The organism is Mycobacterium simulans, assembly GCF_900232995.1.
Taxonomy (GTDB): Bacteria; Actinomycetota; Actinomycetes; order Mycobacteriales; family Mycobacteriaceae; genus Mycobacterium; species Mycobacterium simulans.
Genome location: NZ_OCVX01000003.1, coordinates 3,041,334 through 3,099,004, shown reverse-complemented (window position 1 = coordinate 3,099,004; position 57,671 = coordinate 3,041,334). Strand labels below are relative to the sequence as shown.

At 63.6% G+C, this 57,671-nt stretch carries 44 protein-coding genes and 1 pseudogene (1 of these 45 only partly in view); 36 read left to right on the top strand and 9 right to left on the bottom strand.

The genetic code is table 11. From position 1 onward, the window contains the following. Positions 1-78: 78 nt before the first annotated feature. Together MSIMFI_RS14835 and MSIMFI_RS14830 are read left to right on the top strand one after the other, a co-directional pair. Positions 79-1,536, top strand: coding sequence for a type I restriction-modification system subunit M (locus MSIMFI_RS14835; RefSeq protein WP_191498201.1), 1,458 nt, complete (start codon positions 79-81; stop codon positions 1,534-1,536). Continuing rightward, positions 1,488-2,642, top strand: a complete 1,155-nt coding sequence (locus tag MSIMFI_RS14830; RefSeq protein WP_318187393.1) for a restriction endonuclease subunit S — start codon at positions 1,488-1,490, stop codon at positions 2,640-2,642. The genes MSIMFI_RS14835 and MSIMFI_RS14830 overlap by 49 nt, the downstream gene beginning before the upstream one ends. A gap of 96 nt (positions 2,643-2,738) precedes the next feature. Here MSIMFI_RS14830 and MSIMFI_RS14825 read toward each other — a convergent pair whose 3' ends face one another. Together MSIMFI_RS14825 and MSIMFI_RS14820 are read right to left on the bottom strand one after the other, a co-directional pair. After that, a complete protein-coding gene (locus MSIMFI_RS14825; RefSeq protein WP_191497767.1) occupies positions 2,739-3,032 on the bottom strand; it encodes a ribbon-helix-helix domain-containing protein in 294 nt (97 codons plus the stop codon). Next, positions 3,029-3,277, bottom strand: a complete 249-nt coding sequence (locus MSIMFI_RS14820; protein WP_191497766.1) for a hypothetical protein — start codon at positions 3,275-3,277, stop codon at positions 3,029-3,031. Before MSIMFI_RS14820 ends, MSIMFI_RS14825 begins: the two co-directional genes overlap by 4 nt. Positions 3,278-3,527: 250 nt before the next feature. On the opposite strand from MSIMFI_RS14820, the gene MSIMFI_RS14815 reads away from it, so the two are divergent. Both MSIMFI_RS14815 and MSIMFI_RS14810 read left to right on the top strand, forming a co-directional pair. Further along, a complete protein-coding gene (locus MSIMFI_RS14815; RefSeq protein WP_191497765.1) occupies positions 3,528-4,820 on the top strand; it encodes a Fic family protein in 1,293 nt (430 codons plus the stop codon). A gap of 102 nt (positions 4,821-4,922) precedes the next feature. Then, entirely contained in the window at positions 4,923-8,339 is a 3,417-nt protein-coding gene (locus MSIMFI_RS14810; RefSeq protein ID WP_191497764.1) for a DEAD/DEAH box helicase family protein, read from the top strand. Positions 8,340-8,439: 100 nt separating this feature from the next. Here the strand turns inward: MSIMFI_RS14810 and MSIMFI_RS14805 are convergent, their stop codons facing one another. After that, a complete protein-coding gene (locus tag MSIMFI_RS14805) occupies positions 8,440-10,809 on the bottom strand; it encodes a CaiB/BaiF CoA-transferase family protein (RefSeq protein ID WP_224770193.1) in 2,370 nt (789 codons plus the stop codon). A gap of 58 nt (positions 10,810-10,867) precedes the next feature. Here MSIMFI_RS14805 and MSIMFI_RS14800 point away from each other — a divergent pair, with 58 nt between their 5' ends. Both MSIMFI_RS14800 and MSIMFI_RS14795 read left to right on the top strand, forming a co-directional pair. Beyond that, complete coding sequence (locus MSIMFI_RS14800) at positions 10,868-11,689, top strand: FadR/GntR family transcriptional regulator (protein ID WP_191497762.1); 822 nt, start codon at positions 10,868-10,870, stop codon at positions 11,687-11,689. Positions 11,690-11,707: 18 nt separating this feature from the next. Continuing rightward, positions 11,708-12,439, top strand: a complete 732-nt coding sequence (locus tag MSIMFI_RS14795; RefSeq protein ID WP_191497761.1) for an SDR family oxidoreductase — start codon at positions 11,708-11,710, stop codon at positions 12,437-12,439. Here the strand turns inward: MSIMFI_RS14795 and MSIMFI_RS14790 are convergent. Further along, complete coding sequence (locus tag MSIMFI_RS14790; RefSeq protein ID WP_191497760.1) at positions 12,411-13,262, bottom strand: LLM class flavin-dependent oxidoreductase; 852 nt, start codon at positions 13,260-13,262, stop codon at positions 12,411-12,413. The genes MSIMFI_RS14795 and MSIMFI_RS14790 overlap by 29 nt on opposite strands. 58 nt (positions 13,263-13,320) lie before the next feature. Between MSIMFI_RS14790 and MSIMFI_RS14785 the strand changes: the two genes are divergently transcribed. From MSIMFI_RS14785 to MSIMFI_RS14765, 6 genes and pseudogenes are all read left to right on the top strand, one after another. Next, entirely contained in the window at positions 13,321-14,373 is a 1,053-nt protein-coding gene (locus tag MSIMFI_RS14785) for an acyl-CoA dehydrogenase family protein (protein ID WP_191497759.1), read from the top strand. Continuing rightward, positions 14,370-15,005 (top strand): annotated as a pseudogene (locus tag MSIMFI_RS30015) (acyl-CoA dehydrogenase family protein); the annotation flags it as partial. The gene MSIMFI_RS14785 and the pseudogene MSIMFI_RS30015, both read left to right, overlap by 4 nt. 15 nt (positions 15,006-15,020) lie before the next feature. Beyond that, the gene (locus MSIMFI_RS30010) at positions 15,021-15,476 is read left to right on the top strand and encodes an acyl-CoA dehydrogenase family protein (protein WP_449870771.1); all 456 of its coding nucleotides are present in this window, start codon (positions 15,021-15,023) and stop codon (positions 15,474-15,476) included. A gap of 2 nt (positions 15,477-15,478) precedes the next feature. Next, positions 15,479-16,639: an acyl-CoA dehydrogenase family protein gene (locus MSIMFI_RS14775; protein WP_191497757.1), complete on the top strand. Its 1,161-nt coding sequence runs from the start codon at positions 15,479-15,481 to the stop codon at positions 16,637-16,639. Next, entirely contained in the window at positions 16,636-17,556 is a 921-nt protein-coding gene (locus MSIMFI_RS14770) for an acyl-CoA dehydrogenase family protein (protein ID WP_191497756.1), read from the top strand. The genes MSIMFI_RS14775 and MSIMFI_RS14770 overlap by 4 nt, the downstream gene beginning before the upstream one ends. Next, positions 17,553-19,046, top strand: coding sequence for a class I adenylate-forming enzyme family protein (locus tag MSIMFI_RS14765; protein WP_191497755.1), 1,494 nt, complete (start codon positions 17,553-17,555; stop codon positions 19,044-19,046). Before MSIMFI_RS14770 ends, MSIMFI_RS14765 begins: the two co-directional genes overlap by 4 nt. Here the strand turns inward: MSIMFI_RS14765 and MSIMFI_RS14760 are convergent. After that, positions 19,043-19,519, bottom strand: coding sequence for a hypothetical protein (locus tag MSIMFI_RS14760; RefSeq protein ID WP_191497754.1), 477 nt, complete (start codon positions 19,517-19,519; stop codon positions 19,043-19,045). The two genes, MSIMFI_RS14765 and MSIMFI_RS14760, sit on opposite strands and share 4 nt — an antisense overlap. Before the next feature lie 23 nt (positions 19,520-19,542). After that, positions 19,543-24,021, bottom strand: a complete 4,479-nt coding sequence (locus tag MSIMFI_RS14755; protein WP_191497753.1) for a cation-translocating P-type ATPase — start codon at positions 24,019-24,021, stop codon at positions 19,543-19,545. Between the two features lie 191 nt (positions 24,022-24,212). On the opposite strand from MSIMFI_RS14755, the gene MSIMFI_RS14750 reads away from it, so the two are divergent. The 20 genes from MSIMFI_RS14750 (at position 24,213) to MSIMFI_RS14655 (ending at position 48,927) form a co-directional block, all read left to right on the top strand. Further along, positions 24,213-24,509, top strand: a complete 297-nt coding sequence (locus tag MSIMFI_RS14750) for a hypothetical protein (protein WP_191497752.1) — start codon at positions 24,213-24,215, stop codon at positions 24,507-24,509. 638 nt (positions 24,510-25,147) lie between these two features. Then, the gene (locus MSIMFI_RS14745; protein WP_191497751.1) at positions 25,148-28,096 is read left to right on the top strand and encodes a BTAD domain-containing putative transcriptional regulator; all 2,949 of its coding nucleotides are present in this window, start codon (positions 25,148-25,150) and stop codon (positions 28,094-28,096) included. Between the two features lie 555 nt (positions 28,097-28,651). Then, positions 28,652-29,620 carry a 3-oxoacyl-[acyl-carrier-protein] synthase III C-terminal domain-containing protein gene (locus tag MSIMFI_RS14740; protein ID WP_191497750.1) on the top strand — a complete coding sequence of 323 codons (969 nt, stop codon included), beginning with the start codon at positions 28,652-28,654 and terminating at the stop codon, positions 29,618-29,620. Further along, positions 29,617-30,534 carry a diiron oxygenase gene (locus MSIMFI_RS14735; protein ID WP_191497749.1) on the top strand — a complete coding sequence of 306 codons (918 nt, stop codon included), beginning with the start codon at positions 29,617-29,619 and terminating at the stop codon, positions 30,532-30,534. Before MSIMFI_RS14740 ends, MSIMFI_RS14735 begins: the two co-directional genes overlap by 4 nt. After that, positions 30,524-30,820 carry a hypothetical protein gene (locus tag MSIMFI_RS14730; protein WP_191497748.1) on the top strand — a complete coding sequence of 99 codons (297 nt, stop codon included), beginning with the start codon at positions 30,524-30,526 and terminating at the stop codon, positions 30,818-30,820. Before MSIMFI_RS14735 ends, MSIMFI_RS14730 begins: the two co-directional genes overlap by 11 nt. Then, a complete protein-coding gene (locus tag MSIMFI_RS14725; protein WP_191497747.1) occupies positions 30,817-31,779 on the top strand; it encodes a class-II aminoacyl-tRNA synthetase family protein in 963 nt (320 codons plus the stop codon). Before MSIMFI_RS14730 ends, MSIMFI_RS14725 begins: the two co-directional genes overlap by 4 nt. After that, positions 31,776-32,873 carry an SDR family oxidoreductase gene (locus MSIMFI_RS14720; protein ID WP_191497746.1) on the top strand — a complete coding sequence of 366 codons (1,098 nt, stop codon included), beginning with the start codon at positions 31,776-31,778 and terminating at the stop codon, positions 32,871-32,873. Before MSIMFI_RS14725 ends, MSIMFI_RS14720 begins: the two co-directional genes overlap by 4 nt. A 9-nt stretch (positions 32,874-32,882) precedes the next feature. Beyond that, positions 32,883-33,464: a ferritin-like domain-containing protein gene (locus MSIMFI_RS14715; RefSeq protein ID WP_191497745.1), complete on the top strand. Its 582-nt coding sequence runs from the start codon at positions 32,883-32,885 to the stop codon at positions 33,462-33,464. Next, positions 33,464-34,393, top strand: a complete 930-nt coding sequence (locus MSIMFI_RS14710) for a 4'-phosphopantetheinyl transferase superfamily protein (RefSeq protein WP_191497744.1) — start codon at positions 33,464-33,466, stop codon at positions 34,391-34,393. The genes MSIMFI_RS14715 and MSIMFI_RS14710 overlap by 1 nt, the downstream gene beginning before the upstream one ends. A 23-nt stretch (positions 34,394-34,416) precedes the next feature. Continuing rightward, positions 34,417-35,010, top strand: coding sequence for a methyltransferase family protein (locus tag MSIMFI_RS14705; RefSeq protein ID WP_191497743.1), 594 nt, complete (start codon positions 34,417-34,419; stop codon positions 35,008-35,010). After that, complete coding sequence (locus tag MSIMFI_RS14700; protein ID WP_191497742.1) at positions 35,007-36,749, top strand: AMP-binding protein; 1,743 nt, start codon at positions 35,007-35,009, stop codon at positions 36,747-36,749. The genes MSIMFI_RS14705 and MSIMFI_RS14700 overlap by 4 nt, the downstream gene beginning before the upstream one ends. Beyond that, the gene (locus MSIMFI_RS14695) at positions 36,746-37,594 is read left to right on the top strand and encodes an SDR family NAD(P)-dependent oxidoreductase (protein WP_191497741.1); all 849 of its coding nucleotides are present in this window, start codon (positions 36,746-36,748) and stop codon (positions 37,592-37,594) included. The genes MSIMFI_RS14700 and MSIMFI_RS14695 overlap by 4 nt, the downstream gene beginning before the upstream one ends. Positions 37,595-37,613: 19 nt before the next feature. Further along, positions 37,614-38,975: a condensation domain-containing protein gene (locus tag MSIMFI_RS14690; RefSeq protein ID WP_191497740.1), complete on the top strand. Its 1,362-nt coding sequence runs from the start codon at positions 37,614-37,616 to the stop codon at positions 38,973-38,975. Positions 38,976-38,995: 20 nt separating this feature from the next. Continuing rightward, on the top strand, positions 38,996-41,263 hold the full coding sequence (locus MSIMFI_RS14685; protein WP_191497739.1) for an MMPL family transporter: 2,268 nt from the start codon (positions 38,996-38,998) through the stop codon (positions 41,261-41,263). 53 nt (positions 41,264-41,316) lie between these two features. After that, positions 41,317-42,639 (top strand): cytochrome P450, encoded by a 1,323-nt coding sequence (locus MSIMFI_RS14680; RefSeq protein WP_191497738.1) that lies wholly within the window; start codon positions 41,317-41,319, stop codon positions 42,637-42,639. Continuing rightward, positions 42,636-43,784, top strand: coding sequence for an LLM class flavin-dependent oxidoreductase (locus MSIMFI_RS14675; protein WP_191498200.1), 1,149 nt, complete (start codon positions 42,636-42,638; stop codon positions 43,782-43,784). The genes MSIMFI_RS14680 and MSIMFI_RS14675 overlap by 4 nt, the downstream gene beginning before the upstream one ends. A gap of 171 nt (positions 43,785-43,955) precedes the next feature. Then, positions 43,956-44,987 (top strand): hotdog fold thioesterase, encoded by a 1,032-nt coding sequence (locus tag MSIMFI_RS14670; protein ID WP_191497737.1) that lies wholly within the window; start codon positions 43,956-43,958, stop codon positions 44,985-44,987. Between the two features lie 52 nt (positions 44,988-45,039). Next, a complete protein-coding gene (locus MSIMFI_RS14665; RefSeq protein WP_191497736.1) occupies positions 45,040-46,257 on the top strand; it encodes an amidohydrolase family protein in 1,218 nt (405 codons plus the stop codon). Positions 46,258-46,386: 129 nt separating this feature from the next. Next, entirely contained in the window at positions 46,387-46,812 is a 426-nt protein-coding gene (locus MSIMFI_RS14660) for an anti-sigma factor antagonist (protein ID WP_186244004.1), read from the top strand. 153 nt (positions 46,813-46,965) lie between these two features. Further along, complete coding sequence (locus MSIMFI_RS14655) at positions 46,966-48,927, top strand: SpoIIE family protein phosphatase (protein WP_191497735.1); 1,962 nt, start codon at positions 46,966-46,968, stop codon at positions 48,925-48,927. Between the two features lie 7 nt (positions 48,928-48,934). Here MSIMFI_RS14655 and MSIMFI_RS14650 read toward each other — a convergent pair whose 3' ends face one another. Both MSIMFI_RS14650 and MSIMFI_RS14645 read right to left on the bottom strand, forming a co-directional pair. Further along, on the bottom strand, positions 48,935-50,170 hold the full coding sequence (locus MSIMFI_RS14650) for an acyl-CoA dehydrogenase family protein (protein ID WP_191497734.1): 1,236 nt from the start codon (positions 50,168-50,170) through the stop codon (positions 48,935-48,937). Further along, positions 50,167-51,318, bottom strand: coding sequence for an acyl-CoA dehydrogenase family protein (locus MSIMFI_RS14645; RefSeq protein ID WP_191497733.1), 1,152 nt, complete (start codon positions 51,316-51,318; stop codon positions 50,167-50,169). Before MSIMFI_RS14645 ends, MSIMFI_RS14650 begins: the two co-directional genes overlap by 4 nt. 157 nt (positions 51,319-51,475) lie before the next feature. Here MSIMFI_RS14645 and MSIMFI_RS14640 point away from each other — a divergent pair, with 157 nt between their 5' ends. The 3 genes from MSIMFI_RS14640 to MSIMFI_RS14630 all read left to right on the top strand — a co-directional run bounded on the left by MSIMFI_RS14640 (position 51,476) and on the right by MSIMFI_RS14630 (position 54,353). Then, on the top strand, positions 51,476-52,261 hold the full coding sequence (locus MSIMFI_RS14640; protein ID WP_191497732.1) for a hypothetical protein: 786 nt from the start codon (positions 51,476-51,478) through the stop codon (positions 52,259-52,261). Further along, complete coding sequence (locus MSIMFI_RS14635; RefSeq protein ID WP_186244009.1) at positions 52,258-52,953, top strand: hypothetical protein; 696 nt, start codon at positions 52,258-52,260, stop codon at positions 52,951-52,953. The genes MSIMFI_RS14640 and MSIMFI_RS14635 overlap by 4 nt, the downstream gene beginning before the upstream one ends. A 173-nt stretch (positions 52,954-53,126) precedes the next feature. Further along, entirely contained in the window at positions 53,127-54,353 is a 1,227-nt protein-coding gene (locus MSIMFI_RS14630; protein WP_191497731.1) for a cytochrome P450, read from the top strand. 124 nt (positions 54,354-54,477) lie between these two features. Here the strand turns inward: MSIMFI_RS14630 and MSIMFI_RS14625 are convergent, their stop codons facing one another. After that, positions 54,478-55,038 (bottom strand): TetR/AcrR family transcriptional regulator, encoded by a 561-nt coding sequence (locus MSIMFI_RS14625; protein WP_191497730.1) that lies wholly within the window; start codon positions 55,036-55,038, stop codon positions 54,478-54,480. Between the two features lie 320 nt (positions 55,039-55,358). On the opposite strand from MSIMFI_RS14625, the gene MSIMFI_RS14620 reads away from it, so the two are divergent. Beyond that, positions 55,359-57,671 carry the 5' portion of a PPE family protein gene (locus MSIMFI_RS14620; RefSeq protein WP_191497729.1) on the top strand. 849 nt of this gene lie beyond the right edge of the window, so only the first 2,313 of its 3,162 coding nucleotides appear in the window; its start codon is at positions 55,359-55,361; the stop codon falls past the right edge of the window.

Here is a 57,671-nt window from a genome sequence, read left to right as displayed (position 1 = left end):
CAAAGTCACGGATCTGTCGGTATCGCGCTGTATAGAGTGCTGGTCAGCTTCCGACGACCACAGGCGGGTGGGACAGCAGTGATCACCGGTGAACTCAAGAACAAGGTCGACCGCGTCTGGGACGCGTTCTGGTCCGGCGGCATCTCCAATCCGTTGGAGGTGATCGAGCAGATCACCTACCTGCTGTTCATCCGCCGCCTCGACGATCTGAACACGCTGGCGGAGAACAAGGCCCGGAAGGCCGGCACCAAGGAAGGCATCATCTTCCGGCCAGATCAGCAGCACCTGCGGTGGTCCAGGTTCAAACACGAAGAGCCCACGCTGATGCATAAGACCGTCGCCGACGAGGTGTTCCCGTTCTTGCGCACCCTCGGCGGCGACGGCTCGACGTATTCGGTGCACATGAAGGACGCCCGCTTCACTATTCCGACGCCGCAGCTGTTATCGCGCGTAGTGGACATGCTTGACGCCATCCCGATGGCCGACAGGGACACCAATGGCGACCTCTACGAATATTTGCTGTCGAAGATCGCCAGTGCCGGGGTCAACGGGCAGTTCCGCACGCCGCGGCACATCATCAAGCTCATGGTCGAGATGACGGCACCACGGCCGAGCGACGAGATCTGCGACCCGGCCTGCGGCACCGCGGGATTCCTCGTCGCCGCGGCCGAGTATGTCCGCGACCGTCACCCGAGCGTCATGACCGACGCCGAGCAGCGACGCCACTTCCACGCCAGCATGTTTCACGGCTACGACTTTGACTCCACCATGCTGCGCATCGGCAGCATGAACATGCTGCTGCACGGGGTCGAGTCGCCGGACATTCGCTACCGCGACTCGCTCTCGGAAGGCGCTAGTGAGGACGCCGAGAAGTACACGCTGATCCTCGCCAACCCGCCGTTCGCCGGCTCGCTTGACTACGAGTCGACCTCCAAGGATCTGCAGCGCGTCGTCAAGACCAAGAAGACCGAATTGCTGTTCCTGGCACTGTTTCTCAAGCTACTGAAGCCCGGCGGGCGCGCTGCGGTCATCGTGCCCGAGGGGGTGCTTTTCGGTTCGTCCAAGGCGCACAAGGATCTTCGCCGCATCCTTGTCGAGGATCAGAAGCTCGACGGCATCGTCAAGCTGCCGTCGGGTGTCTTCAAGCCGTACGCCGGTGTGTCAACCGCGATTATCTTGTTCACCAAGACGAATTCCGGTGGCACAGACTATGTTTGGTTCTACGACGTCCAGGCCGACGGGTTTTCACTCGACGACAAGCGCAATCCGATCGAGACCAATGACTTGCCGGATGTGCTGTCACGATGGGAGGCGCGGACGACTTCGGAGCGCAAACGAGCGCGCGCTGAACGGTCATTCTGTGTTCCTCAGGACGACATCGTCACCCAGAGCTATGACCTGTCGATCAATCGCTACAAAGACGTCGTCCACAACAAGATTGAACATCGTCCGCCGCTCGAGATCATCGCTGACATCGAGAAGCTGGAATGCGAGATTGCCCAGAGCCTTGCCGAACTGAGGGCGCTGCTGTCATGACTTGGCCGACCGCGGCACTTGAAGAGTTCTGCAGACCCAGGCAATGGCCCACTATCTCACAAAGCGACCTGACTCCGTCTGGTTATCCTGTGTACGGTGCGAATGGCCGAATCGGCTGGTATATATCCTATAACCACGAACGCGAAACCGTGCTTATAACCTGTCGCGGAGCGACATGCGGAACGATTAATGTTTGTCCTCCGCGGAGCTATGTCACCGGCAATGCGATGGCTCTCGACGATTTGGATGAATCCCGAGTAAACCTTCGGTTCTTAGTTCATGCTCTGACGCCAGACAGGCTTCAACGTGCGATCACAGGAACCGCCCAACCGCAGATTACTCGGGAAAGTCTGCGCGGCGTTGTCATTCCGCTGCCACCGCTCGACGAACAATGTCAGATCGCAGCAATCCTCGACGAGGCTGACTCGCTGCGCGTTAAACGACGCCGAATCCTCGATCACCTTAGCGACCTGAGCGATTCGTTCTTCGTGGACATGTTTGGTGACACCGGAGCAGAAGACCGTTTTGGGTCGGAACCTCTTGGTGAGTTGGTCGATTTCTACAGTGGCGGAACACCTTCGAAAAAGCAGTCAGATTGGTGGATGGGGCCCCTCCCTTGGTTTAGCCCAAAAGACCTCAAAACCCAAGACCTTTGGGATTCGATCGATCACTTATCTAGAGAAGTACTGAATTCGACGAGCTTGAAGCAGATTCCTGCAAACACCGTTGTGATTGTTGTTCGGGGAATGATTCTTGCACACACGGTTCCGATTGGGATGGTGCGCGTGCCGTGCACCATCAATCAGGACCTCAAGGCGCTTCTCCCTCGGGTTTCTATAGAGCCAACCTTTCTGCGGGCGGCTTTGAGTGTCCAGCACAATCGGATACTGGCATCGGTCAGCACGGCCGCCCACGGGACGAAGAGGCTTGAGACATCAGCCCTACGGAACGTCCGAATCCCACGCCCCGGGACTACCGCGGAGCAGGAATTTGCGTCTCGCATAACGGCGTTGAGCGTCGTCCAAAACCGAGAACTCCAAGCCATCGCTGAGAACCAAGTACTTTTCGCCTCCCTCCAATCCCGCGCATTCACCGGCCAGCTGTAAGCGAACGACGACGGGCGAGTAAGTCAAACTCTTCCTCGTGGACGGACAGCAGGCGGACTGACCACGGCCGAGATCAGGAACTGGACTGGCAAACCCTTAAGCCGGGTGATGTACGAAGTACTCGACGATGGCCCGTCGAATCAACTCCGACGCAGACGAACCCTCCGCCTCAGCGCGACGCACCAACTCTTCGCGAATCGGATCAGGCAACCGCACGGGTACTAGCGGCGTCTTGCCTTTCGCCGCACTCCTGCCTGGTGGCCGGCCCTTGCGCAGAAACGCAGGATTGACCTCAATGGAAAGCACCTCGTCTGCGGTCGGTGGATGCGCCTTGTAGTCAGCAGCCATCTCGGCGTATTCATCTTCAGTGAGTCGTCGCTTGCGGCTCATGGTTCATCCTTTCGTTGAAGTCGTTGCGGGCCATAATCGGGGTCGACCAGCCCATCCACACCGAGGGACTCAATAAGGCTGCGGCGCAGCATCATTGCGTGGAATGCCTCAGCCAGAACCGGATTGGAGAGGTCCGCAATCACCTCGATCCATGGCTGGTTAATCCCAGGCGGTCCGATGAACAGCACCGGCAGTGTCCCCGTGCGACGCGCCGCCAGACACAGGCGCAACGCCGGAAAGCCCACCAGCGTGCGAATCTCGGGATCGGTGATTTAGTGCTTTCGGGCGCTGCGCTGGATTTCGACCCGCATACCAAACGGTAATACCCTTTTGACATTAAAGGCAATACCTTTATTAAGGCGGCTGTAGCGTGCCGAGGACCCGTCTACGTGACCACCGCGATGGAGCCGCCGTTAAACGTGCATACCGGCCTCCCCTATTTACGTTTATGATCTTAAAGGTAAATAGATGCACGTATCGTGAACAGATAAGGCGATGGCGGAACTTCGCGAGCTGTACTGGGAGCCGACGCTCGGCCGTGGGCTGGTCGCCCGAGACCGGCGCGGCGGACGCTACGCCGCGTATATTCCGGACACGCTGTCCAACCGGCCGATCCAGATTCCCGCCGAGCTGTCGATTTCCGCTGCGTCGGTCGAACGCGAGATCCTTCGCCTGACGGATCAGCCCGGGGCAAAGAGCCTTGAGGGCATCTCGAGGTTCCTGCTCAGATCGGAGGCCATTGCCAGCTCGATGATCGAGGGCATCGCGCCATCACCCAAGCAGATTGCGATTGCTGAGCTCGCCCAGGACGAACGAATCCGCGGGTTCAGCGCACAAGCCGGCTTGGTGGCCAACAACATCACCGTGCTGCGGCGAGCAGCGGTGGAATTGGTGCAGGCTCCCGCAATCACGGTTAGGGACATCGTCTCCCTCCAGTCCAGCCTGCTTCCCGACGAAAAACATCACGGGCTCCGGACGGTGCAGAACTGGATCGGTGGTTCGAACTGGAATCCGCTTCACGCCGACTTTGTACCGCCGCCCGCCACGGCTGTTCCCGACCTCATGGATGACTTCGTCGAGTACCTGAACGGCTCGTCTCATGGTCCGCTGATTCAGGCAGGGCTGATCCATGCCCAATTCGAGACGATCCATCCCTTCACCGACGGCAATGGCCGGGTCGGCCGCGCGGTCATCCACACAGTGTTGGCCAGACGAGGGCTGGCGCCGCGGGCGATTCTGCCGGTGAGCCTGGTACTTGCCACGCTGCGCGACAGCTACGTCGAGGGGCTCACCGCGTTTCGGTATGTCGGCGATCCGCTCAGCGATTCGGCGGTCAATGGTGCAGCGACGTGGCTGGGGACCTTTGTGCGCGCCGCCGAGATCGCCGTGGAGCAGGCCGAGCGGCTGGCAGGTGAGATCGATGCGCTGCGTGAAGAGTGGAGAGGCCGACTGGCTGACTGGCGCATCGGAAACGGGATGCGCCCCGAGCCCCGAGCCGGCTCGGCGACGTCGAGAATTCTCGGAATGCTATCTGAGACACCCATGTTGACGACACGCACGGTTCAGCGCCTGCTCGACGTCTCTTTTCCACGCGCCCGGGACGCGCTCGACGAACTCGCTGACGCTGGCATCCTGTCGCGCAAAAGCGTCGACCGAGGTACCACCGGCTACCTGGCCGACGAGATCCTGGACCTTGTCGGCCTGGCCGAGCGGCGGTTGGCAAGCACGCGGTTCGACACCCGCGTGAGCAAGCCGATCCGGTCGGCACCGGCCTTGCCGGACCGCTGAATGTCGGTGCGCTGTGCGATCCTCATCGGCTCGCCGCAAGCGAGCGGACCCAAACCCACAGGCGGAGTGCGATGATGACCCAGACCGTATGCAGGAGGACTGGTGACGAATTTTGATTTCGTCCGCGCCATCCAATGGCGCGACATCCACGCCGACTGCGCACGCGCGGAAAGCTATGTCACCAGTGACCCGCGCTCGTCCTGTGTATACAGCCGGCGCGCGGTCGAGCACCTCGTCCGTCATCTGTATGACGTGCTGGCCCTGCCGATCCCGTACAAAGATGACCTGGCTGCCCGAATCAACGATGCCGCCTTCCGCGCTAAGACCGGCCAAGGGATTGCCCAGAAACTCAATCTGATTCGCAAACTTGGTAATACAGCGGTCCACGAGCAACGACCGATCCCGCCCAGAGCCGCACTTGACGCACTGAGAGAACTGCATCACGTCATGGTGTGGGCGGCGTTCCACTACTCGACGAATCCGAAGGCGGTTCCGCTCAGGGCACCATTCGACCCGCGACTGGCAGCCAAGGCGGCTCCTCTGACGCGTGAGGAGGTCGCCAAGCTCGCGGCCACGTTCAAGGCGCAGGACGAAGCGCACGCCAAGGCGCTGGCCGAGAAGGACGAACTTGCCGCCGCGAAAGACGCCGAGATCGCCAAGCTGCGTGAAGAAATCAAAAAGGCCCAGGCAGTCAACCGGCAAGTCGACGACCGCGACTACTCCGAAGCCGAAACCCGCGACCGGTTCATCGACGTTCTGCTCGCAGAGGCCGGCTGGCCGCTGGCCGACCCCAAAGACCGCGAATTCGAAGTCACCGGCATGCCTAACAACGACGGCATCGGCCACGTCGACTATGTGCTCTGGGGAGCCGACGAACTTCCGCTCGCGGTGGTCGAAGCCAAGCGGACCACGAAAAGCCCCCAATTAGGCCAGCAGCAGGCCATGCTGTACGCCGACTGCCTGGAGAGGATGACGGGCCAACGGCCAGTGATCTTCTACACCAACGGTTATGAGCATTGGCTGTGGGACGACGCCGCCGGCTACCCGCCACGGCCAGTGCAGGGCTTCTACACACGCGACGAGTTAGAACTGATGATCCGCCGCCGCCACGCCCGGCTTTCACTCACCGATACCCCGATCGACTCGGGCATCGTCGAACGGCACTACCAACATCGAGCGATCCGCGCGATCGACGACGCATTCACCAGAAAGCAGCGAGAAGCCTTGCTGGTCATGGCGACCGGCGCCGGCAAGACCCGCACCGCAATCGCGCTGGTGAAGCAGCTGATGGAGGCGAACTGGGTCAAGCGAGTGCTGTTTCTCGCCGACCGGACCGCACTAGTCACCCAGGCCGTCAACGCATTCAAGCAGCACTATCAATCGGCCACCACCGTCAACCTGGTGACCGAAAAGATCACGGACGGCAGGGTTTACGTGTCGACATACCCGACGATGATGAACCTCGTCAACGAGACCGACGAAGGCTTGCGGAAGTTCGGCCCCGGCTATTTCGACCTGGTCGTGATCGACGAGGCGCACCGGTCGGTGTACCACAAGTACCGCGCGATCTTCGAGTGGTTCGACTCGCTGTTGATCGGTCTCACCGCCACACCCAAAGATGAAGTCGACCACAACACCTACCGGCTCTTCCACCTCGAAGACGGCATCCCGACCGATGCCTACAGCCTCGATGAGGCCGTCCTGGAAGGCTTTCTCGTCCCACCCGTCGGGGTGTCCGTCGGCACTAAGTTTCTGCGACAGGGCATCCGTTACGACGACCTGAGTGAAGAGGAAAAAGACGAATGGGACTCGCTGGACTGGGGTGAGGACGGCGATGTGCCCGACGCCGTGTCGTCAGAGGAACTCAACAAGTTCCTGTTCAATGAGGACACCGTCGATAAGGTCCTGGCCACTCTCATGCAAAAGGGGTACAAGGTTGCCGACGGAGACCGGCTGGGCAAGACCATTATCTTCGCCAAGAACAAAGACCACGCCGAGTTCATCCAACAGCGATTCGACATCCAATATCCCCAGTATGCAGGACGTTTCGCGCGCGTCATCGTCCATGGCATGAGCTACGCACAGAGCCTAATCGACGACTTCTCCATTGCCGACAAGCCGCCCCACATCGCGGTCTCGGTCGACATGCTCGACACGGGCATCGATGTGCCCGAGGTCGTAAATCTGGTGTTCTTCAAGCTAGTTCGCTCCAAGAGCAAGTTCTGGCAGATGATTGGCCGCGGCACCCGCCTGTGTCCCAATCTCTTTGGACCGGGCCAGGACAAGAAGAACTTCTACGTCTTCGACTTCTGCGGCAACCTGGAATACTTCAGCCAGGACCTGCCCGGCTCGGAAGGCTCAATTCAGAAGTCGTTGAATCAGCGACTCTTCGAAACGCGATTGGGCTTGATCACGACGCTGGATTTAGTTGTACCGCAAGGAGAATCGGAGTCGCCGCAAGGACAAGGTAGTGAATCGGAGCGGGGCCTGCGCGTCGACACTGCGTGGACATTGCACGAGACCGTCGTCGGCATGAACCCGGACAATTTCTTGGTTCGGCCACATCGCAAATGGGTTGAGGAATACGCCCACTGGCCCGCCTGGTCGTCACTGACCGCAGAGGCGGCAAGTGACGTCGCCGAACACCTCGCCGGGTTGCCGTCGGCCAATATCGACGACGACGAGGACGCCAAGCGTTTCGACCTGTTGGTCCTGCGCCGCCAGCTCGCCCAGCTCGAAGGCGATGCCCTGGCGGCGGAACGACTCCGCGAGCAAATCCAAGCCATCGCGTCCGGTCTGCTCAACCAGGCCAGCATCCCGTCCGTCGCCGAACGGCAGGCCCTGCTCGACGAGGTAGCCGGCGACGAATGGTGGGTCGATGTGACGTTGCCGATGTTGGAATTAGCGCGCCGACGGCTGCGCGGCCTGCTGAGGTTCCTGGAGAAGACCAAGAAAGCCGCCGTCTACACCGATTTCGAAGACGAGCTGAGCGAAGCGACATTGGTCGATTTGCCGGGCATCACCCCCGGAACCAACTGGGAGCGCTTCCGCGCCAAAGCCGCCGCATACCTCAAGCAGCATGAGGACCACGTCGCGTTGCAGCGGCTGCGCCGAAACAAGCCGCTAACCCCTGATGACCTCCAGGAATTGGAGCAGATGCTTATCGACAGCGGTGCGGGCGGACCCGCCGACATCGCCCAGGCCGAAGAGCAATCCCATGGCCTCGGTTTGTTCATCCGCTCGTTGGTCGGGCTGGACCGGCAGGCCGCCGTCGATTCGTTCGGCGGCTACCTGGACGGCACGAAGTTCACGGTCGATCAGATACGGTTCGTCAACCTGATTGTAGAAGAACTCACCTACAACGGGGTGGTGGATCCGGCACGTCTCTATGAGTCTCCCTATACCGACCATGCGCCCACCGGACCGGACGCCATCTTTCCGGATGCGGACGTGGAGAGCATTGTCGACATCCTGCGCACTATAAAGGCCAACGCAACCACAACGAGCGTCACCGCCTGACCCCTCGCCGAACGTGGGCCTTATGGACGAAAAGTCTTCGGAACGCGTGCAAATCCCCCACATTCGACAAGCCCCTGCGACTCAGAACACTGGGCCGCTTCTATAGCCCCTGAGGACGGGTCCCGATCACCCCGCTGGCGGCGAGGCTCGCAAGTTCCTCCTCGGTCAGCCCGCACCTTTCGCGCAGTACTTCTTCATTGTGCTCCCCCAGCGTCGGCGGCGGGCGTAGCAGCCATTCGCGCTGACCGGCGAGCAGGGCAAACGGCGGTGTCGGATATAGGCCGGGGCCGGTCCGTGGATGGTTCAGCGACTCGAAAAACCCCCGCGCGCGCAGCTGTGGGTTGTCGGTCACCAGCGAAGGTGATACGACGGGCGCGGCCGGAATCCCGACGGTCGCCAGCCGCTCCACCGTCGACGCGAGATCTCGGCTGGCGAACCAATCGCAGAGGATGCCGTCGATCTCGTCGGCCCGCTGTCGTGCTTCGGCCATCGTTGCCGGCAGCCGGGATTCCATGCCGATCACCTCAACCAGCGCCCGCCACTGCTGGTCGTCACACACGCTCACCGCGATCCAGTCGTCCGGACCAGCACATCGATAGATGTTCTGCAGGGCCCCGCCGTGACCGCGGTTGCCGCGCCGGCTCAGGGTTTTCCCGAAGACCTCGGTCTCGATCGGCTGAATTGCGGTGGTGTTCAGCACCGCTTCGACCATCGGCAGCTCGACTTGCTGGCCCGATCCGGTGCGTTCGGCAAAGTTCAGCGCGGCCAGCACCGCAAAGGCGGCGTGCACGCCGGCCAGCGGATCACACGCGCCACGCGGCGTCACCGGCGGTGTCTCCGGCAGCCCGGTCACCCAGGCCAGTCCGCCGACCTGCTCCATGGTGGGTGCGAATGCGACCCGCTCGCGCCACGGCCCTTCCAGCCCGAATGCCGGCATCCGGGCAACGACAAGTTTGGGGTTGGCCTGCAGCAGTACGTCGGCGGTGAGCCCGAAGTGATCCATCACCCGCGGCGAGAAGTTCTCGATGACGACATCGGCGCCGGCGGCCAGACCCAGGAAGAGGCGACGTCCCTCGTCCGAGCCCAAATCCAGTGTTACCGAACGCTTGTTGGTGTTCATCGCGTGGAACACCCAGCCGTATTCCCACCAGTCGTCCACGTCGGTGCGCATGCCGCCGGAGTACCGAATGCCGTCGGGGCGCTGGATCGACTCCACCTTGACGACGTCGGCGCCGAACGCGGCCAGCAGGTGAGTGGCGGCCGGCCCAGCCCAGAATGCGGTCAGATCGACGATTCGAACACCTTGTAGCGGCAATCCCTGCGGCGCAAGCTGAGAGTCAGGTTCCGTTGTACCCCAACATAGCTCGTCGCTATCCGTACCCAAGGCAGCGCGCAACGGTGCAGGCTCGCACCGCGACATCAACCACGGCGGACGCGGCTGATGAAACCCGGCGGGATTGCGGACAAACACCCCGCGTTCGGTCATGTAGTCCATGTCGCGGATCGTGGCGCCATTACCCAACGCCGCAATCGGCAGCCGAAACAGTTGCCCCAGCGCGACGATCTCGTCAACCGTCCGTCCGGCCATCCACGGACCGATCAGCTCGCGGATCAGGTCGCGGTACTCCCACCGGCCGATCTGAAATCGCAGCTGCGGGATCTCCTCCAGCTGCGGGCATTCCACCATCGCGGCGAAGTCAAGCCACTGCTGACCGGTGACCATCGTGATCCCGACGTAGCCGTCCTTGGCCGGTTCGATCGACGGCACTTCGAGCGTGCGACGGACCGGAGGAACCCGCAGCAATTGCGAATGCAGCCATTCGCTGCTCTGCATCAGCGTTATCGCCTCGAACATCGACAGGTCGAGATGCTCACCCGGGCCGCCGTGCTGTACGCGGCGGCGCACGGCCAGCGCCCCGAACGCGGCGAACACGCCACCCATGTACTCCCCTAGATCGCCGCCGATCGAGATCGGCGGCCCGGCGGGGTCACCCCGAAAGCCCGTGCAGCCGGACCACGACTGCAGCGTGAACTCGGTGGCCGCGCGATCGGCGAACGGACCGCTCCAGCCGAAGTCGGAGATGGTGACGATGACCGCCCGTGGATTGTCCGCCAGCAGCCGCTCCGGATCTATGCCCAGCTCCAACGCCCGTGCTCGGCCGGCGGAAACCACAACGACGTCGGCGGCGGCAACTTCGGCACGGTACTGATCGGAATGAGGCGTCAGACTCAGGCCGCTTTTGCCTGCGTTCAGATAGCTGAACAACGGGCCATTGGCACCAGCAGCGACCGGCGAACAGGTAGCCGAGTACCGCCGCAATGGATCTCCTTGCGGCGGTTCGATTTTGCGTACCTGCGCGCCTGCGTCGATCAATAGCTTCCCGCAGTAGCTGCCGGCTATGCGGTCGCTGATCTCGACGACACGCAATTCGTCCAACGGTGTCGGCCGGCGATCTGCCTCGCGACTCACGCGGCTATTTATACCATTACTGCTAAAATAGCTAAGCCAGTCGAGTAGCGAGGAACGGATGACCGCCCTGGGAATTGGACCCGATGCCCGTCGCCGGTTGTCGGCGCCGAGGATCGCCGAAATCGTAGCCGATGAGTTGCGCCGCCAGATCATCGACGGCGAACTTGCCGACGGCGATCTGCTGCCGCGCCAGGAAGTGCTCGTCGAACAGTTCAATGTCAGCCTGGTCTCGCTGCGGGAAGCACTGCGGATATTGGAGACCGAGGGCTTGGTTTCCGTCCGCAGGGGAAACCGCGGCGGCGCCGTTGTGCACGCGCCCGCCAAGACCAGCGCCGCCTACATGCTCGGCCTGCTTTTGCAGAGCAAGTCCGTCGCAGTCGCCGACCTTGGCATGGCATTGCAGGAACTCGAGCCTGCGTGTGCGGCGCTGGCGGCCCAACGGGCCGACCGCGCCGACACCTTGGTGCCGGAGCTCAAGCAGATCAACGACGCCATGTCTGAGCATCTCGACGACGGTCGGCAGTTCACCGAAATCGGCCGCCAATTCCACGATCTCATCGTTCGCGGCTGCGGAAATCACACGATCATCGCAGTTGTCGGCAGCTTGGAAACGCTGTGGACCAGCCATGAACGACAGTGGGCCGACGAGAGCGCGGCGCGCGGTACCTATCCCTCGCTCGCCAAGCGCCGTGCTGTGCTCAACACCCACATCAAGTTGACCGAAACGATCGCCGAGGGTGACGTCGACCGGGCCCGGCGCCTCGCGGCCCGCCACCTCGCCGATACGCAGACCTATGTGTTATCCGGACGACCCGAACAACGGATCTATGCGCTTTCCCCGCAAGCGTTGTCACGCCCGCGGGATATGCGCCGCCCATAAACGGAAGCCGTTAAGGCCGTGAGAACCGCACTGGTCACCGGCGGGAGCGGTGGAATCGGAAAAGCGTGCGCTGCCAAGCTGTGTGAACTGCGCTACGACGTAGTGCTGGTGGCCCGGCGCGAGGCGCCCCTGCAGGCGGCAGCCCGCGAGATGGGAGCGCGCTACATCGTGGCTGACGCGTCCGATCCAATCGGATTCTCCGCCGCGATAAGCCAACTCGAGACAATCGACCTTGTCGTTCACGCGGCCGGCGCACTTGGCGGAACTTACGCTCGCAAGCAGACTTTCGAGCAGTGGCGGACGATAATCTCGGCCAACCTGGATTCCTGCTTCGTCGTAACGTCCGCGGTGCTGCCGCGGATGCGCGCGGGCTCGAGGGTGGTGTTCATTTCATCGTCGGCAGCTCACGAACCGATGATGGCGCGGACGGCCTACTCCGCATCCAAAGCCGGGATGAACGCGTTCGCCCGCGCGTTGGCGCTCGAAGTCGACCGCGACGGTATCAGTGTCCACCTCGTGACACCGGGGCCGGTGGAAACCGAGATGCTACAAGACGTTCCGTTCGAGATGTACGCGATTCAAGTGTCCGACATCGCCAATGCGGTCGCCTGGCTGGACACCGTCGGCCCGTCGGTCGATCTGCCGGAGATCCGGCTGAGCGCTGTGCGGCGCGGTCCTTTCGCTCGCCCGCCCGTTGTCCCGACCGAGGCACGCCGACGCGCTAAGGCGCAGCGTTCGGGAACGCCTTGATCACCGATTCACCGAATTCGGCAAGAGAATCCGGCACGGCGAAATCGGCGAACCACACGTAGAAACGCTCCACCCGCTGAGCCGCCAGGCCGGCGAAGTGTGCGATCAATTGACCGGCATCACCGCATACCAGCCCCGGTCCTAGATGACCGAATCGCCGGGTGCTCACCTCGTGCACGGCGGCCGGATCGCTGCCCGACCGGACGAAGCCCACCATCTGCTGCACCGATATCCGCGCCGAGCCCACTGTCGGGGCCAATCGAGACAGCCTATCAATGTGATTCGACTGCAGATTCCACCAATCTGCGTATTTGCGAACGAGTTCCATCATCCGGGGACCGCTACCGCCCAGGATCAGGGGTATCGGATGGGCCGGTCTGGGACTTTGAGCCTTCTCTCCGTCCGCCCAGTACTGCGCGATCAGCTCCAGGTGGCGTTCGAGCTGCTCAACCCGGGCCACCGGATCCTGCTCGCCCACGTCGAATCTGGCGAATTCCGCGGGCCAGGATCCCGAGCCGAGACCGAGCTCGAACCTGCCGTCCGATGCCGCAGACAGAGTCACGGCCTGTTTCGCAAGCACCGCGGGATGCCGGAATGCATCGCAAAGCACGAGATGGCCAACCTGCAATCGCTGCGTGTTGGCTGCAACCCAAGTGGCAATGCTCATTGCCTCCCAGATGTTTTCGTTGGGCTGTCCAGGTGCCTCAAGGTGATCGATGAACGCGATCCCGTCAAACCCGCTGGCCTCGGCATGCCGCGCCCGGTCCACGATATCGGCTACCGGCAACCGCACCTGCGGCAAAAACAGAAACCACTCGACCATGCGTCCTCCGATTGCAACAGAGTCGCTAGTTTACTATTTTTATTATGTTAGGGGTCTTATGGATGTCGGTCTAACTTCGGAGCAGCTGGCGCTGCGTGACACCGTGCGCGACATCCTGCGTACCGAGTGCCCGCCCGATGTCGCCCGCGAGGCACTGACCGACCCGGAGCGCTGGCGCACCCTGTGGAAGACGGTCGTCGACCTGGGCTGGACGGAACTCGCGGCATCTGACGCCGACGATTACGGCCCGCTCGAGCTGGCGGTGGTTCTCGAGGAATGCGGTGCCGCCCTAGCGCCTATCCCGTTGCTGAGCAGCATCGGTCTGGCCGCAAGCGTGTTGCGGGCATGCGGCCCGAATTTCGACGCGGTTCTCGCCGACATCGCGACCGGTGTGGTCGCCACGCTGGCCGTGCACTGCCCGGGGCAGCGGTTGCCCGGGCCACCGATGACGCTGCAGGATGGGCGCTTACGCGGGCGTGCGGTGGCGGTCCCGAACCTGACTCGTGCCTACTTGGTCGTCACGCTGGCCACCTCCGACGAAGGTCCGATAGCCGCTGTAGCGCGCGTCGGCGACGGCACGACCACGCTCGCGGGCGAGTCCATCGATCCCGCACAACCCATCGCCGATATTGAGATCGACACCGAACCCGTCGCGATCGCAGCCGTGGAAACCGTCGAAGCGGTCTTGGCAGCACCGCTCATCGCCGCCGCCGCCGACCTCGTCGGCGTGGCGAGCGCCGTCCTGCAGCGATCCGTCGAGCATGCAAAGACGCGACATCAATTCGGCAAGCCGATCGGCGCGTTCCAGGCAATCAAGCATGCGCTGGCGGACAACTACGTCAGCGTGGAGCGTGCCCGGAGCCTCACCTACGCGGCGGCCGCCGATCCACGCGGCAACTGGATCGCCGCGGCGCTCGCCAAGGCAGCAGCGGCCGACGCCGCCGTCGGCTGTGCGCGCACCGCAGTCCAGGTACACGGTGCGCTCGCGCAGACCTGGGAACACGATGCCCACCTCTATATCCGACATGCCTGGCAGGGTGCTGCCCTGCTGGGCGACAGTCGGGCGCTGTACCACGCAGTGGGCGCCCGCTTCGCCGGAGGCGCCGCATGACTGCCCACAAAACGGCACAAGTCGAGGAGTACGGCGCCTGGTTGACGGAGTTTCTGCCAAGCGACTACTACGAGCACTATCGCCAGTACCGTTGGGATATCCCGCTGCGGCGGGACTATCAGCGGGCCGCCTTCGAAGCGGGCTGGTTACAGCCCTCCTGGCCCCGCCAGCACGGCGGTCGATCACTGGGCCTGCGGGACGCAATGGAGATCCGTCTCGAGGCAGCGATGCGCTCCGCGCCCAAGCTGCCCAACATCGCCGGTCCCAACGTTGTTGCCCCCGGCATTCGGCGGTTCGGCACCCCTGAGCAGATCGACCGCCTCCTGGTACCCCTGCTGCGCGGCGACGAATGGTGGGCGCTGGGCATGTCCGAGCCGGAGGCCGGATCGGACTTCGCCGGTCTGCGCACCCGCGCCAAGCGCGACGGCAACATTTACCGGGTCAAGGGCAGGAAGATCTGGACCACCCAGGCCCACGAGTCGCGCTGGTGCACGTTATATGCCCGCACCGACCCGAATGCGCCGAAACACCGCGGCATCTCCTGCCTCATCCTCGACCTGCACTCTCCCGGCGTCAGGATCGAACCCATCCGGATGGCATCCATATCCGACGAGACGTTCTGCGAGGTCTTTCTCGACGACGTCGAGGTGCCGGTGGAGAATCTGTTGGGCCCACTAAACGGCGGCTGGAGCGTTGCGCTGTCGTCGTTACACCATGAGCGCCAGATGATCTGGATCATGAACTGGGTGGAGATCAAACGCGCACTCGACTCGATCCGGGGCACCCAAGACGAAGACATCTACACCGAACTCGGCTCGCTGCTCGCCGATGCCGAGGCGCTGCGGGCCACCGGATACCGCGCCCTGGACAATGAACTCGCCGGGCGACCCAGCCCGGAGGCAGATATCATGAAGCTTCTTGGATCGGTTACGTTGCAACGTGTTTGGGAACTTCGCGCGGCGTCAGGGGGGCCAGGGTCGGCCGGGGATCCCGATCTGCTCTTCGAACGACAAGATGCACTGGCGGCGACCATCTACGGCGGAACCTCCGAAGTCCAGCGAAACATCATCGCCGAGCGGCTGCTCGGGCTGCCGAAGGGATGACTATGGATTACGGCCTCGGCGATGACGCCGTCGAACTGCGAATGCACCTACGGCAGTTGATATCCAACAACATTCCCGCCGACTTCTTGGGCGCCTGCACCGACGATCCGCGCGACCTTGCCACCACCGAGACCTTCTGCAAGCTGCTGGCAGCCGAGGGACTGCTCGCACTGGCGTGGCCGAAAGAGTATGGCGGTGGTGGAGGTTCGATCTGGCAGCAGACGGTACTGCGCGAGGAAATGTGGGCCCACCACGAACCGCGTGGTCCGCAATACATGGGAATCAACTGGGTCGGTCCCGCACTGATGCGCTACGGGACAGCCGAACAGAAGGAAATGCATCTTTCGGCAATCGCAAGCGGAGAAGTCATCTGGTGCCAAGGATTTTCCGAGCCCGAAGCCGGTACCGATCTCGCGTCGCTGCGGACCCGCGCCGTACCGGACGGCCCTGACGGCAAGGGTTGGCGCATCACCGGCCAGAAGGTGTGGACGTCGTACGCACAAATGGCGTCCTGGTGTGTATTGGCGGCATGCACCCATCCGGACGCCCCAAAGCCCAAGCGGCTCACCCTGTTTCTGCTTCCGATGGATCGTCCCGGTTTCACCGTCCGGCCGATCCCGTCGATGCTCGGGCCTCATCACCTCAACGAGATGTTCCTCGACGGCGTGCAGGCATTTCCCGGCGACGTGCTGGGCGAGCCCGGCGATGGCTGGCGGGTGATGCGGGAAGCACTGGCGTTCGAGCGCGTCGGCATTGCGCGCTACGCACGCTGCGAATCGCTACTCGACCGGATGCGCAGGCAACTCGGTGACGACTGGGAGCAACTGCCCGAATCGATTCGCGCCCGCTGGGTTCGGGCTCTCGTCGACTTGCGGGTGGCCAGAGTGCTGGCCTACCGAGCCATTTCCCTGCAGGACGACCCATCGGCGGGCGCGGCGGCCAGTGCGGCACGCATCGCCACCACCACCTGCGATCAGCAGGTTGCCGAGCTGCTATTCGACGTCCTGGGCCCATCCGCGCTGGACAGCGGCACGTCGGCGGCCCTGCATGGGGCGATCGAGGACCATTGGCGCTACGCACAGGCGGCCACCGTGGCGTCCGGCACGATCGAAGTGCAGCGAATGCTGGTGGCGCGCGACGTCTTGGGAGAACAACACCGGTGAATACCGAACTGCCACAGGATATTACCGATTTCGCCGGCGTCGCCACCAAGCGACTGACCCGGATCGGCGGGCCGCCAGCCGCGCTGCGAGCCGAGACCGACGACAGAGTTCGCGAGGCGGCACGCGGCGCCTTGCGTGAGCTCGGCGCGTTCGAGCTCGATGTCCGGTCGTCATCCGACGACGTCTTAGCAGCAGCGGTGCTGTGCCAAACCGCTGGCGCGACGGCCCTGCCCTATCCACTCGTCGAGGAGTTACTGGCGATCGACGGCGCCCGATTGGCTTTGGTGAATCCGCACGCACCGCGCATCGACCACGGCGATCTTGCCGGAAGTTGGATCGCCGCCGACCTCGACGGCAATCGCTACCATCCGCGGCCGGCATCGCGAACGAGCGCCAAGCTGGGGCCCTTTCTGATAGCCGCCACATTGAGCGCACCCGACGGAACCGTGCCAACCGACGACGTTAATCTTCACCTCGTGCTGGGGTCATGGCGAGTTCTAGGTGCGATGCTGAAATGCCTGGATATCGTCACCGAGCACGTGCGCGCCCGAGTCCAGTTCGGCAAGCCACTGGCAGATTTCCAGGCCGTCAGGTTCGCGGTCGCGGATGCGTCGGTCGCGGTGCGCGGACTTCACGAGCTCGCCAAGTACACCATCTGGCGACTGGAAACGACAGCGGTGCAAGTACGTTCGTCCGACGCGCTGGCGCTTCGACTCAAGGCCGCCGACACTGCGCAACAGGTGCTGCGCACATCGCACCAGTTGCTCGGCGCCCTTGGCTTCTGCGATGAGTCCGACGTCAGCCTCCTCGACCGGCATACCCAACCGCTGATCCGGTTGCCGCTGGGGGCCGAAGGGCTTGCGCTGCGCCTGATACCCGACGTCCGAGACGGCCACCTGGAGACTTTGTTTTCATGAGCGCCAACCCCGCTGAGTCTGGAGTAGCCGCCAACCCGTTCGAGGACGGAATCCCTTTCGGCACCAAGCTCCAGGAGCTTGCCGAACAACGCCGCGACGATCCGGCCGTGACCATCGTCGCGTTGGACGGCACCGCCCAGTCGCTGACCTTCGGTGAGCTTGACGCCCGTGCCAACAGGTGGGGGCGGGCACTGGCCGCCAAAGGTGCGCAGACGGGTTCCCTGGTCGCACTTGCCATCCCGAATTCGCAACACCTAGTGCTGGCCACGCTGGGATGCTGGAAGATCGGCGCGGTTCCTGTTCCCATGCACTGGGATCTACCCGAGTGGGAGCGCAGCCGGGTGCGCGCGGTGATCGACCCCGCCGTGGTCGTCGACGAAGACAGCCGGTGGGAGCTGGCAGCACGCGCCGCCAGCGAATCCGAAAGTCCGCAGCCCGAAGCTATTTCCCCTACCGCCAACGGAATCTGCAGCAGCGGTTCGACGGGCGTGCCCAAGGTGATTCTCAACTTGGCGCCTTCGTTATGGATACCTCAGCAAGGTGAGCCGTTCCTGTCGAACTGGACTCCGGTAGCCCAGCCGCAGACGATCATGGTGCCCGCGCCGATGTATCACACCAACGGCTTCGCCACGTTCCTCTTCCTGTTGGCCGGCGACCATCTGGTGATCCTCGAAAAGTTCGATGCTGCATTGGTTTTGGACGTGATCGAGCGCTATCGGATCAGCAACTTCACAGCCACGCCGACTATGCTGGCGCGCATCGCGGCCCGACCCGACATCCGTAAGCGAGACCTGTCCAGCATCGTGTTTATCTTGCAAGGCGCCGCGGTGATGCCGCCGTCGCTGCTGCATACCTGGTTTGAGCTGCTCAGCCCGCAACAAATCGTGACGGCCTACGGCATGACCGAAAATCTCGGGCTCACCGCGCTGCGCGGCGACGAATGGCTGTCTCATCCGGGCAGCGTCGGGCGCGGCTTTCGGGACACCGAGATCCGGATTCTGGACGCTAACAAACGACCGCTTGGCCCAGGCGAAGACGGCGACGTCTACCTGCGCGCGCCCATGAGTGCGGGATACCGCTATCTGGGAGGCGCGACGCCGCTGCCGTCAACCGAGGATGGGTTTCGCTCCGCCGGCGACATTGGCCACGTGGACTCCGACGGCTATCTCTACATCGTCGACCGCCGGGCCGACATGATCATCACCGGCGGCGCCAATGTCTTTCCGGCCGAGGTCGAGTCCGCGCTCGCCGGCCACCCCGGCATCGCCGACGTCGTGGTAATCGGCATCTCCGACCCGCGCTGGGGGCGCCGCGTGCACGCCGTGGTACAACCGGCGACGGCTCTGACCGAGCAACAAGTGATCGAGTACGCCAAGAGCCGGCTGGCGCCGTACAAGGTTCCCAAGACCGTGGAGTTCGTCGACGCCATCCCCCGCACGGCGGCAACGAAGGTGAACCGCTCGGCGATGATCGCGGCCCGCGGCGGCTAACGCGTTGGGCGCGTTGCGGCGATGGCACCCCCGACCACGATCGGAGGCGCCAAGCAATCCTCCATGGCCTCCCCGATTGCTGACATGGCCCGGCTCTGGTGCTGCTTTACCAGCACGTGCCCGCCCAGCACGATGAGTGCAATCGGCAGTTCGACGGCGCCAAACGCAAGTAGCCCCACCATTCCCGCGACGTAGGCAGCATCATGGGTGTCGGGAGTAAAGAACTTCCCAACGACCGGCAAGTCGATCGCACGTTGTTCAAACTCACGCAATTTTCGCAGGGCCGCAATGCGTTTGGAGTTCGGATGTGCCGCTGCATACGCAGCCCATCGCTTGCCCAGAGCCACTTCGTCGGCCGTAAGCAGTCCGAAGTCAAACTCTCCCGAGTCGAAATCCGCTTCCCCGGGGCTGATTTCGTCAGTCGCCTCGGGTTCGGCCGAGACATTTGCCTGGTCTTCGTTCACTGTGGTCATGGCGCTCTCTCTGCGGTCGTCGGTTAACTGGCGGGGACGAGGTTGTACTCAACTTGCGACGCCGGCTCCCACTCCTCGACGGTCCCCTTGTCCATGCCGGGTAGCTCCTGTGCCCAGGTGTTGAGCGACCCCATCACGCCGGTCAAGCGGCGGTCGGCCCTGCTCGCATACTGCGTGATGCGCTTACCGATAAGCGACGCCGTCCGGAGCAGTAGGTCGGGCTTGGCGGCGGTAAGCACGGTCAGCGCTACGGCCGGGGCCAGACCTTCGAACCATGCCAACGGACCCAGCGGGACGCACCCGACCAGTTGGCTGAGGCCCGGCGTCGTGATGAGCGCGGCCATCGCGGCGAAGGTTCCGGCGACGGTGCCGATGACGAGCGGATCGCGTGATTCCAACAACGTCTGTCCGAGTTGCGTCGTGACCAAGCCCACCAAACCGACCGTCGCCGCACGCTGCGGGGCCGCGCGGGTAAAGGTGGCCATGCTCCACGCAGCGCTTGCGCCAATGGTCGTTGCGGCACCGCGGATAGCGACGGTCTGCATGAGATCGTCCATGTTGATCCCACGCTCCGAAGGGGGCCGCATGTTGCGGACCGCGCTCACCGCAACCGCCGTCGTGGGAAACACGTCGGTCAGGAGGTTCACCAGCAGGATCTGCCTGGCGGTAAGGGGCGCGACGCCGCGCACCATCGTTCCGTAGACGTTGAAGGCCACCTCACCGGCGTTGCCGCCAAGCAGCATAGCGACCGCGGCCTGCGCTTGCTGCCATAGCCGATGGCCCTCCTCGATCGCATCCAGCAGACTTCCGACGCGGCCCTCGGTCAGCACCACGTCCGCGGCACCGCGGGCCGGATCACTTCCGTGAGCGGACACCCCCACTCCTACAGCCGCGGCACGGATCGCCGCGGCATCGTTAGCGCCGTCTCCCACCATCGCGGTGACGACACCGGAATTGCTGATCTGCTGGACGATCTGCACCTTCTGCTCGGGCGTCATACGCGCATAAATGACGTTGTCCTTGACTACTTCGGCGCGTTCGGCGATCGACAGTCGCTCCCAGCGCGCTCCCGTGATCACGCAGTCATCCGGGACGTCGAGATCTATCTGACGAGCGATGGCGCGGGCGGTTGCCGGGTGGTCACCGGTGATGACGCGGACACCGATGTCCCGTTTCGCCAACCCGAGCAAAAGTTCCCTCGCGTCGGGTCGCGGCGTATCGGTGATACCAAGGAAGCCGAGCAGGCGAAGCCCGTTGCCGCACAAGGGTTCCAGTCCCTTCTCCTCGGCGACCGCCAGGTCGGCCTCCGTCAGCGTGCGCTCGGCGACCGCGATCACGCGCAAGCCGCGCGTAGCCATCGCATGGACGTGCGCCAACAGCGCCTCGCGGACGGCGCCGTCCTGGCCCTCGACGCACGCCGAAAGCACGACCTCCGGTCCGCCTTTGACCGCGAGCCGGTCGCCGTCCAGCCCCGCCGCATAGGCCCGGCCAGCGCGGAACGGCAACTCGCGGTCGCGCTTCGGCTGGCTCCCGGCTCGATTGACGACGGCGGCATCCGTCGCCTGCAGCGGCGCGTGCTCGCTGAGCGCAACCGGCGTTGCCAGCGCCGCGCGCTCAAGAATCACGTCCTCGTCGAAACCTGGCTGTGCCGAGATGTCCGTCACCACGAGACGGTTTTCGCTCAGCGTCCCGGTCTTGTCGAAACAGACCACCTCGACTCGGCCCAGCGTCTCGACCGACCGTGGCGATCGGACCAACACATTCCGCTCGGTCAGGCGCCTGGCCGCTTCGCGCTGGGCCAGCGTCGCCACCAGCGGCAGGCCCTCCGGCACCGCGGCAACCGCACAGTAGACACCGCTCGTGACTGCCTCCCGAATTCCCGATCCACGCAGCAATGCCGTTGCGACCACACCGATGCCACCGGTCAGGGTCCAGGGCAACACCTTCGCCGTAACCGCGGCTAGCTGTGCGTGCAGCCCCACCTCATCGCGCCGACGCGGGGCCAGCGCCATGGCCCGGCCCGCGGCGGTCGCGTCGCCGACCGCGACGACCATCGCACGACACACACCGCTGAGCACGGTCGAGCCCTCGTAGATCATGCAGGCCCGTTCCGCCAAAGGACGACCCGGTGTGGGAGCGGGGTTTTTGGTCACCGGCAACGACTCACCGGTGAGAGACGACTCGTCCACCTCCGCGGCTACCGCGCTCAACACCCGTGCGTCCGCGGGGACGACCTCGCCGGTGCGCACTTCGATGATGGTTCCCGGTGTCAGCCGCTCGGTCTCCACAAGCTCGAACTGGTCCGGACCGGTGCTGATGCGCGCGGGTGGCGTCTGAGCGCTCAGCATCTTGGACAACCGGCGGTCCGAGCTGAGTCGTTGCGCAGCTGACATCCCGGCGCTGCCCAGTAGCACGATCGCTACGAGGGCACCGTCCACGGGAGACCCGATCAGCGCGCTCGCGAGTGCCCCGGTGGCGAGGATCGGTGTGAGTGGATCCTGCATCTCGTGCCATATCGCCTCGACGACGTCTTTGCCGCCGTCCACGAAACGGGCGGCCAATGCCTGCACCCGTGACTTCGGCGCCCGGGCCGCGACGGCATTTGGGGCAACGGGATTGTCGAGATCCGGCCGGAGCAGCCGGATTTGCTGCTGCGCCCGGTCGGCGTCCAGTGCATGCCATTCGGTGTCCGCCGCGGCGGCAGGATCGGGCTGCATTGCCACCCCTCGCGCGATCACATACCCGGGGATCAGCGCGAGGGCAGCGGCCGCGATGCTCGGACGCACGCCTGCGGCCCGGACGCCCGGCAGCAGCGTCAGCGTCCCGAGAACGGTTCCGGCGGCCGCTAACTCGACGCCGCGCCGCGCCGCCGACTTGGCCGCGGGTATGGCGTCGACGATCCGGCAAGCAACTTTCAGATTTGGCATCAGTACGTCCGCCGTCCACGCGGGCGCCCGATCGGCGGGCCAGACGGCAAGCGCAATGTCCGCGGCCGCGAACGCATGCGGTAGCTCACGCCCGACGACGGCGACGACCTTGCCGTCGGACTGCAATCGCCGAATGGCGGTAAAGATCGCGCGATCGACATTGCCATCCAGGCCGTCATCACCCACGCGCACCAGTTCGTCGAACGTCCCCCGCAGGTGCCCGGGATCGGCCTGGTCCACCGACAATAGTTTGAGCTCCGCGGCACGTGCCGCGGCGATGAGTGGCTCGGCGAATGGGTCGGCGCTGCGCGTCACGACCACCTCCAAGTCGCGCAGATCGGGCAGCTCATGCGCGGGTGAAAGCGAGCACCCGGTATGGACTCCCGGACCCAGCAGGCCGGCGTTGACGTCAGTTTGGGCGCACTGCCACACCTTCGTGCGCAGTTCGCCATCGACGCCGCTGATCTCGGTAACACGCAGGCTTTCGCCCACCAGCACTTCGGGGTCGACGATCAGAACGTCGACACCGTCCAGGTGCCGCAGCACATCGGGGCGCAGCACCAGGGTGTGGTGCTTGCGATTCAAGCCGGCGCAGAACGTGGTAGCGAACGACTCGCGGGCGTAGTTGAGCGCCCGTGGCGCGGCGACGATGACCGCCTCGCTCGCCAAGGCCGCACCGCCGCTTACGGCGAGGGCAACGGCGCCGGCAAGGCCGGCCGCTGTCGCTGCTCTGGCGTAGTTTTCCGGCGCCGTGTCCGGGACCGGCCGCGGCCTGGAGTACTCGGGCTGTGGCTCGCATCCGGCGCTGAGCGCCAAATGCGGTTCGTGCTCATTCCAGGCATCCACGGCCGCCAGCGCTTCAATGAGACGCAGGCCCCGAAGCAGAATATCGGCGGCTATTACCGACGGTGTATGACCGAGTGATTGTGTGACGGCTGTTCCCAACGCGAGCAGGGCATCGGCGCGGGCGCGCCCGAGTGATCGCTCGAAGACCCTGCGTACATCGGGCTGCGCCTCGGCGAAGGTGGTCACCGCGGCGAACACCCGCGGCAACCGGGGTGCCCGCGCCACCTGCAATGCGGCCGTAAGCCCTAGCGACGCAACCTTGGCCGCCAGCAGGCTAAGTCGATTGACTACCTCCGCGCCATCCCCCGGAATGTCGATCCCCGGCAAACGGGCCGGCTTCGCGGGTTCGGACTCACCGCATGGCTCACTTCGATCGATTGCCGCGGCAAAGACCCGCTCAATTGCCGTCACCATCTGGACCAATTGCTCGATGGTGGGACCGTCCTCTTCGATGTCCACCACCAGCCGCGAAAGCGGCCAATTCACTTGAGTTCGTGAGACACCCGCGGTGCTGCCGATTGTCTTCTCGAGAAAGGCTGCGAAATCAGCCGTGCGCGACCCATCGGGTACCCGCAACTCGATCCATCCCCGGCCATTGGCAGCCCACCGGCGGCGCGGACGCTCACCACCTAACAGCTCGGCCGCCGCGGCTGCACCGCCGCCGATCACCATACGAAGCCCCGAAACGATCGGTTCTAAGGCCGCTTCAAAGACCGTTTTGCAGACCATTTGCGCTTTACCGCCCTCTCGCGATAGCTGGCCTTGACATACCGGACGCGCACCGCACACTCATTGACACATGCGTGTCGCTACACCGTAGGTATCGAGAGGATATGAGAGGTGAAATATCGAATCTGAAAGGCTAACGGACGACTAATTTTTGGCCAATCACACAAGAAATCTTGAAATTAGGAGAGCCCATGTCACTCGTCGACCGCGCCACCAAGTCCGCCAGTTCGGTTGCTGGCGAGACCGTTTCTACAGTTAGCCAGCTCGCGACGGCTCTTGCCGAGGGCGTCGTCGTGACGACACGAGACATTCGTACCGGTGTCCGCGAAGGCCGCATCCGTCCCCGCACCGTGTTCACCACGGCCACAATCGGCCTTGTGGCCGTGGCCGAATGGCCTGTCTTGGTCGCGGGCGGTGGGGTTGCTCTGGTTGCCAGCAAACTCAAGAGCCGTTCGTCCGAGGCCCCGCAAGAAGAACATAGCGATTGACAGTGCAGAACCCGTCGCCAAGCCTGACAACGCAATCAAGGTCGATCGCTCGGCGAGGGGGCGACCCGGAGTGGGTGAGCGCCGAGCCCGGGGCGCCACGATACCCCGGATACGGTCGGTGCGTGAGTTTGTCATCGAACGTTCCCAAGCCCCGTCCGAGCACCTCGGGTGACAGCTGCCGAGCGACCGGCATGGTCGGCAAGATTAACTCTCCGGTGTAGCAAGGACGCGAAGTCAAGTGGCAGCCTAAGATATTGCATCCCAAGGCAATTCAACGCCTTGCAGCAAAAGGAAGTGGGGAATGTAACTTTCGGAGCAATGCGCCGGTAAACGCTGCGGTTCAGTGTCATTCTGAAGAGCGCAGCCACCCTTCCCAGACGGCTTTGCAGAGCGCGCATTGCGAATTTCGTGTTCGTGGCGCACGCACTCTCGCTTGCCTGTACGAAAGCTGTGGGTGCGGGCCGGTATGTCGCGCCGCGGCGTCGCAGCTCGACGGGACGATTGGGGCACCGGAGGCGTTGCTGGACCCGCTCAAGTCCTGCCCGGGCATGGTTCGACGAAGCCCCAATAGTCGTATGCTATGCGGTACCGACACGCTGAGTTTGCTATGCGCTGTTTGCAGAGAGGGTGTGGCACGGTTGACGGTCGAGTTCCGGCTATTCGGCGGCGTCCAAGTTCTGGTCGACGGGCGGCGCCAGGATATCGGACCCGCCCGCCAACGATGTGTTCTGGCCGCGCTGCTGATCGATGTGAACCGCCCCGTCCGGCTGGATCAGATGGTGGATCGGGTGTGGGCGGATAACCCGCCGTATCGCGCCCGAAGTACCCTCGCGGTCTACGTGTCCCGGCTGCGGAATCTGCTGGCTGGTTCCGGGGACGTGACGATTTCGAGTGACCTGGGCGGATATGTCCTCAGGGCCGACCCGTTATCGGTGGACCTGCACCGCTTCCGGTCGGTGGTCGCCCAGGCACGGGCCAGCGCTGATCCGCATGAGGCCGCAGGCTTGTTCGACCGGGCCTTGGCGATGTGGTCCGGAGAGCCATTCGTGTTGCTGGACGCTCCCTGGCTAAATGACGTCCGTACCGCGCTGCAGGCGGAGCGGTTTTCGGTAGAACTTGACCGCAACGATGTCGCATTGCGGGTGGGAAGACACGACGCGCTGTTGGTCGAGATATCCGCGGCGCAGGCCGCCAACCCATTCAATGAACGCCTGGCCGGGCAGTTGATGCTGGCCCAATACCGGAGCGGCCGGCAGGACGACGCGTTGGATACCTACCGTCGGATACGCGAGCGCCTCGTAGCGAAACTCGGGGTTGATCCTGGCCCCGCGCTTCGCCAAGTGCATCAGCAGATTCTTACCGGAGAGATCGAGGCGCCGGTGGCGAACCCGGCTGCGTCGCTGGATCATCCAGTGCTGACGCACCCCATCGCCGTGGATCGCTCACACTCTGGCCTGTTGCGACGCGCTACCAGCTTCATCGGCCATGAACACGAGCTGGGACAGATCGCCGACGCGCTGGGTAAGGGCCCGTTGGTGACGCTCATCGGGGTCGGTGGTGTCGGTAAAACGCGGCTGGCCGTCGAAGTTGCGCGCCGCGAGCAGGACCGCTTCGGCGAGGGCGTGTGGATCTGCGAATTGGGGCCGTTGGAGCACGGCAACGCCGTTGGCCAGGCCATTGCGGCAGCGGGTCGGGTGTGGCGACAGCAGGGCCTGGATCTTGAGGAATCGGTGATCGAGTACCTCCGGGCGCACGAGGTCCTCTTGCTGGTCGACAACTGCGAACACGTGTTGGAAGCGGCGGCGAGTCTGGTATCCCGGATCGTTCAAAATTGCCCGCAGGTGTCGGTGTTGGCGACGAGCAGGCAGCCGCTCGGCGTTGAAGGTGAGCAAATCGTCGTCGTCTCGCCGCTGCCGGCCGAGGACGCAATCCGGTTGTTCGTCGATCGGGCCAAGGCCAGCCGACCGGACTTCACGCTGGACGACCAACCGATGGGTGTCGTCGCCGAGATCTGTTCCCGCGTCGACTGTCTGCCCCTCGGCGTGGAGCTGGCGGCGGCGCGAACGCGGATGATGAGCACCCGCGACCTGGCGCGGCGTTTGGACGACCTGCGTCTGTTGGACCGCGCGGTGCCCGGCGTCCATCCCCGCCAACAGAGCCTGGCCGCAACGATCGCCTGGTCCTACCGGCTGCTCACCGAAACCGAACAGTCGTTCTTCGCCCGACTTTCGGTGTTCGCCGGCACATTCGACCTCGAAGCCGCCCACCGAGTGTGCGGTACGCCCGGGGCCGCCGAGCACGACACGCTCAGGTTGCTTTCCGGCCTGGTCGACAAGTCGATGGTGGTCGTCCGCAACGTCACCGACCGGACCCGCTACGGCGTGCTCGAAACGTTGCGCGGATTCGGGCGAGAGCGCTTGCAGGAGAGCGGGATTGACGAGCGATGCGCGATGCGGCACGCGCGCTATTTCACCGAGCTGGCCGAACGCGCCGGGGCGGGCTTGCAAAGTGCGCAGGAGCGGGACTGGGTCGAGCGCCTGCTGCCCGATTACGACAACCTGCGCGCGGCATTCGAGCATGCGATGGAACGGAACGACACGCGGCTGGCGCTGCGATTGGGCGCGTCCATGCCCGAGTTCCTCGGCTGGCGCATGGGATACGAAGACGCTGATCAGGCTGCGCAGCTCGTCGCCGTCGCCGACCCTGATCATCCGCTGTTCCCCGTGTTGGTCGGGGTTGCCGCCCGCGCGGCATGGATTCACGCTGACTTTGCACACGCAAAATCGCTGGCGGCCCTGGCGGGGGGACGACGCCCCGCCCGCGGCACCGCACGCGTGGTTTACCCCTCAGATGTGTTGGCGGATATCACGCTTTTTGAGGGTGACTCGCAGGGCGCTCGATCGTACTGGGATGCCGAGGTGGCGCTCGCTCGACGGGAAGCGGACCCGATCAGGCTGGCGTGGACCCTTTATCTGTTCGCGGTCTGTGAGGCTCTGCTGGGAAACGTCGACTCCGCCTTAGCGGCCGCGCAGGAGGCCGTAGCGGTGGCCGACAGCACGGCCAACCCAACGGCACAGGCACTGGCCTACTTTGCCCTGGGCTATTTGCTGAGAAGGTCCGAACCCGAGCGGGCTCTGGGCTTGTTTGACGACGCGGCGCGGCTGGCCGCGGACGTGCAGAACTTCTGGGTGTACGGAACCGCGCTGATGGGAGCCGCGGCGACCCGTGCCATGCACGGCGATCCAACCGCGGCGGCGCAGATGCTGATCGCGGTGCTTGACCACTGGGGCAGGTTCGGCGACGTGACCGAGCAATTGGTCACCCTGCGCTATGTCACGAGGTTGCTGTTCCGGCTCGGCAGCCACGAAGATGCCGCCTTCCTGCATTGCGCTCTCGTCAACGCGGGCAAGCCGCCTCCGTTGACCGCAGACCAACTGGATGTCGTTGCGGACTGCCTGGGCATGGCCGGTCTCGAAGCCCGTGATGCGCCGACCAGCGGTGCGGTGTTCGCGCGGGCACGATCAAGCCTGCAACGGCTTGTCGAACAGACGTCGATGTCTGCTACCGGGCCTGCTGCCGAGTCCTGAAAAGCCCTCTGAGGCCCTTTTTAGGCCCTGTGACCAGGGAATTTTATAACTCCGCAATGATTCCGTGCAGGCCGCCGGCACGATCTTGCACATGACGGAATCGATCGTTCGGAAGCGAACCTGCCTTGTGGCAGCGACGCCGATGGGGATCGAGGTCGAGGCGAAGTCCAAACGATGCCACCCATCTACTAAGGAGCATTAAGCAGCGCTGCGCCCTTAGCTCTACCATCCCGATCTCGTCATCAACTCTGTCGAGGCACCCGACCTGCTATGAAAGCGTGTGATCTATACCCCGCTGGGTATAGGTCAGATTTGAAAAAGACTGTCCCACAACATACGAGCGTCACACAGTACGTAGGCAGATACCCCGTATAGGTGTTTAGACGGGTGCCCGGCGGGATGACGACAACACCGGAGAAGAAAGAGGCCGATGACACAGGCTAGTAAGACGATCGCGCGGTTTGGTGGCGCAACCGCGCCCGGAATGGCGTTTATAACTGCGGCGCCACAGATGGTGGCGGCGGCGCCTTATGAACTGAACTGGGAAAGCCCGGCATGGTAGCGGCGTACGTCGATTCATTTGTCTATTCGCTCGGTGAGCGGAAGTGGGATGTCCGCGATTCGGCAGCGGCGGGCAGGCTGGTGTCGAGCGCAGAGGACCTGGAGTCCGCTGGGTTTCGCTGGCATCACGTGTGCGAACCGTCGACCGGGCCATACGATCTGGCCAAGGCAGTGACCACCGAGCTTGCCGATACGGTCGGTTTGGCGGATATCGACGCGATCATCTATCCGACGTGCCTCCCGGTCAACGGCAACGTGGGCAGCCAAGAGATGTGGGCACGTACCGGCGACGTCAAGCACCTCATGGACTTCCCGGCCAGTCGGCTTCAGGCCGACTTCGGATTAGATGGTGCGGTCGTCATCGGCCTCAACCAGCAGGGCTGCACGGGAATGCTGGGAAGCATCCGGCTCGCTACGACGATGCTTGCCGCGGAGGCCGAATGGCGGCGGGTCCTGTGCGTAACCGCGGACCGCTTCCCGGAAACGGCGAGGTATGAACAGGCGTACAACCTGATATCCGACAGCGCGGCCGCCTGCATCGTCCAACGCGAGCCGCGCGGGTTCCGGTATGTCGGCGCCCATCAAATCACCAACGGCGGGCTCGTCGGGGCGGATGACGACGAGACGGTTGGCACCTTCTTCACCTACACGCATCGGGTCGTCACTGAAACCCTGACGCGTAACGGACTGCGGATCGACGATTTGGACTGGATTGTCACGCAGAACACCAACGACAAGGCGTGGCAGGTTCTCGCCAGATTCCTCGGCGTGGACATAGCCAAGGTCTGCTTCACCTCGCTCGCCGACGTCGGCCACGCGATCTCCGCCGACCAGGTGATCAACCTGGTCGAGCTCATCGGATCCGGCCGGATCCGTCCGGGTCAGCTGTTGGCGCTCGTCGTGGCGGGCTCGGGCCTGACCTACCAGTGCGTAATCCTTGAAGCCACAACGGAGTTCGCATGACGAATAGCGCTGTGAACGCCGGTCCGCGGCGGTTGCGTGATGCCCTCGCCACCATGGGTGAGACCTCGGCCCGACTCAGCCACCTCTCCCGGAAGTCTTATCAAAATCCCTACACCGCTGTGGAATGGCCCGAAGCCGTACATCCGGAACGGGATTGGTTCAGCACACCGGAATACCTGAGCCTGTACGGCACGGCCGTGTGGGACGAGTTGGCCGAGCCAACCCGTCGACTGCTCGCCTTCCACGAGGCGGCGAACTTCTACAGCCTGAACATTCACGGCGAGAAGTCGCTCATGCAGGGACTGGCGGCCCGCCTCTACCGCCGTGACCTGATGGACGTCGCCGACTACCTGCATCACTTCCTCGACGAGGAGAACAAGCACAGCATCTACTTCGGCGGGTTTTGCACCCGCTACGCGCAGGTGTATCGGACCCGGCAACTCGCGCTGGATCACGAGCGGCCGCCGAGCGACGTCGAAGACTTCCTCTTCTTCGCCAAAACGATGATCTTCGAAGAGATCGTCGACCGCTACAACTGGGTCCAGGCCCGCGACACCCGACTGCATCCGATCGCCCGGTTCATCAACCACAACCACCACGTAGAAGAGGCGCGACACCTGGTTTTCGGGCGCCGGCTGGTGACCTTGCTGTGGCAGACATGCGCCCCGTCCTGGGACGAACCCAGGATCGCCGACGTGCGCGACGAGCTGGTGCAGTTCTTCGTCGCGAGCTGGCGGGAGTACTACAACCCAGACGTCTTCGCCAATGTCGGGCTCGACGATCCGTGGCAGCTCGCCGACGACGCGTGGGGAGCCGCCCAGCAGCGGGAGCACCGGCGTGCGGTGTCCACCAAATGCCTCGACTTCTTGTTGTCCAACCAGATTCTCACCGAGGAGCCAACCGATGCGTTCTGAACCAGAAATACGGGAGGCGTTGCGCCGCTGGGTGCTCACCAGGGCGACAGGGCTCGAACCGGTGAAACTGACCGACCAGACGCCGCTGTTCGAGGAGCGCCATGTCCGCTCGGTGCATCTGCCAGAGTTGCTGCTCCTGCTGGAACGGTTGCGGGGCGCTCCGATCGACGTCGAGGACCTCCGTCCGGGCGACTTCCGGGACATCGACACGCTGATATGCCGGTTCGCCGACCCGGACCCGGCCGCGCGGACCACCGATGGCGCGCCGCAGGGGTTGGCAAAATGAGCCCCGGAGCGAGCGGGAGCCGAGGCATCCGCCCGGTAACGAGCCTCACGGCTGGGGAACGCGCCGCTGCTCTGGCCCGGCTGGGGCTGGTCTGGCGGGAAACGGGCCAAGCCGCTTTGCGCGGACCATTGCTTGGCCTGGCCGAACAGTGCGATCGTGCCTTTCAACGGATTGGCGCGGTGTGGCAGGCGCAGGAGGAGCGGCACCCAGCAACCCTGGCCGCGGACGTCTTGCAGCGCACCGACTACCTGGGGTCGTTCCCGCAACAGGCGACTTTCGCGGTCCGGCTGGATCCGCGGGCGACCAACCTCGACGAGTTCGTCGCCGGCCCAGTGGTCGACGAGACCGGCCAGCTTGCCGTGACCCGCCTATCGCCGATTCGTGACGTCCTCACCCCGGCGGCCTGCTACCACGTGTACGCGGCCCACCAGGGTGAGACGCTCGACCGCCCCCTGTATGTGACCACGCGCAATAGGTGTTTTCGGCAGGAGACGGTCTACGAGCCACTGCGGCGCCTGCGCAGCTTCACGATGCGGGAGATCGTGTGCTTGGGCGATAAGGCCGAGACCAGCAGCTTCGCCGAGGCGGCTCGCGAGCTGATCGGTCGGCTTGCAAAGCTCGTCGACGTACCCGTGCGCTGGGAGTCAGCGACGGACTGCTTCTTCCGGCCGGCGCGCAACCCGAAATACCTGTTCCAGCTCCTGGAGCCGGTGAAGCAGGAAGCTACCTACGGCGACGGTCTGGCCGTCGGGTCGGTGAACCTGCACCACGACCATTTCGGTCTGAATTTTCAGTTGAGCTGTTCCGGCGAACCGGCAAGCACCGCGTGCCTGGCTTTCGGTATCGAGCGATGGTTGTTCGCCATCACCGATCGGCACGGCTTCGACCCATCATCCTGGCCGGATCTGGAAGGCGCCGCCGCGGCGGTGTGTGCGGACGCGGCGGGGGTCCGCCGATGATCGGTACCACCGTACTCACCGGCGCCGACGGCTACGTCGGGCACAAGATCGCCGCCGAACTACTCGACCACACCGACGACCAACTGGTCCTGGTGGTACGCGCGAGCGATAGAGACGAGCTGGCCGTCAAACGGGCCAGACTCGAGCTGCTCCTCGGTCCGGCACTGGATCGCCGGACCACGATCGTGCCGGCGGACCTGCGGGAGGCAGACCCACTTGGCGATCTGGACACCAAGGGGGTGACGGCGGTGGTGCACGCCGCCGCGGTCATCCGATTCAACGTTGAACGGGACCTGGCCCAACGGACGAATGTCGACGGCACAGCCCGAGTCTGCGAATTCGCATCACGCTGCCCCGACCTAAGACGTCTTGCCGTCATCTCCACCCTCTACGCGGCCGGAAAGCACCAAGGCAAAATCGCCGAGGCGCCACTTGACGACGCGGGGTTCGTCAACGACTACGAGTGGTCGAAGTGGGCTGCCGAACAGCATGCTCTGGCCACCTGCGCCGATCTGCCCCTGTCGGTGCTGCGACTGCCCACGATCATCGCGGACGATCAGACCGGAAAGGTCAGCCAGTACAACGCGTTTCACAACACGGTAAAGCTTTTCTTCTACGGGCTACTCTCCGTCGTGCCGGGCGCCAAGGACACCCCGGTCAGCGTCGTCACGGGCTCGTTCGTCGCCGCCGCGATCACCGCTCTTCTCGATCCGCGCAAGCCCTGCGGTGTGTTCAACGTGTGCCCCGAACACGAAAACAACGCGACAGTCGGCGAGCTGGTCGATACCGCGTACACCGTGCTGGAGCGCGACGAGGGATTCCGTCGGCGCAGGATCCTGCGGCCGCTGTACTGCGACCCGGAGAGCTTCAGGGACCTCGTTGAGAGCGCGCAGACGCTTCGGAAAGGTCCGATCAAGGAGTCGCTTGATTCGGTGGCTTCCTTCGGCGAGCAGCTCTTCTTGTCAAAGGAATTCGCCACCGACGCGCTGTATGCGGTGTGGCCGGACCCCGTGATCGAGGATCCCCTCGCTCTCGTTGAATCGACCGTTTCCCATCTCGTCGCCACCCGCTGGGGACGAAATTCTCAAATCTAAGGAGATCCGATGAACCTTTCCGAAAACGCCCTGTGGCTGCTCAGCTACTACCGCCACTCAGAGATCAATGCGGCCCAATTTTTCGCCCGGGTGGCACGGTTCGTCCGCGGGCCACTCCTGCTCGACGTGACACACCATTTCGCCGACGAGGCCAACCACGCCAACTTCTGGACGAAGTGCATCGACGAACTCGGCGAGCTGCCATTGAAGACACAGCGTGCATACCAGGACCAGTACATCGACGCGATCGGCTTGCCGGCCAACGTCATGGAGGTCATGGCGATCACCCAGGTCCTCGAAAAGCGGGTGATCGGCCAGTACCGCCAGCACGTGCGGTTACCGGGCATCCATCCGGCAGTCAAGAACACGATCGAAAAGATCATGCTGGACGAACGGTGGCACATCCAGTACGTCCGCGAGGCGCTCAAGTCGATGGAGGACAAGTACGGCGCCGAGGAGATCGAGCAGACACTCAAGCGGCACACGGCGGCCGACCAGGAGGTTTACGCCAAGACTCTCGACGAGTACAGCGAGCGGATCGCCGAGTTGACCGCTACCTACCACGCAGCCGCGGAAGCTCAAGCCCGCTGATGATCACGCTGCTCGCCACGACAACGACTCGGCCGCTGGATCCCGCCGTGCTCACGGCCGACGAGTCTGCACGGCTTGCGTCGCTGCCCGGCGAGCAGCGCCGACGGCAGTGGCTGACTTCACGGCGCGCGTTGCGACTGCTTCTGGGTGTGGCCGGGCTACAGCCGGAAACAACGCGGTACACCTTCCCGCACCCGCGAATCTCGTTGAGCCATACCGAACGGGTTGGCGCCGCGGCAGTGGTGATCGATCCCACCCAGCGGGTGGCCGGCGTCGGGATCGACGTCGAGCCGGATCGCGACGCCGATCCCCGCGCAGCCCGGTTCTTCCTTGGCAACCGAGATCAGGCTTGGCTGGCCACCCTCCCCACCGCCGAGCGTCGGTGTCATCAGGTCAGCCTGTGGACGGTCAAGGAGGCGCTGTTCAAAGCCGACATGAACAACGAGCGTGCGACGCTACGGGACTACGCGCTCGCCGATGCGGCCGCGGCCACCGGCTGCGCCGTCCGGAACCTGCCGCAAGAAGCGCTGGTCGCCAATCGGTCCCCGGTCTTCGGATACACCCGCACCAGACTGCCCGGAACCGGGGAGCACCTCTCCCTGGCGGTGGCGTTCCGTCGTCCGACAACCCCCACATCAACTGATGCACCGACGCATTCAATACCGAGGAGAAGCATGTCTACAAAGGAAATCACGTTCGACGAGGTCACTGAGCGCATCAGTGCCACTCTTTCTATCCCGCTGGCCAAGCTCACGCCGACGACCACCCTGGCAGACCTCGCCGCCGACAGCTTCATGCTCGTCGAGGCGGTCGTTGACCTGCAGGAAGAGTTCGACACCATGTTCACTCAGACGCAGCTCCGCGAGATCACCAATCTCGGCGAGCTGGTTGAGCTGTTGCAGCGGTCGCGGGTGACGTCGGATACGTGACCGCAGAAGGTAATTGGCCGCTGATGAACACACCCCTGCTTGTTCTGTACGTCCTGAACTTCCTGATGATCATCGTGACGCCCAGAATCTTCTTCCGGAAGGATGGCGCCTTCAACCTCAGATGGTGGTTGACCGCGCTTCCGTTCGGGTTGTGCCCGGCGGCACTCGTGGTGGCATGGGTGACCGGGCTCGCGCCGTACCGGCCGCGGAGCTGGGACGCTCCGTCGGAGCTGCTCGCCGTGCTCCTCGCGGCGGGCTCGCTTAGCCTGCTGTTTTTCACCCTGGGCACGCACCGCGTCCCGATCTCACTGTGGCACCAGGTCAACGACGCCCCGCGCCATATCGTGACCGAGGGCGCCTACCGCCGGATACGGCATCCCTTCTACGCGTCGTACCTCCTCGCCGTCACCGGCGCCGTGGTGTTCTTCCCGCACTGGACGACGATTGCGCTGGCGATCTACGTCGGCGTGGTCCTGAACGCCACCGCCGCCAAAGAGGAACGCAAACTCCTCGGCTCCGAATACGGCACGGAGTACGCGCAATACCTGGCACGCACGGGCCGCTTCGTGCCTCGACTCAGGCAACCCTGCGCCCCCGTCTCCGAGGTGGCCACATGAAAAGAACGGAATACCAAGCCATGTCGATGTTCGTTGACTGGATGTTCACGCCTCGGGACGACCGAGGTTTCTACCTGGCCGATGACGCCGGCGGCTGGCAACGCTTCACGTACCGCGAAATCGCCACGGCGAGTGGCCAAGTGGCGGCCGAGTACCGTGCGGCCGGGGTACAGACCGGCGATGTCGTCTGCCTCACCGTGCCGACCACTTATGACAGTCTGATTTCTCTTTTCGGCGTGTGGCTGGCCGGTGCGACCATCTGCCCGCTACCGGAGCCCTCCTTCCAATCCGACCAGGACTACATCGATCACATAGGCGAGGTACTCCGCCGGGCCGAGCCCGCCGTCATCGTCACCTCCGCTGAGATCGCGCCGGTGATGGGAAAAGCGATGGCGCAGGCGGGCTTGCCCGGATCGCCGATGGTCGTCAACAGCCAAGCGGCAGGGGTGGCGGAGCTGCCCGCACCGCCGGACCGTTTGGCTGAGATCGCGCTGCTGCAGTTCACTTCCGGTTCCACCGGCAATCCACAGGGCGTACGAGTCTCCTGGGACAACCTGGCGGCGAACTTCGCCGTACTGCGCCGCTGGACAGACTGGCGTGATGGGGAAGGGGGCGCCTCCTGGCTGCCGCTCTACCACGACATGGGGCTGATCGGGTGCCTGCTGCCCGCCGTCGCCACGCAATCGGATTTGTGGCTGATGCGCCCGCTCCAGTTCATCAGGGATCCCGGCCGCTGGCTGTCATGCTTTGGCGGCGGCAAGGCCCGGCATGCGGCATCGCCGTCGTTCGCGTTCGCCTACCTGGCCCGGCGCATCACCCCCGGCCGCTTGGTGAATTTCGACCTGTCCGCGTGGCGCAGCGTCATCGTCGGGGCGGAAGTCGTCGATCCCTTGGCCCTGGCCGCGTTTGCGCGGTTCGCGGCGCCGACTGGGTTCGCGCCGACCGCATTCGTCCCTGCCTACGGGCTGGCGGAGAATACGCTCGGCGTTTCGTCGCCCGGGAGCGGTCACGAGATGCTCCTGGTACGCCCGGACTGGGCCTCGATGCAGGTCGGCGAGCCGGTACAGGTCCTCGAGCGGGCCAGGTTCAGCACCGATTGGGCTACCCACGAAACCAACGCAACGGGGTGGCTGGTCGGCCACGGGAGTCCCGGTCCCGATGACGGCATCGCGGTCCAAGTGATCGACGAGGACGGCGCACCGCTGCCGGCCGGGCACCTGGGCGAGATCACTGTCACCGGTTCCTCGGTGGCTCTGGGCTATCACGGCCAGCACCCGGACCGGACAACGCGGTTCGCGGACGGGGTGTTGCGTACCGGGGACGCGGGCTTCTTCCACGCGGGCGAACTATTCGTGGTCGGCCGGATGGGGGACAGCCTCAAGCTCCGTGGCCGCAATATCTACGTGGAGGATCTCGACGCAAAAGTGGCCGAGGCGGCCCAGCTCAACCGCGACCGGGTAGCGGTGGTGAGCAGCATGCACGAGGGGCGGGCAGGTCTCGTGGTGTTCGCCGAGGCTCGTCCGGGCCCGTGGACCGAAAAGGTGACCGAACGGCTCCGCGGCGAACTCGGCCCGGAGCCGCACATCACCATCGTGACTGGCCGCAGGGGCATGATCCGACGCACCTCCAGCGGCAAACCTCGACGTCGTCAGATGTGGCAGCTGTTTTCCACCGGCGGGCTCAAGGCTGTGGTTGTCATCGACACCGCAGCCGAGCACGGGTCGGGATCGATGTCATGAACAACACCGCGCCAGTGTTGATCACCGGCTGTTCGTCGGGTGTGGGTCGGGCCAGCGCGCTGCGCTTCCTGCGCGCCGGGCATCCGGTCTACGCGACCGCGCGCCGTCCGGAGACGCTCACCGCCCTCGTCGAGCAGGGTGCCGTCGGCCTGCGGCTCGATGTCACCGACGAGGAATCGATGGTCGCGGCGGTCAAACACGTCGAGGCCGACCACGGCGCGGTCGGCATCCTGGTCAATAACGCGGCCTACGGGTTGCAGGGCGCTGTCGAGGCCGTACTGCTCGACGACCTTCGTGCGCAGTTCGAGACCAACGTGTTCGGACTGGTCCGCATGACACAGCTCGTCCTGCCCGGCATGCGTGCCCGGCGCTGCGGCCGGATCATCAATCTCTCCTCGATGGGCGGACACTTCACGTTGCCGGGCTCGTTCGGAGTGCACGCGTCGAAGCATGCGGTGGAGGCGATATCCGACGGCCTCCGGATGGAGATGCGTCCGTTCGGCATCAAGGTTGTCATCGTCGAGCCGGGTCCGATCGACACCTCGTTCGGGGAGACGCTCAACGCCAGCCTGCCCACTCGCACGGGCGACGGCACATACGACCGTTTCCACGCGGACGTTGCGGCCCGGATCGACGCCGCCTACGAGCCGAAGGCCAGGAACTTCGTGCTCAGCGCCGACCAGGTCGCCAAGACCATCGTCAAGGCCGCGCATACCCGCCGGCCTCGGACCCGGTACCCGGTTGGGGCCTTCGCCAAATTCGCAGTCTCGATGAGCCAGCTGATGCCGCCAGCGGTCGTCGACGCATTCATCCGGTCCCAGTTCCCAGTACCAAAACCGCAATAGCAACCCCGAGGAGATATTGATGTCCGAGCGAGTCCCGTTCAACCGAGTCGACACGGGGATCTTCCATTTCGACCAGGCGCCCGATCTGTGGAGCTGCCACTTCGAGGTCCGCGTGGGGGGACGACTGGACCCGCCCCGCCTCGCTGCCGCCGCGCTCGAGGCGGTCCGGCGCCACCCGATGGCCCGCGCCCGGATGGCACCCTTTGGTCCCACGACACGTGCCCTGCATTGGTTGATCGACGACGAGGTCGCGGCGGTTCCACTCGAGATCGTCGACTGCACGACTGACGCCCAGGTCGAGGCGGCACGCGTGCGCCTGCTGAACTGGCGGATCGACCTGCGCGTCGGCCCCCCGCTTGCGCTCACGCTCGCCCACCACCCTGAGGGCGACTACCTGATCATGAACATGAGCCACGTGGTGGGCGACGGAGTGAGCGTCTACCGGTTGATGTCATCGATCTGCCGCGCCTACACGGGCAGTGACGACCCACAGCCGGTCCTTCCGCTTGCCGAGGCACGCAATCTGCGCGGCCACATCGGATGGCGAACCCTAGCCGATGCCCGTACCCGGCTGCGTGCCATCGCGCGACACCTTTCCGACGCCCGCAACGACCCCGCCGTGTCTTTGGCCGTCGACGGCGGTTCGGAGGGCGTCCAGGGACAGGATGTCCACACGCTCCGGTTCGACCGCGACGAGGCCGCCCGCATCGCCGCTCGCCGGGTGAAGCCGGCGACGATCAACGACCTGCTGCTGGCTGCCCTGGCCGTCACGATCCGCCGCTTCAATGACCAGCGGGGCGTGGCCCCGGGACGGATCTCGTTATTGATGCCGATCAACCTGCGACCCGCCGAGTGGGGCACTGAGCTCGTCTCCAACATCGAGTCGATGGTTCCGGTGCGCGTTCCCGAGTACGCACAGTCCGACATCATCACGGCTCAGGCAGCGGTCGCCGAGCGCACCGCGCACCTGAAGAAGCAGCGGCTGGCAGGCACGATGGTCGACGTCCTCGGCATGGCCGGCATCTGGCCAGCGGGTCTGCGTCACGCGGCCGTCCGTTGGGCACTCGGTCTCCCAGGGGCCGAGACGGGGGTGCTGAGTAATCTGGCCAACCTGTCCCAGCCCTTCGACTTCGGGCCCGGGGCGGGTACTGCGACCGAGCTGTGGGCCTCGGGGCCGGCCTGTACGCAGTTAGGCACCAGCGTGGCGGTCGCCACAATGAACGGCGAGATTTTCCTGACGCTGCGCTACTGCCGCACCCAGTTCGACTCCGAGGGTGCAGCGCAGTTCGCCGCGGGTCTGCGGGAGGTCCTGCTCGGCGAGCCCGCGCCGGCGCTCCCGGCCAGCGCTGATCGACGCATACCGCATCGGATGCCAGGCTGATTCGGGAAGCGCGAACGAACATGATCTTCACCAAGTTGGGTGCGCTCGCCCAGCGCGCTCCGCGAATCATCATCGCGACTGCGATGTTATTTCTTTTGGCCGCAGGCATTTTCGGCGCGCCGGTGAGTGCGCAACTACCTGCCGGCGGGTATGACGATCCGGGGTCGGAGTCGGCGAAGGCTCAAGCAATTCTGGCCAACGACTTTCACGCCGGTGGCATGCCGATCGTCTTCGAGATCACCGATCCCGGAGGGGTGGATGCTCCTGCTGCGCGTGCTCGCGCCCAGACCGTGCTTGCAGCGCTGCATGATTCGCGATACGCGCAGCAGATTAGCTCTTACTGGTCGGCATCGATGTCCGGGCTATCCGAGCCGGCAATCACCGCATCGCTCGTCAGCAACGATCACCGCACCGGCCTGATCGTCGCGCAGATCGCCGGCTCGGATAGCGATGCACCGCAGCGAGCTCACGACATCGCGAATCCCATCGTAGGCACCCACGGCGACGTCACCGTGAAGGCCGGCGGTCAAGCAATCGCTTACTACGACGTCAATCGGCAGTTACGCAAGGACCTGACGACGATCGAAGCCATTGCGATGCCACTCGCTTTCGTTGTGCTGGTGTGGATTTTCGGCAGCGCGCTAGCCGCGATACTTCCCATTGCCGTGGCCGTCTTCGCGATAGAAGTAACAACCGCGGCATTGCGAGCCCTATCCATGTTCACCAGTGTGTCGGTTTTCGCGCTTAACCTGGCCTCCGCCTTATGCATTGCTCTGGCGATCGATTACACCTTGTTCATCATTAACCGATATCGCGAAGAACTCGCCAGCGGTAAGACCACCAGGCAGGCGATGGCGGTCACGATGAACACCGCAGGACGCACCGTCACCTATTCCGCGGTCACGGTGGCGCTGTCACTGGTGGCCATGACCATATTCCCGATGTACTTCTTACGGTCACTGGCCTACGCCGGACTCATCGGTGTGTCGCTGTGCCTGATCGGTGCCCTATTGGTTGCGCCGGCGCTGTTAACGCTTCTCGGTGAACGCATCGACAAGTGGGACCTCCGCAAGCCCGCGTATCGGTTGCTCGGTCGAGAGGCTCCGAAACACAAGGCGCCGCAGGACACGTTCTTCTACCGAAGTGCCGTCTTGGCAATGCGCCATGCGGTACCGACCGTCCTGCTGGTTACGGCATTGTACGTCATCCTCGGCCTGCCGGCCCTCGGGATGAAGGTCGCATACCCGGATGACCGGATGTTGCCGACCACCGCACCAGCCCGTCAAGCGGGCGACACAATGCGAGAGTCATTTCCTCAGTCCGGCAATGCGATCCGGATCGTGATCCCATCTGACCAACCGGCCTCGGCAGTGAGCGGATATGCGCTGCGGCTGTCACGAGTGACCGACGTCGTTTCTGTCGCCGGACCGGATGGGACCTACGTCAACGGGAAACGAGTGAGCACCGACTCCTACGGCGCCGCGCAAACCAAAGGTGCGAGCTATCTGACCGTCTCGAGTTCACTAGATCCCTACTCGTCCGCCGGCAAGGCGCAACTCGCTGACCTCAAAAACATTCAAGCGCCAGCGCCGACTCTGTTCGGAGGAGTTGCACAGCAGAACATCGACGATGTCAACGCGATAGTGAACAACGTACCTCTCGCATTCATATTGATCGCGACGACAACCTTGGTACTCGTATTCCTACTCACCGGAAGCATCCTGCTGCCGATCAAGGCGCTGGTTATGAACATGCTGTCATTGACTGCCGCGTTCGGCGCGATGGTCTGGATTTTCCAGGACGGCCATCTCGGCGGATTCGGCACGACGACCACAGGTCACATCAACGCCGAATTCATTCCGTTTATCTTCGGCGTCGCCTTCGGTCTGTCCATGGACTACGAAGTGTTCGTATTGTCTCGCGTCCGCGAAGAATGGCTCAACAGCGACCGCGGGTCCGGCGCCAACGAGCGTGCGGTCGCACTCGGATTGGCGCGGACCGGCAGGATCGTAACCGCGGCCGCAACGGTGATGGCGATCGTTTTCGTCGCGACCATCACATCGCAGGTGCAGGCGGAGCGAATGTTGGGGACAGGACTGGCGATCACGGTCCTTTTGGACGCGTTCCTGATCCGAACGGTCCTGGTACCAGCGTTCATGCGTCTCCTGGGACGCGCGAACTGGTGGGCACCGGGGCCACTGCGGCGATGGCACAACAGATGGGGACTCACTGACGAGCCGCGCCGGGCCACGCACCAACCCGTTGAAGAGATTGGTCAGGCGGTATGACCGAAAACTGTTCAGCCAGTGCGGGTATCGACGAGTTAACCGATGGAGGCCTCGTGAGGCAGAGATTGAACTGGTTTGCGCAGCACGGGTTCCTCCGTGGGGCCGTGCGGCTTGGAGTCAGGCTGGGCGACCTGCAGTCCCGGCTGCTCGCGGATCCCATGGTTAAGGCAAACCCGGCACCTTTCTGCGACGAATTGCGGGCCATCGGCCCCCTGGCGTCGAGCTACGGCAGCCACCTCGCCGTTGATCATGCAGTCGTCCATGACCTGCTGCGGTCCGAAGACTTCGAGGTGTTCTCGCTCGGATCGAACCTGCCGGCACAGGCGGCAATGCGCTGGCTAGAGCGCCGCACTCGCAACGACGATCTACTCCATCCGCTGCTGCCGCCGTCATTGCTGGCCGTTGACCCGCCGGATCACACGCGCTACCGCAAGGCAGTGTCTTCGGTGTTCACGGCGAAAGCAGTGGCCGCACTACGCGATCGCGTCGAAGAGACTGCGTCGGCGCTGTTGGATCAGCTCACCGACCAGCCGAGTGTCGACATCATGGACCGTTACTGCTCGCAGCTCCCGATCGCGGTCATCGGCGACATCTTGGGCGTGCCCGATCACGACCGCAGCCGCATTCTGGAGTTCGGTGAGCTGGCGGCGCCCAGCTTGGATTTCGGGCTCTCATGGCGTCAGTACCAGCAGATGCAGCGAGGGCTCAAAGGACTCCAGCTCTGGCTCACCGAGCACCTCGAGAAACTGCGGTCCAACCCCGGCGACGATCTGATGAGTCAGCTGATCCAAGCCAGTGAAAATGGCCCCGCGGCAACACGTCTCAACGCGAGAGAAGTGCAGACGATCGCTGGGCTGGTGTTGGGCGCCGGTTTCGAAACAACGGTGAACCTGTTGGGCAATGGGATACAGATGTTGTTGGACGCGCCCGAACAGCGGGACACGCTGAATCAGCGCCCGCAGCTCTGGCCCAACGCTGTAGAAGAGATCCTGCGGTTGGAATCACCGATTCAGCTCACCGGGCGAATAGCTCGCAAGAACGTCGAGGTGGCGGGCGCGGCAATCAAGCGAGGCCAGCTGGTGGTGCTCTATCTGGCGGCGGCCAACCGCGATCCGTCCGTGTTCGCCGATCCGCACCGCTTTGACGTCGCGCGCGCCAACGCAAATCGGCATCTCACATTCGCCGCTGGTCGCCACTTCTGCTTGGGTGCTGCCCTTGCCCGCGCCGAAGGCGAAATCGGATTGAGAATGTTCTTCGACCGCTTTCCCGATGCCAGTGCCGCAGGCTCGGGAAGAAGACGGGAGACCCGAACTCTGCGGGGTTGGTCGCAGCTGCCGGTGCAGTTGTGTCCCACACGGTCGGCGGCTATCCGATGACGACAGGATTCCGGGTAGGCGTGCAAGATGGCCTAATTGCGGCACGACCGACGGCCAGCACACTCCTTCGGGCCAATTACCTTGGTGCTGTTGGCAACCGCGTCGACTCGTTCTGGGTTCCAGATCACCTCAACGGCTTGTTCCCCCGTTCGTTGTGGAAGCAGAAGTATTGCGGTGCAACAAAACTGGTACCCACGCTCGATGCGTACCTGGAGCCGTGGACCATGCTCGGCTACCTTGCCGCACATAATCGCGTTGGCCGACTGCGCCTTGGCGTCAGCGTCACCGACACCGGTCGGCGCAATCCTGCCGTCACCGCACAGGCTGCCGCGACATTGCATCAGCTGAGTCGTGGACGCGCGATCCTGGGCATTGGAACCGGCGAACGCGAGGGCAACGAGCCCTATGGAGTGGACTGGTCAAAGCCAGTCGCGCGGTTCGAAGAAGCGATGGCCACAATCCGGGCGCTGTGGGACTCTGGCGGAGAACTGGTCAACCGCGATTCGCCGTTCTTCCCGTTGCGGAACGCCTTATTCGATCTCCCGCCTTACAAGGGGAAGTGGCCCGAGATCTGGATCGCGTCTCATGGCCCGCGAATGCTGCGGGCCACCGGGCGCTACGCCGACGCGTGGTATCCCGGGTTTCCGCACCAACCGAAGGAGTACGCGCAACGCTTGGAAGTCGTTCGCGCCGCCGCATCCGACGCGGGTCGTGACCCCTTGTCGATCACTCCCGCCCTGTGGCTGCCTGTTGTCACTGGCCGCACCCGCGCCGACGTTGACGAGGCGCTCGACTCCCCGCTGATCAAGATCGGCGGACTGAATGCATCGGACGAAGTCTTCGCCCGCCACGGCGCCCACCACCCATTAGGAGCAGGCTTCTCAGGAACGCAGGACTTGTTGCCACACGACATCGACGAACAAACGGCCCTGTCCTACCTCGACCAGATTCCGCCCACGCTGCTCCGGGAAATCGTGCTCAACGGCACCCCGGAAGAGGCCATCGACCAAGCCGCGAACTGGCGCGACTGCGGGGTGCGCTACATCGTCCTCGTTAACTTCAGTGCTTTTCAGCGGAGCCTTCGCAAAGGATTGGCAGCGATCCAGCCGTTCAACAAGATCGTCCGCGAACTCAAGAAGTTTTAGACCGCCGCCCGACGCGCCGAGCGTGCAACCACTGCGGCATCGCACGGCGTGTCCCCGCCGCCAGTACACGTTCGGCGCAGCCAGCGCACGCTCGACGCGGAGTTAGGAATTTCTCTGCGCCGGCGTGCGGTAACCTCGTTCTCAAAGGTTATCGGCAACAGAGGAGGCGTAGTGCCAACGGCCGATGCGGAGGAGCCGGAAGTCACGCGTGCCGACCGCTTTATCAAGACGGCGGTCGAGATCCTCGGTGAAACCGGACGCACCGACTTCACGGTGCAGGAAGTCGTCGCGCGCTCCAAGACCTCACTGCGAGCCTTCTATCAGCACTTCAGCAGCAAGGACGAACTGCTGCTAGCGCTGTTCGACAGGACCATCGCGCAATCGGTGCGGGTTTGGCGCGCCGAGACCGCCGGACTGGACAGCACCGCCGCGCTAAAGCTGGTATTCGACCGCGTTGGCGCGCAGCCGGAAACAACTACCCAGGACAGTCTCAACCGGGCACTAAGCCTCTACAACCAACATCTCGCCGAAACCCGGCCGCGGGAATACGCCCGTGTGCTGTCCCCCCTGCATCGACTGATTTACGACATCGTCGTGCAGGGCATTACCGAGGGGGTCTTCAGCCCCGGGCTGGACGTCGGAGCGGCGGCGGCGATCGTCATGCAGACGATGGTGGGCGCACTCCGATTGCGTTGGCTGGGAACCGAATTGAACGGGACCACCATCGACACCGGCCAACTCTACGACTTCTGCAGTCGCGCCCTCGGTATCGCTGACACCGACGATCAATCCGCAACGCCGTCACTGGCCGAGCTGTTCGCGCAAATCGGAATGCGCCCGGCCACTGCTCACGGCGACGAGTTCGCGATGACGATGCCGGTCAGCCCCCAAGTGGTCAACACTTCAGGCGCGCTGCAGGGTGGCCTCCTCGCTACGCTGGCCGACGTGGCGGGCGGACAGCTCGGCCTGGAATACCTGCAGCCCGGGACCGCCATGACGACCGCCGATCTAGCGATCCGCTACCTACGACCAATCAGGCAGGGATCGGCACTCGCGGTCCCCCGGGTGTTGCGGGCCGGCCGGCGATCTCTGGTCATGCAGATCGACATCTTTGGCGACAGCGACAGCGACAGCGAACTAGCGGCGACGGCGACCGTGAATTTCGCCATCGTCAAGCACGAGGACGCACCCGCCGACGATTAGTGGTAACGTCATTACCAGCCACTGAGATCGAGATTTTTGCTAGGAGATCGCCATGCCTTCTCGCGAGCTTTCGTTTCCCGTGTTTGACGCCGATAACCACATGTACGAACCTCAGGAAGCGCTGACCAAGTTCCTCCCCGACAAGCGCAAGCACGTCATCGACTATGTGCAGGTCCGCGGCCGCACCAAGATCGTGGTGCGTGGCCACATCAGCGACTACATCCCTAACCCAACGTTCGAGGTGGTGGCGCGTCCCGGCGCGCAGGAGGAGTATTTCCGGCACGGCAGCGGGGGCAAGAGCTACCGGGAGATCCTGGGCGAGCCGATGAAGGCGATCCCCGCCTTCCGCGAACCGGGCGCACGGCTCGAGGTGATGGACGAACTCGGCCTCGACTACGCGCTGATGTTCCCGACGCTGGCCAGCCTGGTCGAGGAACGCATGAAGGACGACCCGGAGATGACGCACGACGTCATCCACGCGCTCAACGAATGGATGTACGAAACCTGGTCATTCAACTACCAGGAGCGTATCTTCGCGACCCCAGTGATCACCCTGCCGATCATCGACCGCGCGCTCGAGGAACTCGAGTGGTGTCTGCAGCGGGGTGCGCGCACGGTGCTGGTCCGCCCGGCGCCGGTACCCGGTTACCGCGGCAGCCGATCGTTCGGCTTCGAAGAGTTCGACCCGTTCTGGCAAGCCTGCGTCCGCGCCGAGATCCCGGTGTCGATGCACGCCTCGGACAGTGGTTACTCCGAGCTGCTCAACATCTGGGAACCCGGCGACGAGTTTCTGCCGTTCAAGCCGACAGCCTTCCGAAGCCTGGCGATGGGCCATCGGCCGATTGAAGATGCGATGGGCGCATTGGTCTGCCATGGCGCGCTGTCCCGCAACCCCGAACTACGCATTCTGTCCATCGAAAACGGTGCTGACTGGGTGCCGCACCTGTTCAAAGGGCTCAAAGGCGTCTATAAGAAGATGCCGCACGCGTTCAGCGAAGACCCGATCGAAGCATTCAAGCGGTGCGTATACATCAGCCCGTTCTGGGAGGACCGGTTCACCGAGATCGTCAACATGGTGGGCACCGACCGGGTGGTCTTCGGATCCGACTGGCCGCACCCCGAAGGCCTAAAGGATCCCATCTCCTTCGTCGACGAGCTTTCCGGTTTCGGGCAGGAAGACGTCGAAAAGATCATGGGCGGCAACATGATGAAGGTAATGAAGGTTGCGAACCCGGCTTCGAAGCCGGTCTCCAAACCTGTGTCCGCCTGACCGATTCGCCCGCGGCGCACCCCGGCAGGATCTATAGTTAGCCTATAGACGGTTCCGGCAGGTCATGCAATACAAAGTCCGACCGTTTGTCGTCCGGGGGGTCCGGCGCGGTCGATTGGGGGATGGACCATGAACGTGTCTTCAGCGGGGTCATTTACCACCCAGGTGGTGTTGAGCGCGCGGCTCGCGTCCGAGTTGGGCGAACCACACAGCACGCTCAGGGCGGTCACGCAGCGCAACGGCCCGGCAGTGGTCATTCGCGCGGGCGGCGAGGTCGACGCCGCCAACGAGCGAACCTGGCAACATCTGATCGGCGAAGCGGCCGCAATCGCCACCCCGCCCGGATCGCTCGTCGTTGACGTCAGTGGTCTTGATTTCATGGGTTGCTGTGCGTTCGCCACGCTGGCGGAGGAAGCACAACGCTGCCGCCGTCGCGGCATCGAACTGCGCCTGGTGAGTCGCGACCCCGGACTCCCCCGGATCATCGCGGCTTGTGGGTTCACCAGCGTGTTGCCCGTTCATCGGGCTATGGAGTCTGCGCTGTCCATCGCATAGCTTGCGCATAGCTTGCGGAGTCCGTCTCGGCCCGTAATGAAATTGGTGCGGCGCACTAGTAGCTGGCGTTGATAATCTGGTTGATGCTGCTTGGCGAATTCGCCCGCGCACCCCGACTGTTTTGCTAATTCGGTCCGTAGGAGGGACTGCCAAATGGCGGCCGAGATGGACTGGGACAAAACGGTCGGTAGGGCCGAAGATGTGCGCCGCATCTTCGAGAGCATCCCCGCGATGATGGTCGGCCTGGAGGGCCCTGAACATCGCTTTGTCGCGGTGAACGCCGCATTTCGCGCATTCAATCCATTGCTCACCAACGTTGGAAAGACCGCCAAGGAGGTCTATCCCGAACTCGAGAGCCAGCAGATCTACCACATGTTCGATCGGGTCTATCAAACCGGTGAGCCGCAATCCGGCTCTGAGTGGCGGCTTCAGGCTGATTACGACGGTTCAGGAATTGAGGAACGATTCTTTGACTTTGTCGTCACGCCGCGGCGCCGGGCCGACGGATCGATCGAGGGTGTGCAGCTCATCTTCGATGACGTCACGGCCCGAGTGAAAGCCAGGCTGGCAGCCGAGGCGCGGGTGGAGGAACTTTCCGAGCGATACCGGCACGTCCGCGATTCGGCCACCGTGATGCAGCAGGCACTACTCGCACCTTCGGTACCCGTTGTCCCGGCCGCCGACATCGCCGCGGAGTATCTCGTCGCCGCGCAGGACACCGCGGCAGGTGGCGACTGGTTCGACGCCATAGCCCGCGGAGACCGGTTGGTGCTCATCGTCGGAGACGTCGTCGGTCACGGTGTCGAGGCTGCGGCGGTGATGTCGCAACTGCGCACCGCGCTGCGGATGCAAATCTCGGCGGGGCACACCATCGCCGAAGCGCTCGAGGCGGTGGACCGCTTTCACGAGCAGGTACCGGGATCCAAGTCGGCCACCATGTGTGTCGGCTCGCTCGACTTCGCCACCGGCGAGTTTCAGTACTGCACCGCCGGGCACCCACCGCCGCTGGTGGTGACCGCCGACGCAAAGGCCCGCTACGTGGAACCTTCCGGCGCAGGTCCACTCGGAAGCGGCACTGGGTTTGCGGTGCGCAGCGAGGTGCTCGACATGGGCGACACCATCATGCTGTACACCGACGGTCTGATCGAACGCCCGGGCCGGCCGCTCGGGGCGAGCACGGCCGAGTTCGCCGACCTGGCGGCCACGATCGTCGGCGGTGGCGGCTTTGTCCTCGAATACCCGGCCCGGCCCATCGATCGCCTCTGTTCCGAGACTCTCGAATTGCTGCTCCGATCCACCGGCTACAACGACGACGTCACACTGCTTGCGGCACAGCGCCGGATGCCGGTGCCGGCGTTGCATATTACCGCGGATGCAACGATTTACGCCGCGCGCGCGATTCGGGCCCGGCTCCGTGACTGGCTTTCCGAGATCGGCGCCGGCGCCGCCGACATCTCCGATGTCGTTCATGCAGTCTCCGAATTCGTGGAGAACGCAGTCGAACATGCTTACACCACAGAGGTTTCCGACGGAATCATCGTTGAAGCGGCACTGGCTGGCGATGGTGTTCTGCGCGCTTCGGTATCCGACCGGGGCCAGTGGAAGCATCACCGCCAGGGCGAGCAGGGCCGTGGGCGCGGATTGGCGATGGCCGAGGCCCTGGTGTCCGAATCGCAGGTCACCCATGGCGCTGACGGGACGATTGCCACACTTGCGCACCGACTTTCGCGGCCGGCTCAATTCGTGACTGACGCGGTCGTCGGCCGCGAAAGCTACCACCAGACACTCGACGACGAATTCGTTTCCCTGGTTACCGATGCCGGTCGCATCATCGTCCGGGGCGACATCGATTCGAACACCGCACCCACCCTGGACCGCCAGATTGCCGTTGAAAGCCGCTCTGGCATAGCGTCTTTGACGATCGATCTCAGCGCTGTCACCCACCTGGGATCGGCAGGGGTCAGTGCACTTGCCGCTGCCTGCGACCGGGCACGCAAGCAGGGCGGCGACTGTGTGCTGGTCGCGCCGCCCGGCAGCCCTGCCCACCACGTCTTGTCACTGGTTCAGATACCTGTTGTCAGTGGCGATACCGAAAACGTCTTCGCCGAAGATTAGCCAAGTCCTAGCGCGCCTGGCCGTGGCGCACCTGATTGAACGGCACCCCGCGATCGGCGGCGTACTCCCGCGGGAAGTTCAGGACTCGCTCGCCGATGACGTTGCGCGCCATTTCCGTTGTGCCGCCGCCGATGGCAACCGACTGCCGGGACAGGTAACGGAATCCGGTCTGTAGGCCTTCGCCGTATTGGCCAACGACACCGGCCGCCCCCGCGATCGACAGCCCCGTGTCGATCTCGAGAGTCACGGTCTCGGCATGGAAGAGCCTGATGAGCGTTCCAGCGGCCGGCGGCAGTGTGCCGTCTCGGACGCTGCGATAGACATGGTCGATCAGCTGCTCGGCAACCGCGCGGTGCACCAGCGCTCGGCCGGCCATCTCCTTGACCCGATCGCTGTCGGCCTGGCCGGTCTTCTCCGCGAGGTCGGCGTAGTCGACCGGTGTTGTGTGGCCGCCCTCGCTACCGGAGCCGCTGGCGAACTCCGAGCCCTGCCCGACGGCGCGGCGTTCGTGGTACAGCTGCCGTGATGCCACCGCCCAGCCGGCGTTCACCGCACCGACCACGTCGTCGTCGCCAACGTCCACCCCGTCCAGGAACTCCTCGCAGAACTCGGTGGAACCGTTCACCTGGGTGATCCGCCGCAATGTGATACCCGGATGGGAGATCGGCACCAGGAACATGGTCAGGCCGTCATGCTTAGGCACATCCCAATCGGTGCGGGCCAGACACAGTCCGTAGTCCGCAGCAAACGCGCTGGTGCTCCAGGTCTTGGCGCCGGTGATCACCCACCGGTCGCCCTGACGTTCGGCCTTGGCAAGGACACCGGCCAGATCGGACCCGCCGCTGGGTTCGGACAACAGCTGCACCAGCACCTCGTCGCCGCGCAGCGCCGCGGCGATGTGCTGTTTCTTCTGCTCCTCACTGCCGGTGTCGAGCAGCGTCGCGCAGCAGATGGTGAATGTGGGCGTGTTGAGGATCAACGGCATCTCGTAGCGCAGCGATGCTTCGTCGAATGCTCGCTGGTATTCGTAATCCAGGCCCAGGCCGCCGTACTCGCGCGGGAAGCAGATCCCGGCGAATCCGCCTTCGTAAAGACGTTTTTGTAGTTCTCGCGCGCGGCGCCAGGAACGTTCGTCGTCACGGGGCGCGGCCGGTGGCGACGCCGGGTCGATGCGAGGCATGTTGTCGGCCAGCCATGCGCTGGCCCGTCTAGCAAATTCCGCAACCGATTCGGTGGGCGTCATCGGGCCGACTTCTCCGCCTCATATACCCGCACGTTGTGTTCCTCGGGTGTGCCAAACATGGCCCGGTACAACGCAACTCGCCTCAAGTACAGGTGCAGGTCGTGTTCCCAGGTGACGCCGATGCCGCCGTGCATCTGCACGCAGCCCTGGACGATTCGGCCGGCCAGCTCTCCGACGTAGGACTTGGCGATACTGGCCGACCGACCGGCCGCAGGTGCGCGGGCGGATATGTCGGCGACGGCGGACGCCGTGGTCGCGCGGCACGCTTCCAGCCACATCTTCATATCGGCGAACGCATGCTTGAGCGCCTGATACGACGCCAGCGGGCGGCCAAACGTGTGCCGGTCCAGGGCCCACCGGACGGTGAAGTCGAAGACCGTTTGCAGGATGCCGACCACCTCGGCACACTGCAGCACCTGCGCGATCTGGCTTTGCCGCTCGATCAGCCCGGCGGTCTCAGCGGCGCTACCAACAGCCGCGGACCCAGCAACGGCAACGCCGTCCAAATCCACCCTCGCGTACTGCTTGACCAGGTCCACCGACTGCTGGGCCGTGATCCGTACGCCCGGGGTATCCGTTGGAACCAGGAACTGGCGGATGTCAGAGCTATTGGGACCGCATCGCGCCACCACCAGCAGTACCGCACTCTGGGCCGCGGCCTCGACACGATCCTTGGCGCCGCGGATGACGTAGCCGCGGTTGCCGGCGTCGGTGGGTGTAGCCGTGACCGTCGGATCCAGCGGGGCCCAGCCCCGGCCCGGTTCGGACACCGCCCACGATGCGACCGTTTCACCGGACATCAGCGATCCGATCAATTCGGCATGCGTCTGTGGATCCTCGCAGTCCACCAGCCCCGCGAGCACGGTGCTGACCGGGTACAACGGACCGGGCGCCACCGTCTTACCAAGCTGTTCAGCGACCATGGCAAGATCGGCAACACCGTCACCTGAGACGCTGCCGCCGCCTAATTTCTCCGGGACGAGCAGACCCGTCCATCCAAGCTCAGCGGCCCGGCGCCACCATGCAGGGTCAAAGGAAGAACCGGCGGAATGCAGCTCGCGGACGTAGCGCAGCGGCGCTTCTTTTTGTACAAATGCTTGGGTTGTTGAGGTAAAGAGTATCTTTTCGGGAGAGTCGACAGTGGTCATGACGCCGGCCGGACTTTCTGTGGAAAGTTTGGGGGGCTGATCATCCGCCTGATCGGTTCTCGTCGGAGTTGGCTGGCGACTCCGATGTTAGCAATGGGCAATACAGTAAGAGATACCGGAGTTCAGTCGATAATGAAGTTGACGAGCCATAACCGCCATGGCTGAGACGAGCGAACCACCGACGGATTCGGCGAACTCGAAGGCCGACGCGATGGCGTTGGTCGAAGAAGCCGAAGCTGAAGCCGCCGAAGCCGAAGCGCTTGCCGCTGCGGCGCGCGCCCGGGCACGTGCTGCACGGCTGCGACGCCAACTGGCCGGCGACGCCGACGCCGAATACGAAGACTTCGACGAGGACGACGAAGAGTACGACGAAGAGGATGTCGAGGACTACGAGGACGCCGAACTCGAGGGCACAAAGCCGGCTTCATGGCGAAGCCGGTTGCCGAGCTGGGTGCGGATTCCCGCGCTGTCGACGATTGCGACGGCGGCCGCAATCCTGATCGTCTGCGGCTTTACCGCGTTCAGCGGATATATCATCTGGACGCACCATGAAGCCACCGAGCGCCAGCAGCGCGCCGCGGCGTTTGCCGCTGGGGCCAGGCAAGGCGTCGTCAATATGACTTCTCTTGACTTCAACAAGGCCAAAGAGGACGTCCAACGGGTTATCGATAGCTCTACCGGGGAATTCCGGGACGACTTTCAGGCGCGCGCAGCCGATTTCACAAAGGTAGTGGAGCAATCCAAAGTCGTAACCGAAGGCACGGTCAACGCCACGGCAGTCGAGTCTATGGGCGAGCATTCCGCTTTGGTATTGGTCTCGGCGACATCACGGGTCACCAATTCCGCGGGCGCCAAAGACGAACCACGCGCCTGGCGACTCAGAGTGACTGTGACCGAGGAGGCCGGGCAGTACAAGATGTCGAAAGTTGAGTTCGTACCGTGAGCGATGAAGTGCGCGACACCGAGGCCACCGAAGCCCTACCGCTCGACGCAGACACCGAAGCCGACGATTCGGCAACCGAGGAATCTGACGAGGCGCTGTCCGAGGAATCTGACGAAGCGCTCTCCGACGAGTCCGACGAAGCGCCTTCCGAGGGCGACTCCCCCGCGCCACGCCGGTTCTGGCGACGCGACTTGTGGCGTGTGCAGGTCAATGTCAGACCGGTTGCGGTGATCCTGATCCTGCTCGTGCTGATATCCGGCGGGGTTACCGCGTGGCTCTATGTCAAGCAGTACCAGCCTGATCAGCAGACCGATCCCGGCGTCGCGCGGGCGGCCGTCACTGCCGCGTCTGATGGGACGGTGGCCCTGTTGTCGTACTCACCCGACACCCTCGACAAGGACTTCGCCACCGCCAAGTCCCATCTCTCCGGGGATTTCCTGTCCTACTACGACCAGTTCACGCAGCAGATCGTCGCTCCGGCGGCTAAGCAGAAGGCGTTGAAAACCACCGCTCATGTGATGCGCGCCGCGATATCGGAGTTGCACCCCAATTCGGCCGTCGTTCTGGTTTTCGTCGATCAGAGCACCACAAGCAAAGACAATCCCAATCCGACGATGGCGGCCAGCAGTGTGCTGGTGAACTTGGCCCTGGTCGACGGCAAATGGCTGATTACCAAGTTCACGCCGGTCTAAAGTTGCCTGGCGAACGCACGGCACAGCTGCTGCGCGCGTAGCGCCCGGTTCTCTTGGGAGACAATCCAATCCGGATCTGCGGACCTCCGTCGCCGAGCATGGGTCGGCACCCGGTTGGGGCTTCGTTGCTATTTATATTATGATAGTGATATTCCATCTCAGGAGGAGCGCTGATGACGCTCGGCACCGACGCAAACCGCCAGGCCACCACCCTTGACCTCACCGGCCAAACCAGCCCCTACCCGTTCTTCGAACACATGAGGCGCACGGATCCGGTCTGGCATGGCGCCCTGGCAGACCACTCACAGATGCCGGAGGAATTGAGACCCAACGATGAATGGGTCTTATTCAGTTATGACGTCGTGTTCCAGGCTTTCCGCGACGACCGGATCTTCACTTCTGCCAACTACGACAAGACCATCGGTTTGGTCATGGGGCACACCATCTTGGCCATGGGCGGCAAGGAACACCACGATCACCGCAATCTGGTGGCAAAGGCCTTCCGCGCGACAGCGCTGGAACGCTGGGAGCCGTCGGTAATCGGGCCCGTCTGCAATCGGCTCGTCGACGAGATCAAAGACCATGGTGAGGCGGACCTGGTCAAAGCGGTGACCTTCGAATTCCCGACCCGGATCATTGCCACTCTGCTCGGACTCCCTCGCGAGGACCTTGACCTGTTCCGGCGGCTGTCGCTGGACCTTATCTCGATCCCAACCGACATCGTGGCGGGGTTGAACGCCGCGGACGAGTTGCACGGCTATTTCCTCAACCAGGTCGAGCAGCGGCGCCGCAAACCGACCAACGACATCATCGGCGATTTGGTTGCCGCCGAGATCGACGGTGAAAAGCTCACCGACGAAGCCATCATTGCGTTCTTGCGACTGTTGTTGCCCGCCGGCCTGGAGACCACCTACCGCTCGTCGGGCAACCTGCTGTACCTGCTGCTGACCCACCCCGATCAGCTGGCGATGGTCTACCAGGACCGGTCATTGATCCCAACCGCAATCGAAGAAGGCCTGCGCTTCGAAACGCCACTCACCATGGTGATGCGGACCACCACCCAAGACGTCGAAATTGGTGGCAAGACAATCCCGTCCGATGCGCAGATCGATATGTGTATGGGCTCGGCCAACCGCGACGAAAGCCGCTGGACCGACCCCAACACCTTTAACATCCGCCGCCCGCGGCAAGCCCACATCGCGTTCGCCGGCGGGATCCACATGTGTCTCGGCATGCATCTTGCCCGGCTGGAAACGCGGGTAATGCTCAACAGTCTGTTCGACCGCGTCAAGGACCTGGCGTTAGTTCCCGATGACGGCACCGGTGTGGAGTCCAAGATCGTCGGACTCACCTTTAGGTCGCCCAACAAACTTCCGGTCACGTTCACGCCTGCCGCATGAGGAGCCGGGCGGCCAGGATTGGCGCGTTCGCCGAACACACTGTGGTGTCGGCGAATTCACTTGTGAAGGTCGAGCCGCGTCCACCTCTGGTCCGAGTGCTTTGCTGTCGTAACGAGTAAGCGGCTCAACGGCTCTGGACGAATGCCGGTGTGACAAAATTTTCGACCAGCTCGCGCTCGGCATCGTCGTCTTCGCCTGGCCAATACATCAGAGTTAGCACGACGCGGACCCCCCATTTCGCGGCTTGCGGGTGACCGCCGGCGATCCCCATGAGTTCGGAAGCAAATTCGGCAAGTTGCGGCATCTCGGCTAGCCACGCCACTTCGCGGGTGCCGCCGCGGACCGAAGACATCATGAGCCGGCACAGTGGCTCCGACCGAATTTCGTGGAGTGTCGACAGAATTGCGGTGGTGACTCGCTCCGGCCCGCTCAACGGCTCGACCGCCGAGCGCACGGAATTGGTGATGCGGGCCGCAACTCGGGCGACGACGCCGTCTCGGATCTTGGCTTTGCCACCGACGTAGCGATAGATGGTCGCTCGCGAGCAGTGGACCCGGGCGGCCAACTTGTCGATATCAAGTCCGTTCATCCCGTCGTGTCTCATGAGGCAGATCGCAGCGTCGTAAATCCGTTCGGCGGCGGCTGCGCGGCGATCGCCGCCGACCACCCAATCCTCACCAGGCACTGGTCACATGTCCTTCCCGCTACGAAGCACCGGGAAATCCCACTTTCCAACGTTTGAGACGAAGATAACAGCTCTTCTCACTAGCATCGCAGGTCGCACGCTCGCCGTGAGACGGCCCGGGCCAGACCAATAGGCGGCGTATTTCAATTTGTCGCCACACCATTGACCTGCAGATTTCCGCTGGTCAAAGTAGTTCGATCACACCCCTCGACCGGGGTTGTGGGATTCATGGATGTCACCCGGTGGGCGTGGCCGATAACTCGACGACGGGCTGTCCCGAGCTGTCAGTTACGTGCCGCCGCATGAAGAAGGGTTGCGCAATGAGTTTCTTGGTGTTGCCACCCGAGATCAACTCGGCATTGGTGTTCGCCGGGGCGGGGTCTGAGCCGCTCTTGGCGGCCGCGACGGCCTGGGCGAGTCTGGCAGATGAATTAAGTTCAGCTGCAGCATCTTTCGGATCAGTAACGGCAGGGCTGGTCGGCGGGTCATGGCAGGGTTCGGCGTCGTCGGCGATGGCGGCAGCGGCTGCCCCCTACGCGGGTTGGCTTTCGGTCACGGCGGTGCAGGCACAGCGGGCGGCGAAGCAAGCAGGCGCCATGGTGGCCGAATTTGAAGCTGTCCAGGCTGCGGTGGTGCAACCGGTAGTGGTGGCGGCCAACCGTGCTGACCTCGTGTCGCTGGTGATGTCGAACTTGTTTGGGCAAAACGCTCCGGCGATCGCAGCTATCGAAGCCATCTATGAAGAGATGTGGGCACTCGATGTGTCGGCGATGTCTGCCTATCATGCCGGGGCGTCGGTGGTCGCATCGGCACTGACGCCGTTCACCTATCCATTGCAGACCGCCGCGTCAGCGGCCGCGGCGGAGGCCGTCCCGACCACGCCCAACCTCGGCTTAGCCAATGTGGGCGGCGGAAACGTTGGCAACGCAAACAATGGCCTCGGAAATATTGGTAGCGGAAATCTCGGTAACTACAACGTCGGCTCCGGAAACCTCGGCAGCTCCAATATCGGTTCAGCAAACCTCGGCAGCAACAACATCGGCATCGGCAACGCCGGCAGCAACAACTCCGGCTGGGGAAACATCGGCAAACTCAATACCGGGTTCGCTAATACCGGCTTCGGCAACTTCGGACTCGCCAATACTGGTAACAACAACATCGGCATCGGTCTTACCGGCGACAACCAGATCGGTATCGGCGGGCTGAACTCGGGCAGCGGCCACCTCGGGCTGTTCAACTCGGGCACCGGGAACATCGGCTTCTTCAACTCCGGCACCGGAAACGTCGGCATTGGAAACACCGGCAATTTCAGTACCGGCATTTTTAACTCCGGGCAGGGAAATACCGGCTTCTTTAACGCTGGTTCGTTCAATACCGGCATGTTCGACGTCGGAAATGCTAACACCGGCAGCCTTAATACCGGCAACTACAACATGGGCAACTTCAATCCGGGTTCGTCTAATACCGGCACCTTCAACACGGGCAGCACCAACACGGGTTTCTTCAACACCGGCAACATCAACACCGGTGCCTTCAATATCGGCAACATGAATAATGGCATGTTTAACACGGGGGACATGAATAATGGCGTTTTCTACCGCGGCGTGGGTCAGGGCAGCCTGAGTTTCAGCATCACGACCCCTGATTTAACGCTGCCACCCCTTCAAATACCCGGGATATCGGTTCCAGCGCTCAGTCTGCCCGCGATAACCTTGCCGTCGTTGTCACTGCCAGCCGCATCGACACCCGACAACGTTACGGTGGGTGCGTTTAGCTTGCCGGGGTTGACGCTCCCGTCACTCAACATCCCGGCCGCCACCACACCAGCCAACATCACCATCGGCGCCTTCGACCTCCCCGCACTCACCCTGCCCTCACTCAACATCCCCGCCAGCACCACACCAGCCAACATCACCATCGGCGCCTTCGACCTTCCCGCACTCACCCTGCCCCCACTCAACATCCCCGCCACCACCACACCAGCCAACATCACCATCGGCGCGTTTGAGCTGCCTTCACTTGCGATTCCTTCGGTGACTATTCCATCTATGGCGATACCCGCGGGTATTACGGTGGGAGCGTTTGAGCTGCCGCCGCTAACTATTCCTTCGATAATTATTCCGTCTGTGACGATACCCGCGGGTATCACGGTAGGGGCGTTTGACCTGCCGCCATTGCAGATTCCCCCGGTGACTATTCCGCCTGTGACGATACCCGCGGGCACCACCGTCGGTGGCTTTAGCCTATCTGCGATACATACTCAGGCGATATCTGTCGGCCAAATAAGTGTGGGAGGGTTTGCGTTTCCCGCTATAGGTTGGGATGTTTTCCTTGGCACACCGAAGATAACAATTAAAGGTTTTGGAATACCTTTTTCACTAAGCTTCAACACCAATGTAGTTGCGCTTCAGGGGCCATTCGGCGCCACTAGTACTTTCACCGGAACGTTCGGAATCAGCGAGTTCGAGCTGCCACAAATGGTGATCCACCCTTACCATCTGACCGGCCCCATCGTCGTCTCACCGTTCCATCTCCCTGCCTTCAGCATCCCGGGGATCGACGTTCCCGCTATCGACGTCGACGGCTTCACTCTCCCGCAGATCAGCACCCCAGAAATCACCACGCCGCCGCTC

What these genes read in the sequence shown, in the direction of transcription:
- MSIMFI_RS14830 (WP_318187393.1), top strand. Translation starts at nt 1,488, where the DNA reads ATGCGAGATTGCCCAGAGCCTTGCCGAACTGAGGGCGCTGCTGTCATG.
- MSIMFI_RS14825 (WP_191497767.1), bottom strand. Translation starts at nt 3,032, where the DNA reads ATGAGCCGCAAGCGACGACTCACTGAAGATGAATACGCCGAGATGGCT.
- MSIMFI_RS14815 (WP_191497765.1), top strand. Translation starts at nt 3,528, where the DNA reads ATGGCGGAACTTCGCGAGCTGTACTGGGAGCCGACGCTCGGCCGTGGG.
- MSIMFI_RS14800 (WP_191497762.1), top strand. Translation starts at nt 10,868, where the DNA reads ATGACCGCCCTGGGAATTGGACCCGATGCCCGTCGCCGGTTGTCGGCG.
- MSIMFI_RS14790 (WP_191497760.1), bottom strand. Translation starts at nt 13,262, where the DNA reads ATGGTCGAGTGGTTTCTGTTTTTGCCGCAGGTGCGGTTGCCGGTAGCC.
- MSIMFI_RS14785 (WP_191497759.1), top strand. Translation starts at nt 13,321, where the DNA reads ATGGATGTCGGTCTAACTTCGGAGCAGCTGGCGCTGCGTGACACCGTG.
- MSIMFI_RS14775 (WP_191497757.1), top strand. Translation starts at nt 15,479, where the DNA reads ATGGATTACGGCCTCGGCGATGACGCCGTCGAACTGCGAATGCACCTA.
- MSIMFI_RS14765 (WP_191497755.1), top strand. Translation starts at nt 17,553, where the DNA reads ATGAGCGCCAACCCCGCTGAGTCTGGAGTAGCCGCCAACCCGTTCGAG.
- MSIMFI_RS14760 (WP_191497754.1), bottom strand. Translation starts at nt 19,519, where the DNA reads ATGACCACAGTGAACGAAGACCAGGCAAATGTCTCGGCCGAACCCGAG.
- MSIMFI_RS14755 (WP_191497753.1), bottom strand. Translation starts at nt 24,021, where the DNA reads ATGGTCTGCAAAACGGTCTTTGAAGCGGCCTTAGAACCGATCGTTTCG.
- MSIMFI_RS14750 (WP_191497752.1), top strand. Translation starts at nt 24,213, where the DNA reads ATGTCACTCGTCGACCGCGCCACCAAGTCCGCCAGTTCGGTTGCTGGC.
- MSIMFI_RS14740 (WP_191497750.1), top strand. Translation starts at nt 28,652, where the DNA reads ATGGTAGCGGCGTACGTCGATTCATTTGTCTATTCGCTCGGTGAGCGG.
- MSIMFI_RS14735 (WP_191497749.1), top strand. Translation starts at nt 29,617, where the DNA reads ATGACGAATAGCGCTGTGAACGCCGGTCCGCGGCGGTTGCGTGATGCC.
- MSIMFI_RS14730 (WP_191497748.1), top strand. Translation starts at nt 30,524, where the DNA reads ATGCGTTCTGAACCAGAAATACGGGAGGCGTTGCGCCGCTGGGTGCTC.
- MSIMFI_RS14725 (WP_191497747.1), top strand. Translation starts at nt 30,817, where the DNA reads ATGAGCCCCGGAGCGAGCGGGAGCCGAGGCATCCGCCCGGTAACGAGC.
- MSIMFI_RS14720 (WP_191497746.1), top strand. Translation starts at nt 31,776, where the DNA reads ATGATCGGTACCACCGTACTCACCGGCGCCGACGGCTACGTCGGGCAC.
- MSIMFI_RS14715 (WP_191497745.1), top strand. Translation starts at nt 32,883, where the DNA reads ATGAACCTTTCCGAAAACGCCCTGTGGCTGCTCAGCTACTACCGCCAC.
- MSIMFI_RS14710 (WP_191497744.1), top strand. Translation starts at nt 33,464, where the DNA reads ATGATCACGCTGCTCGCCACGACAACGACTCGGCCGCTGGATCCCGCC.
- MSIMFI_RS14705 (WP_191497743.1), top strand. Translation starts at nt 34,417, where the DNA reads ATGAACACACCCCTGCTTGTTCTGTACGTCCTGAACTTCCTGATGATC.
- MSIMFI_RS14700 (WP_191497742.1), top strand. Translation starts at nt 35,007, where the DNA reads ATGAAAAGAACGGAATACCAAGCCATGTCGATGTTCGTTGACTGGATG.
- MSIMFI_RS14695 (WP_191497741.1), top strand. Translation starts at nt 36,746, where the DNA reads ATGAACAACACCGCGCCAGTGTTGATCACCGGCTGTTCGTCGGGTGTG.
- MSIMFI_RS14690 (WP_191497740.1), top strand. Translation starts at nt 37,614, where the DNA reads ATGTCCGAGCGAGTCCCGTTCAACCGAGTCGACACGGGGATCTTCCAT.
- MSIMFI_RS14685 (WP_191497739.1), top strand. Translation starts at nt 38,996, where the DNA reads ATGATCTTCACCAAGTTGGGTGCGCTCGCCCAGCGCGCTCCGCGAATC.
- MSIMFI_RS14675 (WP_191498200.1), top strand. Translation starts at nt 42,636, where the DNA reads ATGACGACAGGATTCCGGGTAGGCGTGCAAGATGGCCTAATTGCGGCA.
- MSIMFI_RS14665 (WP_191497736.1), top strand. Translation starts at nt 45,040, where the DNA reads ATGCCTTCTCGCGAGCTTTCGTTTCCCGTGTTTGACGCCGATAACCAC.
- MSIMFI_RS14660 (WP_186244004.1), top strand. Translation starts at nt 46,387, where the DNA reads ATGAACGTGTCTTCAGCGGGGTCATTTACCACCCAGGTGGTGTTGAGC.
- MSIMFI_RS14655 (WP_191497735.1), top strand. Translation starts at nt 46,966, where the DNA reads ATGGCGGCCGAGATGGACTGGGACAAAACGGTCGGTAGGGCCGAAGAT.
- MSIMFI_RS14650 (WP_191497734.1), bottom strand. Translation starts at nt 50,170, where the DNA reads ATGACGCCCACCGAATCGGTTGCGGAATTTGCTAGACGGGCCAGCGCA.
- MSIMFI_RS14645 (WP_191497733.1), bottom strand. Translation starts at nt 51,318, where the DNA reads ATGACCACTGTCGACTCTCCCGAAAAGATACTCTTTACCTCAACAACC.
- MSIMFI_RS14640 (WP_191497732.1), top strand. Translation starts at nt 51,476, where the DNA reads ATGGCTGAGACGAGCGAACCACCGACGGATTCGGCGAACTCGAAGGCC.
- MSIMFI_RS14630 (WP_191497731.1), top strand. Translation starts at nt 53,127, where the DNA reads ATGACGCTCGGCACCGACGCAAACCGCCAGGCCACCACCCTTGACCTC.